Below are 57,671 nucleotides of genomic sequence, written 5' to 3'. Positions count from 1 at the left end.
TTGGCGGGATACCGGGGCAGCGGCTCCCTGGCGATTCCTTTATTCGAAAGGGAACATACGGATCTGGTGATTTATGGAGAGGGCCAGGAATGGGAGACGCCGGAGTATGTAAGGGAGGCGGTTCGCCAAGGTAACCCCAGAGCGCTTATGGTACTGGGACACGCCGAGAGCGAGGAGCCCGGCATGAAAGCTTTGGCGATCAGATTGAGAACAAAGTTCCCGGATATTCCCGTGCACTATATCAAGGAGGATCCGCTGTTTCAGGTGTTTTAAGCGATGAGAAGGGTTAAGGAATGAAAGTGACATGTCGAAGTTTATGAAGCGGAGGGAGAGCGTGATATGAACAAAAATGTGCTCTTTAACGACGGATGGGAATTTTGCGTAAAGCAGCTTGAATATGACGTTGGGTCTGAACTGGAGTTTACTCCGGTGACCAGTTGATTCTTGATTTTCTGTGGCCGGAACTAAAACTATTAATTTTAAAAATTTGTGTTTGACCTGCTAGCCTGGCTGCTATATAATAGGGAATGTTGAGACGATTATTACGGTTTCATTCGCAATAGGTTACCAGATTCATATATTCGTCATACATATTTCATTACGGGATGTAGCTCAGCTTGGTAGAGCACCTGGTTTGGGACCAGGGGGTCGCATGTTCAAATCGTGTCATCCCGATTCAAAAGCCATCGAAGATATTCGGTGGTTTTTTTGCTGTATAATTATGTAATCCCCAGGTCACAATATAAGAAAAGACAGGGAATAGAAGGGGATTATTGTGAATGCATCTCGGATTAAAAAGAAGCTGCAAAAGCAGTGGCGGTGGTGGAAACGCCGTTCGTTAACATTAGGGTTATCTTCACTGGTTATCGCAATGGTATGGATCAGCATGTATTTACCGGATCGGGTGCAAAGTCTCCTCAGCACGAAGCCTCCAGTAGCCATTGAGACGCTTCAATATTATCAGCAAGCCGAAGCGATGGATGATACGACAGAGGATGTGAATTTTTGGAAGGCTTTGAACAAGTCCAAGCAAATGAACGAGGTTACAGTGCGGCATAGCTATGTTTGTGGAGAAGAGGAGCGCACTCTCGGAAAATTAAATACGGATGAAATCTACAATCTCCTTAATGAGCATCCATCCTGGAAAGGACAATTCGCCGGACAGGGGAAAGTGATACTGAACGAGACGATTTTGGATCTCTCACCCACCTGTAAAGAGCGGGCGTATATGAGTTTGGATAAGGATGGTAACCTTTCTTTGTTCGATGGTCCTCCTGTACAAGACAAGGTGATCAAGACTTTCTTTCAATTGGACATCAACTCCATGGAGTCTTCCTTACCTGATGATGCACTGAGACATTTGTATGACGGTATTCGCATTCAGGATATAGATGAGTATAACAGTGTTCTGTCAACTTTCAGCGATTATGCTCGTGAAGGATAATCATAATACAGGAAAATAAATAGCGGCCTAATCCGGGTTTCAACTGGATAGGTCGCTTTTTTTCAAAAATGAATCTATGGTGAACCGTACCAAATGTCTATAGCTGAGGCAATTTCTTTGTACATCTCATGGGGAATGTATCGATAAAGAAACTGAAAAGTATGTCAATGTGGAATTTTGGTGAAAAAATAACCGGATTGTTCATGTTATTAGCATATTATTCATTTTAAATTTCTCGATTATCCTATACGATAGAACCATATTAAAAATATGCGGACTGGTTAAATGTTGAATCAACATCAGGGGACGGCGCCCTTCCTTCGTTAAGGACCTGCGTCGGATGGACCATGTGCCGCCAAAACGAGAGGGAGAAGGAGTAATCATGAACACACAAGCACTTTCTGTAGTCATTGTAGGATATGGCGGTATGGGCAGCTACCATGCCAAGCTAATTTTGGACAACAAACGTCTGAAAGTCACAGGTACTTATGATGTACTGGCTGCGCGCCAGGAAGCATCGCGAGAAGATGGATATCCGGCATACGAGAGCTATGAAGCTGTATTAAATGATCCGTCGGTCGATGTCATTTTGATTGCTACACCAAATGATGTTCATAAAGAACTGGTTATTACTGCATTGCAGCATGGAAAACATGTCATCTGTGAGAAACCGGTTACGATGTATGTGAAGGATTTTGAAGAAATGATGGCGGTTGCAGAAGAAGCGGGACGCGTATTGATGGTTCATCAAAACCGCCGCTGGGACGAGGACTTCTTAATTATTAAAGAGATGTATGACAAGAAAACCATCGGCGATCTGTTCCAGCTTGAATCTAGAGTACACGGAGCCAACGGTATTCCGGGGGACTGGCGGCATCTGGAAGCTTACGGTGGCGGCATGCTGCTGGATTGGGGTGTCCATCTCCTGGACCAGTTCGTATTCATGATCGACAGCAAAATTACAAGCGTAACCAGCCGTCTCAGCTTTATTTTGGGCGACGAAGTTGATGACGGATTTGACGCCGTTCTGGAATTTGAAAACGGTGTGACTGCCATTATTGAAGTAGGTACTACCAATTTCATTACGCTTCCGCGCTGGTATGTAAAAGGAACAGAAGGGACCGCAGTCATTGAAGATTGGTCGCTGACCGGACGTTCCGTCGTTCAGAACCACGAAGTAGGCAAAATCGAACCGAAGCCGATCAAAGCTGGTGTTGGATTGACCAAAACCATGGCTCCGCCATCCGAAGAGGCGACTCTGACAGAGGCTTTGCCTAATGCGTTCGAACATGAGAGCAGCTTTTATGATAACTTTGCAGGCGTTGTGGAAGGCACTGCGGCACCGATTGTTAAAAACAGCGAAGTTCTGCGCGTTCTGAATCTGATTGAAAATGTGTTTAAAGCGGCCCGTACCCGCGAAGTGATCAAAGATTTCGATATGTATGAGCCAAAAAATTAACGTATGTGCCGGAGTGCTTACCTGCATTCATTAAAATAGCCAGTCATACAAGAAGAGGTTGTTCAATGGTTATAAGACCAGGACAACCTCTTCTTACTATATAAAGTTTTGCTTACCAAATAACAAAGGGGTGTCCTTTAGGTCTTAATGACCTCTTGGAACACCCCATTTTTGAATTGCTCTTATTTAAAAAGTAACGGTCCAGTTTTTTGTGTCTGGCAGGCTGCCGGATTGAAGGCCTGTAATGGTATCATACAGCTTCTGCGATAGTTCGCCGATTTCGCTGTTATTGACCTCCATCGTATGCTCATTCCAGTGCAGCTCGCCCACCGGCGAAATGACCGCTGCCGTACCGGTACCAAAGACTTCTTCGAGCTCGCCTTGGTTATAGGCATCATAGATTTCTTCAATGGAAAGCTTGCGCTCCTCCACAGGGACTCCCCACTCCTCAAGAAGGGTGAGTACAGAGCTGCGGGTTACGCCTTCCAGAATGCTGCCGTTAATGGCAGGAGTAATGACCTTGCCGCCGATTTTGAAGAAAATGTTCATGCTGCCGACTTCTTCGATGTATTTCTTTTCAATGGCATCCAGCCACAGAACTTGAGAGTATCCTTCTTTTTTTGCGTTTTCCTGGGCTTTGATGCTAGCCGCATAGTTGCCTGCCGCTTTGGCAAAGCCGATTCCGCCGCGAACGGCGCGGGTATAGGAGCTTTCCACATTGATTTTGACGGGCTCAAGGCCGCTGGAATAATAGGCGCCAACCGGCGAAAGGATGACCATCAACTGGTAGGTATAAGAGGAGCGTACTCCAAGGCAAGGCTCAGTCGCGATAATAAACGGACGGACATACAGCGAATTTCCCTTTTCTGTCGGAATCCAGCTTTTATCTACTTCAATCAATTTTTTGATGGCTTGAATGACAAAATCCTCATCGATCTCAGGAATGCCCAGACGATCGTTGGAACGATTGAGACGTTTCATGTTTTGGTCGGGTCTGAATAGTAGTACCTTTCCAGAATCCGTCAAATAAGCTTTCATGCCTTCGAAAACCGCCTGGCCGTAGTGGAATACCATCGCTGCCGGGTCGATAACGATCGGTGCATAAGGGACAATTCGTGGATCATACCAGCCCTTGTCTTTGTGATAATCCATAATGAACATATGGTCCGTAAAATACTTGCCGAAGCTGAGATTTTTGCTGTCTGGTTTCTCGGTCGGCTTGGTGGTTAACTGAACTTTGATCTCCTCGCTCATGGTCACGCGCTCCTATCGTACGTATATAATATGTTTACTATAGTTAACAAAAAATGATTGGTCAATTCAATGTTATCAATTAAAATAATAGTTATCAACTATGATGGAGGATCGGACCATGGACTTTCGTCTGCTTGAATATTTTATGGCAGTCTGTGAGGAACTTCATTTTACCAAGGCCGCTGTTAAGCTTGGAATCAGTCAGCCTACGCTCAGTCAGCAAATACGGTTGTTAGAAGAAAGAGTGGGTACGCCACTGTTCCGCCGCATTGGTAAACGTAATTTTCTTACGGAAGCGGGGCAGACGTTAAGGGAGCATACGCAAAATATTTTCCATGAGCTTGAGCAGGCGCAGACCGAGATTAATGAGCTTAAAGGAATGGCCCGCGGGAAACTGAGGATCGGATGCTCGGGCAATCATCTGCTGACGCAAACGCTGATTTCTTTTCACCAAAAAGCTCCTGGAATCTCCATATCGGTGCATGAGCTCGCGACAGAAGAGACCAAAAATGGTCTTCTGGAGAATAAGCTTGATCTTGGAGTGGTTTTTTTGCCGCTGGATGATGAGCACCTGGTCAGCATGGAGCTGTATAACGAGGAGCTTAGTCTCGCGGTTTCCACCACGCACCGGCTTGCCTGGAATGAATCGGTCATGCTGGAGGAGCTCGTTCAGGAACCTCTGGTATTATTTCCGGAAAAGTTTCTGGTACGGCAAATGATCGATGTCTACAGCAAACAAGCTGGCATTCGCCTGCAGCCGATCATTGAGCTGTCTACCATGGATTCCATGCTGCAGCTGGTCCGTCTCAGTGTGGGGGCTACGATCCTGCCCAAATCCTATTTGAATTCTATGATTCACTCGGATCTTCATATCATCCCCATCGTTAACCCGGTGCCTCAGAAAAAGGTTGGACTTGTCTACCGCAAGCAGAAGTTTATGAACGCTTCGATGCTTGCTTTTATTCGCGAACTCACGCAAACCTTTAATCCGTCCGATCCTGTCGGAAATTCGCTGTCGTAAACGGACTCTTCCAAAACGCATGTCTACTTCTTTCAAGAGGGTCATAGACTTGATAGGAAGTTTTACATTATAATGAAGAGAACGAATACATATGTTCGCTTTATGGCAAGGGAGAGAGTTCATTTGCGTATTTTAGGAATTGACCCGGGAATTGCGATTGTCGGCTTTGGTTTTATCGATAAGGTCGGCAGCAAGGTGACTCCGGTACAATATGGTTGTATTCAGACGGAAGCACATACACCCGATGAAGAGAGGCTGCTGCATGTATATGAAGCCATGCTTCAGCTGATTGACAAATATAAACCGGACAGCGTTGCTTTTGAAAAGCTGTTCTTCAATCGGAACGTAACGACCGCGATGTCGGTCAGCCAGGCGCGTGGGGTCCTGATTTTGGCTGCAACACAGCGCGGCTTGCCTATAGGTGAATATACACCAATGCAGGTTAAGCAGGCTGTTGTGGGCTACGGCAAAGCCGAGAAGAAGCAGGTTCAGGAAATGGTACGGATGTTCTTGCGGCTGCAGGTTGTGCCTAAACCCGATGATGTGGCGGATGCCTTGGCGGTGGCGATTTGCCATGCCCATTCGTATACTTTAAATTCCAAGATAAATGAGGTATTGCGAAAATGATCGATTTTTTAAGAGGACCTGTCGCTCATCTGGAGAATGAATATATTGTACTTGACGTTCAAGGGGTGGGATACCGCGTATTCTGCCCTAATCCTTTTATATTTGCCAAATCAGAAGGCCCAGTGACAGTATACACACATCATCATGTACGTGAGGATGCTATGCTGCTGTTTGGTTTTCCTACCCGTGAAGAGCAGAAGCTGTTCCGCAAGCTGATTGACGTATCCGGTATCGGTCCCAAGGTAGCGCTGGGAATACTCGCTGGAGGTACACCGGAACATGTGGTGACGGCGATTTATCAGGAGAACATTACGTTCCTGACCAAGCTCCCCGGGATCGGCAAGAAAACGGCGCAGCGCATGATCCTGGATTTGAAGGACAAGCTGGACGGATTCGGCACTGCTTCCATGGCTACCGGGCTGTTTGCCATACCGGAGCCGCAGGAAGGGGATGGATCAGCCTGGTCGGAAGCGCGTGAAGGTCTTAAGGCACTCGGCTATACCGATCCGGAGCTGGACAGTGTGTGGCTTAGAATCAAGGATGACACGTCGTTTGGGGATTCGGTGGATGTATTGATGAAGAAGGCGCTTAAGCTGCTCTATGCAGGTTAGTAGAGCAATAGTGCTGCAGAAAGAGGGCGACACAAATGGATGACCGGATTATCTCGGCTAATCTAATGATGGATGACCAGGCGGTGGAGCTCAGTCTTCGCCCCCGGTATTTAAATGAATATATTGGACAGAACCAGATCAAGGAAAATTTGAAGATTTATATCGAGGCCGCAAAAATGCGAAACGAGGCTTTAGACCATGTGCTGCTGTATGGACCTCCGGGGCTTGGCAAAACAACGCTGGCTAATATTATTGCCAATGAGCTCGGCGTGAATTTGCGCACGACATCCGGTCCTGCCATTGAACGGCCTGGTGATCTGGCAGCGCTTCTGACCAATCTGCAGGAAGGCGATGTGCTGTTTATAGATGAAATCCATCGCCTGCACCGGACAGTGGAGGAGGTGCTGTATCCGGCGATGGAGGACTTTGCGCTGGATATTATGATTGGCAAAGGCCCCAGTGCTCGCTCAGTGCGCTTGGATTTGCCTCCATTTACGTTAATTGGGGCCACGACCCGCGCCGGGCTTTTGTCTGCTCCGCTTCGCGACCGGTTTGGCGTCGTCAGCCGTCTCGAGTTTTATACGGTAGATGAGCTCAGCTATATCGTATCGCGAGGGGCTGATATTTTTGGCATTGAAATCGTGGGGGATGCTGCCGAAGAGATTGCCCTGCGTTCCAGAGGGACTCCTCGTATTGCCAACCGCTTGCTGAAACGGGTGCGTGATTATGCCCAGGTTCGCGGTGACGGGATGATTACGCCGACCATCGCGGAGGAATCGCTGAAGATGCTTCAGGTGGATCCGCGCGGACTCGATCAGATCGATTATAAAATGCTCACGGCGATGATCAACAGCTTTAGAGGCGGACCCGTTGGACTGGATACCATTGCGGCTACCATAGGGGAAGAAAGCCAGACCATTGAGGATGTGTATGAGCCTTATTTGCTGCAGATCGGGTTTCTGCAGCGGACTCCACGCGGCAGAATGGTTACGGCTGCGGCATATCAGCATTTGGGATTGCCGATGCCGGAAATTCGCTGATTGCAGCAGGGCATCCGATCATATTTAGTACTTGTTCTAAAATGGCATGGTCCATCCCCACAGCCTCATTACGTAAAATATCCAATTATATTGAATTTTCATAGACTTCATGGGATGCAAGGAGGAAAATAGCGAGTGGGAAATGTAACGGTACCTAAAGTTTTATCATGGTGTGGTAAAGGGCTGCTGACTGCTCTGCTGGTGGCTGGAAGCTTCCAACTGTCCGGCAAAGCCGCTGCCCTTCCGGTCGATCATATACGTGTAGGCATGTTTATGGATTTAGGCAGCACTTATAAATCAACGACGGCAGCGGTAACGTTATCTTCTGGGCAAGCCTGGACGGTAGGCTTCAACACGCCGGCCGGGCATTCAAACCTGGTTACGCTTGGGTCAGGTGAACAGGCCCGATTCAGTGTGGACGGATTCAGGATCAAGGTGCTCGAAACAGCAGATCTGTCCACTGTCACAGAAGCCTATTCAAAACTGGCGGCTACGGCGGACAAGCCTTTAATATTTACGGCCACGTCGACTGGCGGCCAAGTGTACCAGTTGTATACGGGGTATTATGCCAATGAGCAGACAGCCGCATCGGCTGTAGCCCGGGCTGCAAAAACCGCTTCAGCCTATTTAAATGGACAGACACCTGCAGTGAAAGGCCCCAAGCATTTATCGGCAGGCACATACGCTTCTGAAGCGCAGGCGGCATCTGCCGTAAGTACGATCAAGGCTGCAGGATTCGATGCCATGGTCGCTCTGGAACAAACCTCTGACGGGGGCAGCCGCTATGCTGCCTGGGTCGGGGAGGCAGGGAATGACAATGAACTGGAAGCTCTGCGCAGTTCCGTCAGCACCAAACTTCCACAGCTGGCATTGTCGAATGTTGACTCCAATCTTCCGGCTTATATCATTCGTCAGGATGTGAGTCTGGGACAGGCTGTGCATCATTATCAGCTAAGCGGCAATGATGCAAAGGGCTGGATTGAAAACGGCGGCTCGGAAATTAAGGTGGCCGAAAGATCAGGCCGTTCCTATCGGGGCGCGATGGAAATAAGCTCCCTTAACGGTCAGCTGGCGTTGGTGAATGATCTGCCATTCGAGCAGTATTTGTATTCGGTGGTTGGTGGTGAAGTGCCTTCCTCTTGGCCCGCGGACGCTTTGAAAGCCCAGGCTGTAGCGGCACGCAGCTATGCGGAGTTCCAAGCGGGGCAGAGCAGTAAATTCAAAATTGCCGATGTGGTGGATACGACATTGAGCCAGGCTTATAACGGGATCTCATCCGAATCTGCAAGTGTGATTCAGGCAGTCGATGCAACACAGGGAGAGGTTATTCTCAAAGACGGCAAGGTTGTGGAAGCTGTATTTTCCTCCAATGCCGGCGGTGTATCCGCTGATCCGTCCGAAGTATGGAACAGTGGTGGAGATGCCTTTGCCAGTGTTCCAAGTGAAGGTGATGAAGCTGCCGTAAAGGGTCAAAAAATGTGGTATCATGTTCTTTTGTCCTCCGGTGCGAGCGGTTTTATCCGTGAAGATAATGCGAAGGAAACCGGAACATTAACCGGCGGTGGGCTGGCGAAACTAACAGTAACGGCGAAGGATACGAATGTCCGGCCGCTGCCGCAGATACAGTCAGATGCCAGTCCGGTGGCCAAGATGAATCCCGGCGATACGGCTGTTGTACTGGAAAAGGTCCAGGAATCAGGCACTTACTCGTGGGTACGTGGTCCGTATTCATCAGCAGAGCTCGTGAAGAGCCTTCAAGGTAAGACCACAACAGCGGCTCCTTCCTCGATCACTACCTTGGAAGTGACCAAGAGGGGGCCGTCCGGACGTGCAACAGAGATTAAGGCTAATGGACAGATTCTCGATGTGAAATATCCTGATTTGTTCCGTTCGGCATTGAACGGACTTCCAAGCACATTGTTTGATATTGTACCGACAGGAAGCTATACTGTACTGAGTGCAAATGGCACAACATCCAAAATCACCGGTTCGTCCAGTATGACCGTGCTCTCAGCCTCTGGTCAGAGTACCGTACAGGGAAGTGGAACGGTTGTTATGAATGGAAACCAAAGTGCTCGCAGTATTGATTCTGGCGAAGGCTTTATGTTTGTAGGCAGAGGCAATGGTCACGGACTGGGACTCTCGCAATGGGGAGCCAAAGGAATGGCGGATGCAGGGTATGGTTACCAGGATATTTTGAAACACTATTATCAGAACGTTACTATTACTAAGGAATGACGCAATATGAATGTAGATTTGTATGATTTTAATTTACCGGAAGAATTGATTGCCCAGACTCCCTTGCTGGAGCGTACTGCCTCACGATTACTGACATTGGATAAGAAGGACGGAAAGATCGCCCATCATACCTTTAAGGATATCGTCGATCAACTGCAGTCCGGTGACACGCTTGTACTCAATGATACGCGTGTGATTCCAGCCAGACTGTTCGGAACGAAAGAGGATACAGGTGCCAAGGCAGAAGTGCTGCTTCTGAAAAACCTCGGTGAGGATCGCTGGGAGGCGCTTGTTAAGCCGGGCAAAAAGCTTAAATCGGGCAGTGTAATTATATTTGGTGACGAATTAAGGGCAGTCATTGAAGAAGAAGGCGATATGGGGGAGCGGGTGCTTAGATTCTCCTATAACGGAATTTTTCAAGAGATTCTGGACCGGTTGGGGCAGATGCCTCTTCCTCCTTATATAAAAGAGAAGCTGAATGACAAGGAACGTTATCAAACGGTTTATTCACGTCATGAAGGGTCTGCGGCGGCACCAACAGCGGGTCTGCATTTTACGAAGGAGCTTCTGGAAGAAATCCGGAACAAGGGCGTTACCATAGCCTACCTTACGCTTCATGTCGGACTTGGCACGTTCCGTCCGATGTCTGTTGAACGGGTAGAAGATCATGTCATGCATGCGGAGTATTATTCCGTCTCCGAGGAAACGGTGGATATTCTGAACAAGGCACGTGACCGGGGTGGTCGCATCATTGCGGTTGGGACAACCTCATGCCGGACGCTGGAAACGGTGGGTAACCGTTTTAAAGGAGGCTCACTGGAGCCTTGCAGCGGCTGGACGGATATTTTCATGTATCCGGGTTATGAATTTACGGTTGTCGATGCTCTGATCACAAACTTTCATTTGCCGAAGTCCACGCTGGTGATGCTGGTTAGCGCACTGGCTGGTCGGGAGCATATATTGCACGCGTACGAAGAAGCCATCAAGGAAAAGTACCGCTTTTTCAGCTTCGGGGACGCTATGTTTATTTATTAAGTCCGGTTCAACGGGATATAAGAGGATGGTATATACATGGCAGCAGCAATTTACTACGAACATATTAAAACCTGCAAACAATCCGGAGCACGTCTCGGCCGCGTTCATACCCCCCACGGGATCATTGAAACGCCGACCTTTATGCCGGTAGGTACGCAGGCCACAGTTAAAACGATGAGTCCGGAAGAACTCAAAGCAATGGATGCACAAATCATCCTGAGCAACACGTATCATTTATTCCTTCGTCCGGGTCATGATATTGTCCGGGGGGCGGGCGGACTCCACAAGTTTATGAACTGGGACCGTCCGATTCTGACAGATAGCGGCGGATTTCAAGTGTTCAGCTTGAGCGAGATGCGCAAAATCACCGAAGAGGGCGTGCATTTCCGTTCCCATTTGAATGGAGACAAGCTGTTTCTATCCCCGGAGGTGGCTATGGAGATTCAGAATGCTTTAGGATCCGATATCATGATGGCATTTGATGAATGCCCACCATATCCGGCGGAATATGATTATGTCAAAAAGTCGCTGGAACGTACGACAAGATGGGCTGAGCGTTGTCTGAATAGTCATGCCCGTCCTCAAGACCAAGGACTGTTTGCTATCGTTCAGGGCGGCATGTATGAAGATTTGCGGAAACAAAGCGCCCGTGATTTGACTTCCATGGATTTCCCGGGGTATGCTATTGGTGGACTCAGCGTTGGAGAGTCCAAGCAGCTTATGTATGAAGTGCTGGATTATACCGTTCCTCTCCTTCCGGACAACAAGCCGCGTTATCTGATGGGTGTCGGTTCGCCGGACGCTCTGATCGAAGGCTCTATCCGGGGTGTGGACATGTTTGACTGCGTTCTTCCAACACGGATTGCCCGTAACGGAACGACGATGACAAGCCAGGGACGGCTTGTGGTCCGAAACGCTCAATATGCCAGAGACTTTGGCCCCCTTGACCCCGCATGCGATTGTTATACTTGCCGGAATTATTCAAGAGCCTATCTGCGGCATCTGATCAAAGCCGATGAGACTTTTGGCCTGAGGCTGACAACGTACCACAATCTGCATTTCCTCATCAAATTGATGAAGCAAGTGCGGCAGAGCATCATGGAAGACAGGCTGCTTGATTTTCGCGATGAGTTTTTTGAACAATATGGGCTTCATAACAATGATAAAGGTTTTTAAACAGGGATTTTCTTGAGATCCTGAAACAGCATTAACGGGGTTAGTCCATGAAAGGGGGGAAAGAGTATGTTTGAAAGTTTTGAATTGGCAGCAGCTACAGGTACCGGTGGCGGAAGCGGCATTGTCGGCCTGATTTTGCCTCTCGTTTTGATGTTCGCGATCTTTTATTTCCTGCTTATCCGTCCTCAGCAAAAGAAACAAAAAAATCGTAATTCGATGCTTGGTGGATTGAAAAAGGGAGATAAGGTTGTGACGATTGGTGGGCTCCACGGGACCATCATGGAAATCACGGATGACATCGTGGTACTGCGTGTGAATGATGTAACTAAGCTTACATTTGACCGCGGATCCATTAGTCATGCTACTAGCAGCGCAAATGATGGTGAAGCGTAAGCTGAAACTGACATACACAATGATTGAATAAATTTACTTATATCTTTGAAAAAGAGGCAGTTCCCTAAGGGAACTGCCTCTTTTTTTTGCTTGATATATTTATTACAGGCTGTTATAGATTTTATTGCGCTGATGAAGCATAGAACCTTCCTTACCTCTCAGGGCCAACTTGGCAAATAAAATGCCGAGGTTCGAAGCAAGAAGACCCAGGATGGTACCTGCAATCATGTCCGTTAGCCAGTGAATGCCAAGATAGAAAATACTGAAAACAATAACAATTGCACTAATGGTTGTCATGATACCGAAACGGCGGTTGCCCGACCGCAGACCCAAGACCATCATGGTGACCGAAATAGAGGTATGCAGACTTGGAAAACAGTTATCCAGACCGGATAAAGGCCTGTACTCCCGTTCAAAGTTCGGAAAGACATCCAGCATCAGGAACGAGACTCCAGACGGCGGATAAGACCAAACCTCGTTGACAGGAAAGAAAAGATAGAAAGGTATGGCAACCGCGTAATTCATAATAATGGCGAAGCAGGTTGCTAAGACAAACACTTTATTTTGATCGGAAACATAAACACCAACCGAGGCGATCAGCAGTGACTGAAACACGATCACATAGAAGAAAACAGAGACGGGAGTGATATAGCTGCTGTGGAAAAAGTCCTGCAAATTCTTTACAAAATGTCCCTCCATGCTAAATACCCAGGGAGTAAAGTCTTTATGATAATTGAAGCTATTCTCTATTTGCAGTTCATATTTGTTAATTAGGAGAATACATACCATAATGCAAAACAACAGCAGAAACTTTCGTGAAGTCAGCAGTTCCTTAATAAACAGGTAAGCTGCTGTAAACGGATTGCGGAGCGTACCCAGCCAAATCAACAAGACTACTGTAATTGCTGATGCGATGGATATTCCCTGCATGGATTGGTATAGCAAAGCAGAAAAAGCCTCCTCTTGTAAGAATCACGTGAAATCAGTTTACCACATTTCAAGAGAAGAGACTCTATAAATTATTTCTAATATTCACTCCGAACATGCCGCCGATGGCTGAGGACGCGAATACCGTTCCAAGGAGCAGCAGATCCCCCATACGCAGGGAGGTATCAAGTGCGAGGAAGCCGATAACCATGATCAGCACGCCGTACATAACCCCTGTAAGACCTCCGTGGTACCATCCCTTTTTCCCCGAACGTTTTCCCGCAACCAATCCGCCTATAGCCGCTGCAATAGCATGAACAAGGTAAATATAGCGGGAGAGGCTTTGTTCCTGCATTCCGCTGGACCACAGCAAAAGTGAGAGCAGCAGCGCACCAAGCATCATCCAGAAGAAAGAATAATACAGTCCTGACAGGATAGGATTTGCGATCCGAAAAGAAAGAACGCGCCGGATCATATGCATAACAAGAACCCCCTTAAATATTCCATAAGTTATTGTAAATCTATGTCCAAGCTTTCTTGGGTAGTACAAGTTTTCCAATAATTAATCGATGCGGAAGTGCATGGAGAAACTGGAGAAAGGTCAGAATAACAGCACAAAGCTTCCCATGAATAAAGCGTAACAAGGAGTGTATGGCATATGGCAGCTCATATCCTGATCCCCGTTTTTCGTACTATACTCATGTATTTCGTTATCTTTCTAACCTTGAGAATTATGGGAAAGCGTGAAATCGGAAAGCTATCCATCTTTGATCTCGTCATCTCCATCATGATTGCTGAAATTGGCGTTTTTGTGCTGGAGGACATCAAACGTCCAATCTATGATGGCTTATTTCCCATGGCTACTCTGGTCATCATTCAAATTTCGATTGCGTTTATCAGCTTAAAGAGCAGAAAAGCACGTCTGCTGTTTGAAGGCAAACCAAGCATTTTGGTTTCCGGGGGGAAGCTGCACAGGTCTGAGATGAAGAAGCAGCGTTATAATCTGGATGATCTGCTGCTGCAATTGCGCGGGCAAAATATTGAGAATATTGCGGATGTGGAATTTGCAATTCTGGAGAACTCCGGGCAGTTAACGGTTATTCCTAAGACTCAATCCTCCCCGCAGTCTCAACCAACCTCACCCTCACAGCGTCAGTCTGTAACCCGGCTCGGACTAAAAGCAAAGGGAATTGTCAATTCTTCAGCGAGTCAGGGCCAAGGGCAAGAAAGCTCTGCCGGGTCAATCGGTTCGGTAGGAACAAGATCCAAATCCAATAAAAAAATTCTTGTTCCTGCAGGGAAATTCAGCTATGGAGTGCTCCCCGTTCCGCTGATCATGGATGGTAAGGTGCAGGATGACAATCTGCAAAGGCTGAAAAAAAACCGGTTTTGGTTGAAAAATCAGATCCAGGAGCAGGGAGTTAAGGAATTTAAGGATGTTTTTTTATGCTCCGTAGATCATAAAGGTAAGGTGTATGTAGACCGGAAATAAAAATAGTCGTGAATCATGCGGCCGGATTTTTAGGTTCGGCTGACCCAAACCATTTGCCGATGACGGGCATTCTTTTCATATCACGTGGCGATACAAGCTTTGAGTAGAAAACGGTAATTAGAAAAACCGCTACCCCAATGAGCAGAGCAGCAAAAAACTGCACCCAATTTATACGAGCAAAAGGAAGGTAACGGAAAGCATACATGGTGACAGCAGCCATAATGACCATAGCGCAACCAAGCTTAAGCATATCCAGCAGCTTGAAACGGTAAGCGAGCAGACGGCTAACGCTGTGCCCATGAAGGAACGTGACGATGATGCTGTTGATGATAATGGCAATGATTGCACCGTATATACCGTATTCCGGCTGCGAGGACAGATACCAGATCAGGAAGAGCTTGATAAGAGCACCAATCAGCGTGTTGAACAGGGCTCTTCCGGGACGGTCCAATGCCTGAAGCGTTGCCTGGAGCGGAGCCTGTACATATAAAAAGAGTGCGAATGGAGCCAGCATACGCAGCATTCCCGAGATTTCTGTATTATTGTACAGCAGCTGGCAAAGCGGCTCCGCAAGAACATACATAATTACGGAGAAAGGGGCACCAGTTACGAGAGCGAGCCGGATGGTTTGATTCAGTCTTTTGTGAATCGTGAGCCGGTCTTTGCGTGCCGCCGCCTCGGATAGAGAAGGAACCAGGGATACGGCAAGCGAAGATGTAAGTGCACCAGGGAGGAGCAGTACTGGAATGATCATCCCCTGCAGAGCGCCGTACTGAGCGGTAGCTACGGAAGTTACGATTCCGGCGATTGCAAGGCTTTGAGCGGTAATGATGGATTCAAACAGATAAGAGAAAGAACCCACGAGCTTACCCGCAGTTACCGGAACGGTTATACCCATCAGTCTGGAGAGCAATCCCCGGCTTGCAGCGATGTGACGTGAGGGCTTTTCCACGGGGGAACGGCGCTGGTCTGTTATGAACTGCCATAGGAGTGCGAGCAGTCCGAAGAACTCACCTACCATAACGCCAAGCATGGCACCCGCCGCAGCGAAAGCAATTCCTTTGGGAAGCAGCAAGTACGAAAACCATAATGTGAATACGATTCTGGCCAAAGTCTCAATGATGGAAGAAGACGCAGACGGGATCATATTTTGCTTTCCTTGAAAATAGCCTCTGTAAACGGAGGATACAGCTACAATGACAAGCATCGGGCTCATGCTGATAAAGGTATAGTACACTCTTGAATCCGTCAGGATGTTACGGGTGACCCACGGAGCAAGCCAGAGTGAGACCACCATGAGCAGGAGTCCCAAACCGACCGTTACCATGAGGGTGACACGGAGGACAAACCCTGAATTATGCGGTTTATTCTCGGTTTCGGCTTCCGACACCAGCTTGGCTACCGCAAGCGGAATCCCTCCGGTAATCAGTGTAACCAGTACAATAAAAAAGGGATAACCCAACTGGTAAATTCCGACACCCTCGGCTCCGATAATCCGTGGCAGGGCTATTCGGGGAATAAAACCCAATATCCGGTTGATCACTCCGGCTGCCAGCAGTATCATTGTCCCCTGAATAAACGTCTGTTTTTTCGGTGTCCGTTTTTTTGGTGTTAGCTTGTTCAAATGTCCACTCCCTCTTCCGTGTCGAAGCTCTGTTGCGGCATTTACTGTGACAGACCTTTTGTATATATGGATATGCTCTACTCGTCCATTCATACCACGACTTTTACGCAAGAACATTTGAGTAAAAGAAGGAATGAAGACTTCATAGGTCGAATGTAAAACAGATGCTTCAATTGGCAATAGACATCAGGAAGGCAGAGAGGAGGCTACACAGTGAGCCCGGAGAATATGAGCGAAAGCGAGATGGAGGCTACCATTGAGGCTTTATGCCGCAGCAAGGCGGAGGAATTCAGACTCGTAGGCTATGAATATGTCACGAGCAAGGATGTCTGGAAATGCATCAGCAGCAAATACGAAAAGGAAGGGATTCCTCCGCTTTACAAGCTGGTAAACGATATTCTCTCTCTAAAGGTGTTGACGTTTATGAATTTTATGACAATATCCGCATATAAGGGTTCCTCTTTCGATTAAGGGAGGGGGCCCTTTTCTGGTCAGTCTATGGAGGGGAATAGATCTCGTAAAAGTAGAAGCGACAAATATTGATAAATTGACTGCATTTTGACGCATAGCTATAATAGGAATATTGAGAACGAAAGGGGAACTAGGAACGGCATGAAAAGAATTGCTACTTTCATTATCGTCGTGCTCGTTGCAGTGGGTATTATGGCCTGGTCAAGCCCGGCATTGCTCGACAGTGTCCGGTTAGGCCTTGATCTTAAAGGGGGCTTCGAGATTTTATATGAAGCTACTCCACTGGAACAGGGACAAAAGGTTACGAAGCAGTCCCTCACGCGTACGGCAGAAAGCCTGGAAAAACGGGCAAATTTGCTGGGTACCAGCGAACCTGAGGTGACGACTGAAGGCACAAACCGGATTCGACTTAAAATCGCGGGTGTGACCAACGAAGCCGAAGTCAGAAAGAAAATGAAGGAACCTGCGGCGCTCACTTTCCGAAGTGCGGATGGCTGTAAGGCACCTGCGGCTGATGCGGCTAATGTCGCTGATAAAGATAAATATTGTAAGGTGGAGCTCGTCGGCAGCGATTTTGTCGAGAACGGAGCTTCTGTAGGCTATAACAGCCTGAATCAGCCTCTAATCGATATTAAGGTAAAAGATAAAAAGAAATTTGCAGATGTAACGAAGCGTTTGCTTGGCAAACAGCTCGCGATCTTCCTGGATGAAACGATGCTTTCCGATCCAACCGTTCAAGCGGAGCTGACGGATGGTAAAGCGCAGATTTCAGGTAACTATACCTTGGACGAAGCGAAAAAAATCAGTGATACGATCAATCTCGGCGCTTTGCCACTGAAATTGACAGAGAAATACTCTCAAAGCGTAGGAGCAACACTGGGTAAACAATCGCTGGACAAGACTATTCAAGCCGGTATTATTGGTTCCATTGTTATTTTGATCTTTATGATCGCGATGTACCGTTTGCCTGGCGTGATTGCAAGCTTTGGTCTGATTGTGCATACCTGGCTGCTCATTCTGGTTTTCGTATGGGCGGACTTTACACTTACACTTCCGGGTATAGCTGCGTTTATACTCGGTGTCGGTATGGCCGTCGATGCGAACATTATTACCAATGAACGGATTCGGGAAGAGATTCGTAATGGCAGAAGCGTTATGTCTTCAGTTAAAGCGGGTAACAAATCTTCCTTGCGTACGATTCTGGATTCGAATATCACAACGATTATCGTCGGTGCGGTTATGTTCGCTTTTGGTACAGGCGCTGTCAAAGGCTTCGCGCTCGTGCTGATTGTCGAAATCGTGCTGAGTATCCTGACCAACGTGTATTTCACCCACTACCTGCTTAGCCTGCTGGTCAAGGCTGGGCTGCTTAAAAAACCGAAGCAGTTCGGGGTAAAGGAGAGTGAAATCAATGCACTTTAAAAAAGAATTTGACTTCGTGAAGCTGAGCAAATCCGCGTTTATATTCTCAATCGTGCTCACGATTGCAGGTGTTATCGCCCTTGCCGCCTTCGGTTTGAACTACAGCGTTGATTTCCGTGCAGGTTCGAACGTGGACGTGAAGCTTTCCAAAAACGTGACGAAAGCGGAAGTTCAGCCACTGCTTGACAACATTGGGATCGGAAAGGATGCAACGGTCTCTCCTGGCGACAATCGCGTGAACATCCGTTTCACGAAAGTGTTGTCCGAAGATCAGGACGAACAGCTCAAATCAGCTATCCATAAGCTGGACGACACAGCCTCTTTCGAAATCAATACAGTAGATCCGGAAATGGCGAAGGAGCTCGGACGGAATGCCATATACTCTGTGCTCATATCTTGTATCGGGATTATCATATATGTAAGTATCCGGTTTGAATGGAGATTTGCGCTGGCAGCGATCATTGCACTGCTGCATGATGCGTTTATGGTTGTTGCCATATTCTCCATCTTCCGTCTGGAGGTCAGCTTAACCTTCATCGTCGCGGTACTGACCATCATCGGTTACTCAATTAATGATACAATCGTTATTTTTGACCGTATTCGGGAGAACTTGCGATTTGGCAAGACGAAGACTCGCGAGGATTTGGCGAAACTGCTGAACCACAGTGTGAATCAAATGCTGATGCGTTCCTTGTACACGGCGTTCACGGTATTTATTGCCGCGTTCTTCCTGTTCCTCTTCGGCGGAGAATCGATCAAAATGTTCTCGCTGGCCATGGTTATCGGTCTGATCTTCGGGGCATATTCTTCAATCTTTATTGCAAGTCCGCTTTGGCTGTTCTTTAAGTACAAGCAAAAACCAAACGGGAAAGCGGTCAAGCCTTCCAAAGCGTAAGGTAAAGCTGTACAGATGAAAGCCGCGTCTAATGCGACGCGGCTTTCGATCTGATAATGAACCTTCCATGGTTAAACTCAATCAATGGCTCATTCATCTCGAAGAAAAGGATGCTGTCGATCTGGTAGCGTATATCACATCCATTTCAAAGAATAGAATCGGCAAATTGGGATTGCCGGAGAGGAGGCAAGCATGAGCGTTCAACGTTCACATTCTTCCGATACCGTTACTTGGACGGGAATGATCGGTGATTTGTCGCTCGCTGTTTTTAAGGGCGCAGTAGGATATTTCTCGGGTAGTAAGGCATTACTGGGCGATGCCTTGTATTCCGCCTCCGATGCTGTGTCTGCACTTAACCGACTCATTCCGCGCTTTTCGTCCCCGAAGGGGCGGGGTGCTGGCAAGCAGCAGATCCTGGCGCACCGGACGGAACCGGTGTTTGCCATTTTGTTTTCGGTGCTTGTGCTGATGGGAGGACTGCAAATCGCGGTTGCCTCCATAAGAGAGATCGCATCGGGAAAAATTCATGTGCCGGATAACTTTGCATTGATTGCTATCTTCGTGTCTTTGGCTGTAAAAGAAGCAATGTTCCAGTTTCAATACCGCTATTCGAAAAAGCAGGGGGACGGTCAGCATTCGGCTTACGCTGAAGAACACCGCTTCAGTCTGTATACATCATTAACCGTTTGTGTCGGAGTATTTTTGTCTGTGGCAGGTGATACCTTCGGCTGGAAAGCCATGATGTACATGGATCCCGTCTCGGCCCTCATTGTGGCGGGCTTGGTGATTCGCAAAGGCTATCTGCTTATTATGAATTCCGTATATGGCTCTTTGGTCCAGGAAGCGGAGCAAGAGGATGCTATCAACTTTATCGAGACGGTGCAGCGGGTACACGGGATTATTACCGTCGATGATTTGAAGGCAAGAGAGCAGGGACATTATATTACGGTTGATCTCAAAATCAGCGTGAATCCCCGGATTACCGTGCTTGAAGCGAATGAAATTGCCGATCGGGCAAAAAAACTGCTGATGCATCGTTTTGTGCATATCAGTGATGTTAATATTCAAGTCGTTCCTTATGATCCCGGTTATCCGTATAAATCCAATCATCAGCTTACGGATAATGACATGCCGACGCTGCTTCAGTAGACATCCATGGGATATAACTCATGACTGGCAGGGAAAGAAAGGTGAAGACGATTGTTTGAATCAAAATATTCATGGCAGGCTCCGGCAGGAACCGAGGATACGGCCCGAAGCCTGGCGGAGGCGCTCTCTGTATCACCATTAACCGCTGCACTGCTTGCCTCAAGAGGTATTGGCAGTGTTGAAGAAGCGGGGATGTTTCTGAATGGGAATCTGGAGATGCTGCATGATCCATATTTGATGCTGGGCATGGAGAAGGCAGTGCCCCGTATCCAACAGGCGGTTGAAAATGGCGAACATATCCTGATTTATGGGGATTACGATGCCGATGGCGTTTCCAGCACTTCATTGATGATCTATTTCATGCGTCATTTGGGAGTTTCCTATGATATCTATATTCCGCATCGCTCCAATGAAGGATACGGGCTGCATAACCACGCGCTGGATTGGGCACATCAGCAGGGAGTCAGTCTGGTCATTACGGTAGACACCGGCATTAGTGCGGTTGAGCAGATCGCATATGCCAATTCCCTTGGAATTGACGTCATCGTTACGGATCATCATGAACCTCCAGAGGTGCTTCCGGATGCTTATGCGCTGATCAATCCGAAGCAGCCCGGATGTCCATATCCTTTTAAAGGGCTAGCTGGCGTCGGAGTGGCTTATAAATTAGCCCAAGCTGTACTAAAAAATCCGCCGGTGGAATGGACCGAAATCGTAGCCATCGGAACGATTGCCGATTTGATGCCATTAACGGGTGAGAATCGCATTTTGGTCAGCCGGGGTCTAGAATGTATGCGCCACACATCCTTCCAGGGCATTCGCGCGCTGATGGAAGTGAGCGGGATAAGCATGGGATCCGTAACTTCTACGAACGTAGCATTTGGTATGGCTCCGAGAATCAATGCCAGCGGCCGACTGGATCATGCCGGTTCGGCGGTAGCATTGCTTACGACAGAGGATAAGGATGAGGCGCAGCGTTTATCACATGCGCTGGATGAGCTGAATAAGGAACGGCAGCAGGTAGTCGAGGTGATCGTCCAGGAAGCTATGATGCAGCTGCAGGGCAAAATGTCCGGTGGAACGGTTCCGGATGTCATCGTGCTGGCAGGAGAAGGCTGGAATGTAGGCGTCGTCGGGATTGTGGCTTCAAAAATCCTTGAACGATATTATCGTCCGGTCATTATTCTGGGCATTGATCCGGAGACAGGCATGTGCAAGGGTTCGGCAAGATCGATCCCGGGACTGGATATTTTCGAAGCGTTAACTTCCTGCAAAGAGCTAATGGAGCATTATGGAGGTCACCCATCCGCAGCGGGGATGAGCTTAAAGCGTGAGCAGCTGCCAGCATTCGAGGAAGCGTTGAACCATCATGCTGCAAGAGTGCTTACAGCAGATGACTTTACTCCTGTCACCTCTACAGACGGGGAGTGGAGATTGTCTGATGTTCCACTCTCTGTCATTGATGAGATAGAAATGCTGGCGCCATTCGGCATGGCCAACCCGGTTCCCAAGCTTATTTTTCGTGGCACCCAACTGGTGGAGCTGAGGAAGATGGGTAAGGAAGGCAAACATTTGAAGCTTGTTGTCCGGCAAGGTGGAGTCCGAATAGAAGCTGTTGCTTTTGGCAGAGGAGATCTGGCAGAGCTGCTTGAAGAAGGTATGACACTTGATATACTCGGTGAAGTTTCCGTGAATGAATGGAATGGATCGAGAAAGCCGCAGCTGATGCTTCAAGATATGAAAATAACGGGTCCGCAGGTATTCGATCTGCGTGATTCCAAAGAGCCTTGGGGAGAAATACAGCGCATTTACGATCAAGTTGCACCTTATATGCGGCTTGATCATCGACATATCGCAGCTGTGTTTAATCCGCGGATTGAAAGTTCACCCAAAATGGATTTGAATGATTGTACCCTTTGGGTATATGATAGTAAGGCTGGAATTTCGGCATTTAACGATGCGGCGAATACTTATGGTAAAGATCATATAACGACTTTGTTTATGGTTCATGTACCCGACTCTGCAGATCAGCTGGATATGCTGCTGGGGTCGTTCAAAAACCTCTCTAACGTATTCCTGCTTCATTCGGGACGGAATAAAGCGGAGCAGTTGACGATACCAAGCCGCGAACAGTTTAAATTGCTGTATGTATTATTGATGCGTTTGGCTGCAGAGCCGATCAGGGAGCAGGAAGCGCTTGCCAGACTTAGTCAGCAGTCATCCTCAACCCTACGTATGGTAACGATGATGATGGACGTATTTGAAGAGCTTTCGTTTATTGAGCGTCTAGATGGAAATATTGTCGTGATTCCTAAACCGCCGAAGCGAGAACTTAGCAGTTCAATTCATTTTTCTGCACTGGGCAGCTTGGCCGAAATGGAACAGCATTTGGTGTATGCAGGCACTTCGCAGTGTACCAGCTGGGTAATTTCCCGTTTGGAAGGTGTAAGCTAAACGCATAACCGTTTTTGTATAATTTTTAGGAGGAGATTATTTTGGATTATAAAGATTACATTCGGGTGATACCTGATTTCCCGCAACCGGGTATCAGCTTTAAAGATATCACGACATTGCTTCAGAACGGGGAGATTTACAAAAAAACCATCAACGAACTTAAAGAGATGGTTTCCGCTCTGAAAATTGATGTCATTGCTGGTCCCGAGGCGCGCGGATTTGTTGTTGGAGCTCCTCTGGCTTATGCGCTTGGCGTTGGCTTTGCACCGATCCGTAAAAGCGGGAAGCTTCCATACGACACGATTGAGGTCGCATATGATCTGGAGTATGGCAAGGACCGTCTGGCCATGCATACCGATGCTATTCACAAAGGGCAAAATGTCCTGATTGCGGATGACCTACTGGCCACTGGAGGCACAATCGCCACTTCAGTAGATCTGGTTAAACAGCTTGGCGGCAACGTGGTAGGAGCTGCATTTCTAATTGAGCTGTCAGCCTTGAACGGTCGTGCTAAGCTACCGGGCGTTGAAGTGTTCTCTTTAATGACATACGAAGACTAATACAAGCATTCGATTACGGGAACTGTGTTTCCCGGGAAATAAAATACCTTTAGGCCAACTCAGGCCTGAGGGTATTTTTTTTGATCAAATGCTCACAAGTATGCATCAAATCAGGATTTAATTATTTCAGCTCCAAAGTAATGCATACACATCATAAAAAGGAGAAAATATCCACGTAAAGTATAAAAATTGAAAAAGAACTTTTTTATTTTAAAAATATTTGCTATAATTTCCCTTGAAAGCGGTTTAATAACGGAATTATCCGTTAATTGTAATTGTTGTCACTGGATATAATCTTTTATTAATCATGTAAAGGGAGCCGAGAAAATGAAAAAGAGCAAAAAGGGAATGGTAATCACTTTATTGTCTGTTTTAATGCTGTCCTTCATGTTGAGCGCTTGCGGGGGAGGGAAATCAGGACAAGAGGGAAGTGGCAAAGGCGAACCCGTCAAGCTGGAGTTTTGGACGATTTCACTGCAGCCCACCTTTACCGATTATTTCAACAAATTGATCGAAGATTATCAGAAGACACATGAAGGAGTGACCATAGACTGGAAGGATTATCCTTACGACGCGGTTACCAACAAGCTTCTGACCAGTATCGCAAGCGGCAGCAGTCCGGATGTGGTGAATCTGAATACAGAGTTCGCCAGCCAAATGGGTTCCAAAGGAGCAGTTGTAGATCTTAACCAGTTTCTAACGGAAGAACAGAAGCAATCCTATTTTGACGGCATTTTTAATTCTACGGTTATTGATGGAAAAGCTTATGCCTTGCCATGGTACACCGGTACCGAGGTACTGTTCATGAATACCAAAATCGTCAAGGATGCCGGTCTTGACCCTGCCAACCCTCCAAAATCGCAGGATGAACTGGTCGCTTGGGCGAAGCAGATCAAGGAAAAGACAGGCAAAATCGGTTATTCCACGCAGTGGGTTTCGAACCTGTTTCCAAAGGAAGGAATTAAGATTCTAAACGATGACAAATCGGCGGCGGCATTCAATACACCGGAAACGAAAACGATTCTGGAAAATATAAAGAAGAAAATTGCGGATGGTGTCATTATGAAGGAAGACGTTCCTTTCACGAAGCAGATTCAGTATTACTCCAGCGAGCAGGTGGCTTTTGAGATCGCAGGTCCGACGTTCATTAACTTTCTGAAAACCTCTGCACCGGATGTGTTTAAAAATACGATTGCAGTTCCAATGCCAACAGGCAAAGCAGATGTACGTCTGTCCAACAGTATGGATGTCGTGGTTCCCGGTAAATCGAAGCATCAAAAAGAAGCGGTAGAGTTCGCGGCATTTATTACAAATGCAGATAACCAGACGGCTTTCTCCAAAGCAGCCAATACTCTCCCGTCTACCAAAGAATCGATTAAAGATCCGTTCTTTACTGCATCGGACAATACGCTGGAGTCCCAGGCCAAGATCGCATCTGCCAACAGTTTGGATAAAGCAGTTGACTACATGGTAGGTGTACCGAATGCATCCGATATCAACTCGGCAATAGCCAGAGGTTTGCAGAAAATCATGCTGAATGACGCGGATATTCAAGCAACCCTGGATGCCATGGAGCAGGAAGTCAACCAGGTATTGAAAAAATAATGCCTTTTCGTACGCAAGATTTTCGTAAAATAGGACGGTGATTACAGCATGAAGAGATGGGTATGGACAGAATCCTATACAGCATGGGCCTTTATGGCACCTGGACTGGCTCTCATTGCCGTGTTTGTGTTTTGGCCGATCATATACGGAATTCCGCTGTCGTTTACCGACTATTCCGTCATTTCCGAAACGCATTACGTGGGCTTTGATAACTTCGTCACCGCATTTCATGATAAAAACTTTTTGATATCTCTCTGGAACTCGCTCCTGTACGTCATCATCGTACCGATCATCCAAATCATTTCGATCATGATGGCCATCCTGGTGAATGGGAAAATACCAGGCGTGAAAATATTCCGTACGGCATATTACATACCTGTTGTGACTTCCATGGTTGCCGTTGCCCTGATTTGGAGCTGGCTGCTGAGCAATAACGGTGTAGTCAATTTTTTCCTCCTCAAGCTTGGACTGATTAATGATCAGGTTGCATGGCTGTCAACGAGCAGTACGGCTTTATTTGTCCTGATGTTCATCACGATGTGGAAGGGTCTCGGATATTACATGATGCTGTATCTGGCTGGCCTGCAGGGAATTCCTTCGGATTTATATGAAGCCGCAAGAGTGGATGGAGCCAGCCGCTGGCGTGTCATTTGGAGCATTACGATTCCGCTGCTGCGGCCGCATATCCTGTTCTGTACGCTCATTTCGCTGATGGGTGCCATCCGTGTCTTTGATGAGGTGTATATCTTGACCAAGGGTGGCCCGGGTACCTCGACGCTAACCTCAAGCGTGTACATTTTCCAAAAGGGCCTGGAGCAGTTTAACTTCGGCTATGCATCGGCACTGGGGCTGATCGTCAGCATCCTTGTCGGCGTGCTCAGTGTGCTGGTGTTCCGGTTCAACCAGAAAGGCGGTGTCAATCCATATTGATGAGTGCGACCCTTCGACCGAAAAAATGGATTGCCGGAATTCGGCTGGCGGTTGTTTATACATTGCTGCTGGCGCTCGCATTGTTTATGATGGGACCGTTTTTGTGGCTGCTCAGCGTTTCGCTCATGCCGGGCAAAAATGTGTTCTCCAATCCTCCGGCCATATTGCCGACGTTTATTGATTTCGATAACTACGTGAAAGTTTGGCAGTTTATGAATTTTCCGAAATACATTTATAATACGGTGGTTATTACAGCTCTAGGCGTGATTTTCAATGTGATTCTGGCTGCTCTGACAGCCTATCCGCTCGCGACCTTTCGCTTTAAAGGCAGAAACCTGGTATTTACACTGCTGATCGCCACGATGGTCATTCCGTCTTCCACAGCGATGATCGTACATTATTTAACCATTCAGTGGCTTCACTTGACGGGTTCTTTCCTGGGTGTGGTCTTGCCCTCCGCCGTATCCGTATTTAATATTTTTCTGATGCGTCAGACCTTCCTTGGTATTCCATCGGATATTCGTGATTCGGGCAAAATGGACGGCGCGTCTGAATTCCGGATTTGGCTGCAGCTGGTTCTACCGCTCGTTAAACCGGCCATTGCGGTGATTTCCCTGCTCGAGATGATGGCTTTCTGGAATAACTTTCTGTGGCCGATTGTCGTGCTTGACGATCCGCAAAAATACCCGCTTGCCGCAGCACTGACCTTTTTGAACGGACAATTTTCCTATAATTTTGGTTGGATCGCAGCAGGTACTATGATTTCTGTAATTCCGATTATCACCGTATTCCTGTTCACCCAGCGCTATTATATGGAAGGCATTGCAGGGGCTGTGAAGGGATAGACATTAAAACATTGGAAGGGAATATTGACTATAATCAAGCCCAAAGGGAGCTAACAACGATGGGGAAACTGGACAAAATCGCATTTGTTCCACTGGATGAACGGCCGTGCAATTATGAATTTCCCTACCTGCTTGCACAAGGAACAGGAATTCATATGGCACGTCCACCGATGGAGATGATGGGGCTCAAAAAAAGACCAGGGGACACAGACCGGCTCTGGAGCTGGCTGGAAGAGCAGTCTATGGATGCGGATGGAGCAGTCATTTCTCTCGATACATTGCTGTACGGCGGCATTATTCCTTCGAGACTGCATGATCTGGAGCATCCGCAAGTGGCAGAGCGACTTCAGAGACTACGGAGTTTGAAAGAGAGGAATCCGGATCTCAAAATATTTGCCTTTCAGCTCATTATGCGCTGTCCGCAATATTCGATTGCCGATGAGGAACCTGATTACTACGCCGATTGGGGACGGGAGATTTTCCGGAAAGGGTTGATCAGCCATCGTTCGGAGCTGGGAATTGCAACGGGAGAAGAACTGGAGGAACTGTCAGATATCGAGCGGCGTCTTCCAGCTGAAATCCTGGAGGATTATATGCACCGCAGATCCGTCAATATTGGTGTGATCCGTGATGTTCTTGATCTGATTGCAGAGGGGCTCATCGATTTTATGATTTTTCCTCAGGATGACTCGGCGCCATATGGCCATACCGCCAAGGATCAGCAGAAGGTAAGAGCCATGATTTCGGAGCTTGATCTGGAGCTTACAACCTATATGTACCCAGGTGCGGACGAGGTTGGATGCACCCTCCTGGCCAGAATGATAAATGACAGTAAGCACAAAGTACCGCTCGTGTATCCGCGGATGTCGGCGGTGCAGGGGCCGTTTGTGACACCGTTATATGAGGATCGATTCTTTTACGAAAGCTTGAAGTATCAGATTATGGCCGCCGGCGGCCTAATTACGTCCTCTGCGGAAGAGGCAGACCTGATTCTGATTGTGAATACGCCCGGGGAAACAATGATGGAAGCCGAATCACAGAAGCATGCTTTCTTCAGCTATGATGTATATCGGAATATTATCGAGCTGGTGGAGTATGGTAATTATATGCTGCGTCACAAAGGCAAGCCTGTGGCTGCAGCCGATGTAGGATACGCCAATGGCGCAGATCAGAAGCTGGTTAAGCTGCTGAAACAAAAGGAAATGCTATTTGACCTTGCCGGTTATGCCGGCTGGAATACAAGCTCGAATACACTTGGAACCGTCATCGCCCAATCGATGCTGTACCTGCATTTCGGGCGGACTTCACAGCATCTGGATTTCTTGGCGCTGCGCTATGCGGAAGACCTCTGCTATTGTTCCGTTGTAAGGATGGGACTGAACCTGGGTGAAGTCGAAGCGATGGGGCTCAGCAAATTCGAGCTGGATGGTCAGAGAGGCGAAGTTTCCCGGATGGTGAGGAAGCGGGTTGCTCAAGAGCTGGAGGAACGAGTAAACGGAGGCAAGGGCCGCGTTGAAATCACGGATTGCTATATGCCATGGAACCGGACCTTTGAAGTAGGCCTGAGCGTACGCTATCATCTCTCCGAACACTAGCTGATATACTCTATCACAGAAGGATTTATACATCTAAAATGATGAAAAAAGAGCCGGCAGCGCTCCCTGACAGGGGCTTGTCCGGCTCTTTTTTATGGTTAGTCAGGAATCTTTTCGACAAGCTCGTCGTCTTTATCGTTAGAAAGTCCCAGCACCTCGATCAGTTTGAAGAACAGGCTGAGTACAATGCCTACAATCGTAGCCAGTGCCATACCTTTCAAATGAACGTTGCCAATATCCAGCTGTACGCCGCTGATGCCGACTACCAGCACGAGCGTGGCAAGCAGCATGTTGGTTGGCTTGGAGAAATCGACCTTTTGCTCAACGAAAATCCGCAGACCAGAAGCTGCAATGACGCCGAACAGAAGCAATGACACGCCGCCCATGACAGGTACAGGAATGTTGGAAATGATAGAGGAGAAAGTTCCTGAGAAAGAAAGCAGTATTGCAATGATTGCGGCACCACCAATGACAAACACGGAGTAAACCTTGGTTAATGCCATGACACCGATATTTTCCCCATAAGTCGTATTGGGAGTGGAGCCCACGAATCCGGAAATAATGGTGGAAATACCGTTACCCAGAAGGGATCGGTTAAGTCCGGGATCCTTGGACAAGTCTTTGCCAACGATATTACTGGTCACAAGCAGATGTCCGATGTGTTCAACGATAACGACGAGAGATACAGGAATGATGGTGAGTATTGCCGTCATATCAAAGACAGGGGGCGTTAAGGTAGGGGCGGAGAAGAAATGAGCGTCTGCAATAGCTCCCTTGTTAATCATGCCAGGCATAAAGTAAGCCATAACATACCCAGTCACAATACCAATCAGAATGTGGATGATTTTAGGGAAACCGCGGAACAGTACCGCTCCGATGACGGTAACGCCGAGTGTCGTCATGGAGAGGATGACGGCATTGGGGTTGAACCAATCCGCCGATGCACCACCCTGTGGAATAATTCCAGCCATACCGGCTGCGGTTGGAACGAGTTCAAGGCCGATGGTAGCAACAATGGCACCCATGGCAGCGGGAGGGAACACGACATCAATCCAGCGGGTTCCGGCATACTGTACAATAAGTCCGACAGCGACAAAGATGATACCGGTTACGATAAAGGCACCGAGCGCTAGCGGGTAATTGTCCGTATTATCTAACAAGACGGATTGTACCGGAGCAATAAAGGCGAAGCTTGAACCGAGGTATGCGGGAATTTTTCCGCGGCAGATCAAAATGTAAAGCAGGGTTCCGATTCCGTTCATTAGCAAAATCATACCAGGGTCTACATGAAACAGGTTTGGTACGAGCACCGTACTTCCGAACATGGCGAACAGGTGCTGCAGGCTGAGAAGGAATCCCGGACCCAAGGGAAGCCTTTCATTAACTTGAATTTCGCGTTGCAATAAGCTCACTCCCAATAAAAGATTTCATATCTCGAATTGCATTCAATCTAGATTAGCCAGAAAACCGACATTTTTCAATCATTTTTTTATCAAAAAATGAGGAAATGTCAAAAAATCAAGTTTGTTGCCCCAGCGCTTCCTGTTCCTGGCAAGAAATATTGACGTAGAGCCTTTCAAGCGTCATAATTATATAAAATCTTGTTTGAACCGGGAACCTGCTAAAGATGAAACGTCAGCGGGTTCTATTTCATATAGAAGGGAAACGGAAACGACTAGAATGGGCATAGAGCGATTACTTGAAAAGGCTGGAGCCTATATAAAAGATCCAGATTTGGACCGCATTCGGGAAGCCTATAATTTCGCAGATCAAGCCCATCATGGCCAGGTCCGCAAATCCGGCGAACCCTATATTCTGCATCCGCTTGCGGTTGCAGATATTGTCGTGAACCTGATGATGGATACAACCTCCATTGTCGCCGCACTGCTGCATGATGTCGTTGAGGATACAACCGTATCGCTGGAAGAGATCCGCGACAAGTTCGGCAATGCCTGTGCGATGTTGGTTGATGGGCTGACCAAGCTGGAGCGTATCCAATTCCGTTCCAAGGAAGAACAGCAGAATGAGAATTATCGCAAGATGTTCATCGCTATGGCGCAGGACATCCGCGTAATTGTGATCAAACTGGCCGACCGGCTCCATAATATGCGTACACTGAAATACCAATCAGAAGAAAGCCAGCGGCGAATTGCTTACGAGACGCTGGAGATTTTCTGTCCGATCGCAGATCGTCTTGGTATTTCGGCAATCAAGAGCGAAATGGAAGATCTTTCGCTTCGATACTTGAATCCACAGCAGTATTACCGTATCGCCAATTTGATTCATAAAAAGCGCGCTGAACGCGAACAGTTTGTTGACACCGTGATTTCCCGCATCAGTGAAAAGCTGGATGAAATGGGTATCGAGGGGGATTTGTCAGGCAGGCCAAAGCATATTTACAGCGTTTTTAATAAAATGACGACGAAGAACAAGCAGTTCAATGAGATTTATGATTTGATTGCTATCCGTATTATTGTGGACAATATCAAAGACTGCTATGCCACGTTGGGCATTATCCATACCTTGTGGAAACCGATGCCTGGACGGTTTAAAGATTATATAGCTATGCCAAAAGCAAACATGTATCAATCGCTGCATACAACGGTGGTAGGTCCGAACGGGGAACCAACGGAAGTACAGATCCGTACCACGGAAATGCACCGCACCGCTGAATACGGTATCGCGGCGCACTGGGCGTACAAGGAAGGCACATCACCAGGGGGCAACTTCGAGAATAAAATGACATTTTTCCGGGAGATTCTGGAGCTTCAGCATGAAGCGAAGGACGCATCCGAGTTTGTGGAATCCCTCAAGATGGATTTCTTCTCGGACCTCGTGTTTGTCTTTACTCCGAAAGGGGAAGTCGTTGAGCTTCCTTCAGGCTCTGTGCCGCTGGATTTTGCTTACCGGATTCATACGGAAGTCGGCAACCGCACCATCGGCGCCAAGGTGAACGGACGGATCGTGCCGCTGGATCATCGCCTGAAAACAGGCGACATCGTGGAGATCCTGACTTCGAAGCATTCTTATGGGCCTAGTGGAGACTGGCTGAAAATTGCCCAATCCTCTCACGCTCGAAGCAAAATCAAGCAGTGGTTCAAGAAGGAGAAACGCGAAGAGAATGTGGAAAAAGGCCGCGATATGGTTGAACGCGAGCTGAAGAACCGCGGACTGGATCCTTCCGAATGGACAACGGATGATAAACTGCTGGAGGTAGCCAAGAAATTTGCCTTTAATGATATCGAAGATATGCTTTCAGGCATTGGCTTCGGCGGCATTACGGCAGCCCAGATCTGCACACGTCTGACCGAGCGTCTCCGCAAAGAGCAGGAAGAAGCAAGTCTGCTGGAGCTGACTTCCGAGAAGAAGGAGATCAAGGTTCCTACGGAGAAAAGATCGCGACCGACCAATGGTGTTCGTGTGAAGGGAATCGACAACCTGCTTGTCCGCTTTGCCCGCTGCTGTAATCCGGTGCCAGGAGACGATATTGTAGGATATGTAACCCGCGGACGTGGCGTGTCTGTCCATCGGTCGGATTGTCCGAATCTTCCGACCACGGATGATGGGGAGGAAGCAGCACGCGTGATTGAAGTGGAATGGGAAACGGAAATCGAAGCAAACTACAGTGTCGATATTGAGATTACAGGACATGACCGCAATGGCTTGCTCAACGAGGTTCTCCAGGCCGTATCGGAAAGCAAGACGAATATTTCTGCTGTCACCGGACGATCGGATAAAAATAAAATGGCGCTAATCCACATGACTATTTTGATCCGCAATACCGATCATTTGCATTCCGTCGTAGAACGGATCAAGCGTGTGAAAGATGTCTATACGGTGCACCGGATTATTCAGTAATAATTCAAGTTGATTAAAGGAGCATAGTACACCCGCATGAGAGTTGTTGTTCAACGCTGCAAGGAAGCACAAGTTACGGTTAACGGGGAAGTCACTGGACAAATCAGCCAGGGGTTGATGGTGCTTGTGGGTGTTACCCATGAAGACACGGACAAAGATGCGCAGTATTTGGCTGACAAGGTTGCCGGTTTGCGTATTTTCGAGGATGAGGATGGCAAAATGAACTTCAGTGTAACGGATGTGGGCGGTGGTGTCCTGTCCGTCTCGCAGTTTACATTGTACGGCGACTCCCGCAAAGGGAAGCGTCCCAACTTTATGGCAGCCGCCAAACCCGGTGCCGCACTAGCACTTTATGAACGTTTTAATAGTGAGCTGACTGCAAAGGGCTTGGAGGTAGCGACCGGACGATTTGGAGAAATGATGGATGTAACCTTTACCAATTGGGGACCGGTTACACTGATCATTGACAGCAAAACAACGGCATAGAAAAGTGTTTTGGAGGGAATGCTGATCATAGAACATCAGCCTTTTATCCAAAGGAGCCGTCATTTTATGCGTCAATCTTCCCATGCATTTGCACTGAAATTGATGCCGCTGATCCCGCTTGAATCCGTTAAGGAAGCAGTCAAGCTGGAACGGGCTGGCGAAATTCCTTTTCCACTCTGGAATGGTTACAGCAAAGGAAAAGGATCATCACCGTACCAATTACGTTAAGCGTTGCTGGTACGAATATAAAGAGTCAGGTTTCCTTTATGGAGAACCTGACTCTTTTTTTTTGATGTAATCTCTTCGAGCATGGATTCATGTGTTATAAAGCATTCGTATTAGGGTAATAACAAGACAACAACCTGAAAGGAGATCGAAATCCATGAGTAAAGTTGCTTTTTTACTGGCTAACGCATTTGAAGATTCAGAAATGAAGGTACCTTATGATGAAGTGAATAAAGCAGGTCATGAAACGGATATTATCGGACTCCAGAAGGGCGAAACGTTGAAGGGTAAAAACGGAAAAGCAACCTACACGGCTGAAAAATCCATTTCCGAGGTTCATGCGGCTGATTATGAAGCAGTCGTCATTCCGGGTGGTTCTTCTCCGGAGAATCTGCGTTTGGATCCTGACATACTGAAATTTGTAAAAGAAATGAACGGCTCAAAGAAGCCCATAGCGGCTATCTGCCATGGCCCGCAAATTCTTGCGAGCGCCGATCTGTTAAAAGACCGTACGATTACCTCTTATCCGCCGCTCCAAGATGATATGGTCAATGCAGGCGCGGAATTTAAAGACGAAGAGGTTGTCGTGGACGGTAACTACATTACTTCTCGTACTCCTAAAGACGAACCGGCCTTTGTCCGGGAACTGCTGAAAGTGCTGTAATCCATCAAATAGGAGTGCTTTGAAGCTTGGCCTATGATTCATTATGTTAAAAAGGATTTGCGAAAATCCTAAAAATGAGGAGGTAATGATCATGACGAAGCAAATACAAGCTTACTTCAGGAATGAGGATGACGCGGTGAGCGCGAAAACCAAATTGATCGGAACGAATACCGAACATTTGGAAGTCAGTCGCTTAGGGACGACGCTCGACGGAAACAGACATATCCTGCTGCCGATCGCGCCGGTGAGTATGGCGGGGAACATGAATACCGGCGGTGCTTCAGCTGCGGTAGGGGTACCTGGTGCAGGTTATGGCGCTCCGGTAGTGCCTCTTGTGGACGATGAGAATGACATCTACCGTCAGAGTGAGGATAAGCCTCCCGAGGAGCGTGAAACGCGCAGGGATATGGATCAGGACGAGCCCGTGCTTGGCATTGCTGATCTGAATGCGGATAATTATGATGACCTGGAATATGTTCTATCCTGTAAGGTAAGAGATGAAGATTACGCGGAAGTGCTCGATAAACTGCGCAATAATGGCGGTTATGTTGAAATTTTCGACTAAGAAGAAAGCTCTCCAATGTCGCATTCATTGCGGGTTGGAGAGCTAATTACATCATATATAAAGCGCTTTCCAGTTTGTAATATAACTGTAATATTAGATTCACACTCTCTTAATATAGCCTGTTTATAATAACAAGCATGACCCCCTTTTTTAATATATAACCTTTGGACCTACAATACGGATTGTAGGTTTTTCTTTTGTTTGCCACTTGACTTTAGTGCAGCGGTTCATTACAATCTAAAAATAATCTAAATTTGATTCAATGACGGGACCAAGTAGTTCGCGCCCCACCATGCAGAGAGGAATCCCTTAGGCTGGAAGGATTCTATGGATGACCGAATGAATGACTTCCCCGAGAACAGACGACGAAAGTTTGGAAGCTCCTTTTTGAGGAATTTCCCTGCGAGTAGACGCACTGCGCGGAACGGGCGTTAATCGTTATGAAGCGGATGCACATGAATTTAGGGTGTCCGGAATGTGGGTGGCACCACGGGTGATTGATAAATAACAATCTCTCGTCCCTGTTTGCTTGTTAAAGCAGCGGGACGGGGGATTTTTTGTTATATCCACAAACCTATGCTTTGATGAGTGAGGATTGGAAATACAGAAAAAGATCAATTTGAATGGGGGTAGAACCATGGCTTACCAAAAACCGACAGGAACGCAGGATTTTTTGCCGGGTGTGGTGGAAAAATGGCAGTTTGTCGAACAGAAAGCCAGAGACTTATGCCGGCGTTTCAATTACCGGGAAATCCGCACCCCTTTGTTTGAGCAAACGGAGTTGTTTGAACGGGGCGTTGGAGAGACGACGGATATCGTCGAAAAGGAAATGTATTCTTTTAAGGATAAAGGCGATCGCAGTATGACGCTTCGTCCGGAAGGTACAGCAGGGGTTGTCCGCTCTTATGTGGAGAACAAGCTGTATGGGGAGCCGGATGTGAGCAAGCTATACTACATCGGCCCAATGTTCCGTTATGAGCGTCCGCAAGCGGGTCGTTACCGTCAGTTTCATCAATTCGGTGTTGAGGCTTTCGGAGCGGTTGATCCAGCCATTGATGCGGAAGTGGTATCTCTCGGTTATCAGTTCTGCAAGGAACTGGGACTGCAAGGCGTCAAAGTGGAAATTAACTCCGTTGGCAATCCTGAGAGCCGGGCGGCTTATCGTGAGAAGCTGCTGGAGTTTCTCACCCCGATGAAGGACACTCTGTGCAAGGACTGCCAATCCCGGATGGACCGCAACCCGATGCGTGTGCTGGATTGCAAGGTGGATCAGGACAAGTTTACGAATGCACCTTCGATTTTGGACAGCCTGGATGAGGAATGCACAAATCACTTCGAACAAGTGAAGCAGTACTTGACGTCTATGGAAGTTGAATTCGTCGTAAATCACCGGCTTGTGCGAGGTCTCGATTATTACACGCACACGGCCTTTGAGTACAAGGCTCAAGGAATCGGTGCTATCGACACAATCGGCGGCGGTGGGCGTTACAACGGTCTGGTCAGCGAAATTGGCGGACCGGAGCAGCCGGGGATCGGACTGGGCCTTGGTCTGGAACGTATTCTTTTGATTCTGGATAAACAGGAAATCAATTTGAATGCGGTCAAACCGCTGGATGTGTATTTTGTGGCTTTGGGCGAAGCCGCTGAACGTGAAATTACGAAACAGCTGCACCTTGCCCGTAAAGAAGGATTGTCGGCTGAACGCGATTACCTGGGCAGAAAAATGAAAGCCCAAATGAAGTCCGCTGACCGCTTCCATGCCAAAGTGACAGCGATCTTGGGAGACGATGAACTGGAGCAGGGCGAAATTGCGCTGAAGTCGATGGCTACAGGCGAGCAGCAGACAGTTAAGCTGAGTGAGCTTCTTATGAAATTAAGGGAATTCGCCGAAAAGGCTGAATAATAGAAAAGGGGTATGAGAAACATGCTTAGGACTCATCAATGCGGAAGTCTGACAACAGGCCATATTGGAGAAACCGTTACATTGAACGGCTGGGTACAAACCCGCCGCGATCTTGGAGGCGTGCTGTTTATCGATCTGCGTGACCGCAGTGGTATCGTGCAAGTCGTATTCAATCCCGCTTACTCTGGGGATGCGTTGGCTGTAGCTGACAAAGTGCGTAGTGAATATGTGCTGGCGGTTTCCGGTAAAGTCGTTCAACGTGATCAGGAAACGATCAACTCTAACCTTGCGACAGGTGAAATCGAAGTTCACATTACCGAAATTGAAGTATTGAACGCGGCTAAAACACCTCCGTTTTTCGTTGAAGACGGTGTGGAAGTTGATGAGTCACTGCGTTTGAAATACAGATACCTGGACCTCCGCCGTCCGGAAATGCAAAAAACGCTGATGCTGCGCTCAAAAGCATCCAAAATATTCCGTGATTTCCTGGACGAAAATGGATTTATCGATGTTGAAACTCCAATTCTGACCAAGAGCTCACCGGAAGGTGCCCGTGATTACCTGGTGCCTAGCCGTGTGCATTCGGGCGAATTTTTCGCGCTGCCGCAGTCGCCGCAAATTTACAAGCAGCTGCTGATGGTCAGTGGTCTGGAACGTTATTACCAAATAGCCCGCTGCTTCCGAGACGAAGACCTTCGTGCTGACCGTCAGCCTGAATTTACCCAAGTCGACATCGAGACCTCATTCCTCGATCGTGACACGCTCCTGAATATGATGGAGCAGCTGATGGTGAAATTGTTCAAGGAAACGATCGGCGTGGAGCTGGCATTGCCGTTCCAGCGCATCACATATGACGAAGCAATGGGTAAATACGGCTCTGACAAGCCTGATCTGCGTTTTGGTCTTGAGCTGGTTGAAATGAACGATATCGTAGCCAGCAGCGGCGTCAAAGTATTCGCTTCCGTGATTGAAAAGGGCGGAGAAGTGAAGTGTTTGAATGCAAAAGGCTGCGGCACCTGGAGCCGTAAGGACATTGATGATCTTGGACCATATGCTGCCCGATACGGCGCGAAAGGCCTGGCTTGGATTCAAGTGAAGGACGGAGAATTCAAGGGGCCAATCGTGAAGTTCTTTACCGAACAGGAAATCGAAGCTGTAAGAGAACGCACAGGCGCTGAAGACGGCGACTTGCTCCTGTTCTCTGCTGACAATAAAAAGGTTGTTGCCGATGTACTAGGCGCACTTCGCCTGAAAATCGGACGTCAGCTCGGTCTGATCGACGACAAAGTATATAAATTCGCTTGGGTTACCGACTTCCCGCTGCTCAGCTATGATGAGGATGCGAAGCGCTATGTGGCGGAACATCATCCGTTCACCCGTCCAAATGATGAGGATCTGGAGTTGTTCGACACCGATCCGCTTAAAGTACGTGCACAAGCATATGACATTGTACTGAATGGTTATGAAGTAGGCGGCGGTTCGATGCGTATTTACAAGCGCGATATTCAGGAGAAAATGTTCAATGCCTTGGGTCTGTCTCCAGAAGTAGCACGTGAGAAATTCGGCTATCTGCTGGATGCGTTTGAATACGGCACGCCACCGCATGGCGGCATTGCCTTTGGACTTGACCGTCTTATCATGCTTCTGGCAGGACGCACCAACCTGCGCGAGACCATCGCATTCCCGAAAACGGCAAGCGCCACGGATCTGCTGATGGACGCACCGTCTACGGTAGATGCTTCGCAGCTTGATCAGCTTCATATCAAACTGGCGAAAAAACCTGAAGACAAAAAAGTTAATGCCTAAGATAGAGGGAGGCCTCCATACACTATGCTCAACCAATTTTCCCGTACAGAACTAGCTATAGGGCCGGAAGGTCTGGAAGCTATGAAAAATAGCACAGTGGCTGTGCTCGGTATCGGCGGTGTGGGCTCCATTGCGGTGGAGGCCCTTGCCCGCACGGGCGTTGGAAAGCTGATTCTGATTGACAAGGATGTAGTGGATATTACCAACATCAACCGTCAAATCCATGCTCTTACCACAACCGTTGGCCAAAAAAAAGCCGATCTGATGGTAGAGCGGGTTAAGCTGATCAACCCCGAGTGCGAGGCAATCGCATTGAATATGTTTTATACCGAAGAAACCTGCGAAGAGCTCTTTAAATTTGATCTGGATTATGTACTGGATGCATCCGATACGGTTTCTTACAAAATCCATCTGATTAAAGAATGCCTGAAACGCAAAATCCCTCTGATTTCCAGTATGGGCGCTGCCAATAAGATGGATCCAAGCCGATTCCAGGTAGCTGATATTTCCAAAACGACGGTCGACCCGATTGCACGGGTAATCCGCACCAAGCTTCGCAAGGATGGCATCAAAAAAGGTGTTAAAGTCGTATTCTCGACTGAAGAGCCAATGAAGCCGCGTGTGGATGTTACGGAAAAAATCGTACCCGAAAACGCTCCAGCCATCCGCAAGGCCAAGCAGCCTCCTGCCAGCAATGCTTACGTTCCTCCGGTGGCAGGACTGATCATGGTTAGCGTAGCCGTCAAGGATTTGCTGAAGAAAGCTGGGATTGAAGTATAAAGAGAGCATGATCCCATGTTAAAATGTGGTACAATCATATGGCGTGAATGGCCGTATATAACGGCGGTCACGCCTTTTTGTTTCGACTTGGGGTAAGATATAAGCGTTTTGTTAGAATGCTTGGTGGTAAAAGGAAAGAGGAGGATCTGTTTGAAATCTGGATTTTGGCAGAAAAGTCTCGGTTTAAGACCGGGAGACAACTGGAAGAAAGAGCTCATTGCCGGGGCGGTATCCTATTTTTCAGTCGTATACATTGTTATGGTAAACGCAAATATCCTGCATGATGCGGGAATGCCGCTGAAAGCAGCAATGATCGGCACTATTTTGACCTCGATCGCAGGCTGTTTGCTCATGGCATTTGGCGGTAAATCGCCGATTGTGGTTGTACCGGGTATGGGGATTAACGCATTCTTCACCTATACGTTGGTTCATTCCATGAATCTGGGCTGGGAGGAAGCCCTGATGGTCGTGGCCGTGACGGGTGTTCTGTTCACTATAGTGACATTTACCTCGTTGTACCGGATTATCAGCGAAGCAATACCGCAGAACCTCCAGCATGGGATCACTGTCGGGATCGGTTTGTTTCTGACCTTTATCGGCCTGCAAAAGAGCGAAATCGTGATTGCGCATCAGACAACGTTTGTGACGATTGGCCATTTTAGTGATCCTTCGGTGATCGTAGCCTGCATTACCCTGCTGCTTGCATTGGTTCTATTTATTCGCGGTATTCAGGGGGGACTTCTGATCAGTATCCTCGCGGGTACGGGTCTGGCTTACCTTCTCGGAGCCGTCAAGCCGGCACAGCAGATGGAGTCCGGTCATATCTTCAAACAGTATGGTGCAATATTCGGACATTTGTCGTGGTCGGGTATCGGCAGTTTGGTGTTCTGGATCGCGGTATTTCTGCTGCTGCTGATCGTTGTGTTCGAGAACATCGGCTTGATCGCCGCGCAGACTCGGATGATTGAACGTCCCGAAAATTTCAAGGGAAGCCTGCGGGCATTATCGCTGACGAATATTTTTGCTGGCATTTTCGGCAGTAGTCCAGTCGTGGCAGCGGCGGAGACAACGGCAGGTATTGCGGCTGGCGGACGAACCGGTCTGACTTCACTCGTATCAGCTGTTTTATTCGGAGCGACATTTTTTTTCATCCCGCTGCTCGCTTATATTCCAGACAGCGCCATTGCTCCGATACTGATTGTGATCGGCGGACTGATGGTTCAGAACGTCAAGGAAATGGATTTTGGCGATCTCACAGAAGCTTTTCCGGCATTTCTGATCATGGTCATGATTCCTTTCACATACAGTATTGTGGATGGCATGGCTTTCGGATTTATTGCTTATCCGGTTGTAAAGCTTGCCCGGGGAAAAGGTAGAGATGTTTCTCCCGTGCTTTATGGCATAGCCGCCTTGTTTGTTGCCAACTTTGTGCTGCATGCTTTATTGTAGTACTGAAAAAGAGACTTGGGGAGGAGGAATGACATGACACTCATACAATCATTCACAGAAGGACAGGAAGTTACGGGGTATTATCTATTAAAATCTGTAAACGTGAAGCAGACTAATTCTACACCCCCGAAGGATTATTTCGATATTATTCTTTCAGATACCAGCGGGGAAATCTCGGCCAAGTACTGGGATGCATCTTCAACGGACAAGGAAACATTTTTTGCGCCTATGCTGGTTAAGGTGCGGGGTGTGGTTCAGTTGTACCGTGAGCGCCTGCAATTTAAGGTCAATAAAATCCGTCCGGTAACGGAGGATGAAGGTTATAATATTACCGATTTTGTGCGTGCGGCTCCTGTTCCGCCAAATGATCTCGTATATACAATCAAAACAGCTGCCTCCAGTATTCAGGATGTGGAGATGCAGGTCATTATTGACCACTGCTTCGGCAAGATTGGTGACAAACTGATGCATTATCCTGCGGCTAAAGGCATGCATCACGCATTTTATGCAGGTTTGGCTTACCATATGGTGCGGATGCTGGAGCTGGCAGAATTCATATGCAGACAGCGTCCATTCCTGAACAGGGACCTTTTGGTCGCTGGCATTATTTTGCATGATATTGCCAAGACGGAAGAATTGACGGCAGAGCTCGGTATCGTCAGTGAGTATAGCTTTACCGGGAAGCTGATCGGACATATTCCGCTTGCGGCAGGCTGGGTTACAGAAGCAGCAGTTATCCATGGCATGGATGTAAATTCCGAAAAAATCGTTCTGCTTCAGCATATGATTTTAGCTCATCATAATTTGCCTGAATGGGGTAGTACGGTGCAGCCGCAAATACCCGAAGCGCTGGCACTGCATTTGATCGATCAAATGGACGCCAAGCTGCAAGCTGCGGAGGATGCGATCTCCACGATGCCTACTACCGATGATTGGACCTCGCCGGTCCGAGCTCTGGAGAATAAGGCATTCTACCGGGCTAAAGGGGAATAGAAAGAGCGTAATAACAGCATAGGAGCGAATATATCAGTGATAGAGAAGCATAACGACGCTCCGCAAAAGACATTAAGGTTCTCAAAGCGAAGAGGCAAGCATGCAGACGGATTGGATTCAAACTCCGGGTTCCCGCAGCTCGCAGAGCAGCTTCAGCGGGCCGCTGAAGGGATCAGGGAGATGGAACAGATGCCGGTTTCTGCCTCGCTCAATCTGCCTGAATGGAGTCCAGGTATCAGAGTCAGACATAAGCAGCATCCGGAATACGGAACAGGAATGATTCGGACTGTTATTTCGGGTGGAATGTCCGCGTATTGCAGCTTTGATCAATTTTCTTTATCAACCCAAAGCTGGACTCCATCCGGCTATTACCGTATCAGTCAGCTCGAAAAGGTGGAAGAGGTTGACAAAACAGAAAGAACTCCTATATAATTTTTGGCGTAACTGTCTTTAAAATATGACGACATGAGGTGGAAAGGAAATGGAAATATTATCTACTGTTCTAAGAAGAGAATTGGCCTAAAATGGGAGAAGTCTGCCCTTTTTTAACAAGCCATCTCGAGAACAGTTGATATGATCCGAATCCTTTCTTACTCTGCTATAGCTTAAAGGAGTGAGGTGTATTCGCCTTACTCTTTTTTTTATGACCGCAAAGATAAGAGAAGCAAGCATGTATTTTAAATTTCATACTACTGTTTCTCCGGATGGCTTTCGCTTCTAATCAAGTTGAAAACCAAAAGGAGAGAAAAATCATGAGTATTTTGAATGTTACCGATCTGACGCATATGTATGGTGATCAGATGACGTTTGCACATATGAATTTCCGCTTGCTTCCAGGTGAGCATGCCGGTTTGGTCGGCGTCAATGGCGCGGGTAAATCCACTTTGTTCCGTCTGCTTACCGGCAATTTATTGCCGGATGCGGGCAAAATTGAATGGGCATCACAGGTGCAGATCGGGTTTCTGGAGCAGCATATCGGCCTGCAGCCGGGAATCACAATCAGACAATATCTGGAGCGAGCGTTTCAGTATTTGTATGATATAGAGAAGGAAATGAATAGCATCGCGGAGCGCTTTGCGGATGCGGGCGATCAGCTGGATGCTCTATTACGGAATTACGGGGAGCTTCAGGCAGCTTTGGAGCATCATGAGTTCTATCAGGTTTCATCCAAAATTGAAGATATCGCGTCAGGTCTCGGCATCATGGATATGGGACTCGACAAGGATGTCAGTCTGCTTAGCGGAGGGCAAAAGACGAAGCTTTTGCTGGCAAAGCTGCTGCTCGAAGAACCACAGGTGCTACTGCTCGATGAGCCTACGAACTACCTGGATACCATTCATATCGAATGGCTTACCGGTTATCTCAAACGCTACAGGCAGGCTTACATCGTTGTTTCTCATGATGAGCATTTTCTGAATGAAATTACGACGGTTATTTTTCATTTGGCCCATCAAAACATCAGACGCTATTCCGGCAATTACCAGCATTTCAAGAAAGAGCTGGCGCTTGGCCAGGTCCAGCAGCATACGGCTTTTGAAAAGCAGAGCAAGGAGATCGAAAAGCTGGAAGCTTTTATCGATAAGAATCGGATCCGTAAAGCCAAGCAGGCCAAAAGTCGCGAGAAGATGCTCAGTAGAATTGTCCGAGTCGAGAAGCCGACAGATGGCCCTGCCCCACGATTCACATTTGCTACCCCGGGCGTTACAGCAGGAGCGGCGGTCTTTGAGACAAAGCAATTGAAAGTTGGCTACGACAGTCCTCTGTTCAAGCCTGTGTCGCTGAAGGTGCGCAGGGGCGATAAAATTGCGATTGTTGGTGAAAACGGTGCGGGCAAGTCTACACTTATAAACACTTTGCTTGGCCACATCCAACCGTTGGGTGGAGAATTAATTGCGCAGGAGCAGGTAAAAGCGGCTTATTATCGTCAGGAGGATATCGCATCAGGAGAAACGCCGATCGAGAGGGTATGGACGCTGCGGCCTGACCTGACGCAAAAGGACATCCGCAAGGTGCTTGCCATGTCCGGCCTTACAGCAGAGCATATCCGCAAGCCGATCCGCGCACTCAGCGGTGGTGAGCAAGCTAAGGTGCGGCTGTCGGAGCTGATGCTTACACCTAGTCACTTGCTGGTCCTCGATGAACCGACGAACCATCTGGATATCAGGGCAAAGGAAGCACTGAAAAAAGGACTTGAGGAATTCAAGGGAACAATCCTGCTTGTTTCCCATGAACCGGCCTTTTATAAGGATTGGATATCAGATGTGTGGACAGTGGGGGAATGGAGAGCCAGTCTGCGGTAATTCACTCGTTGGCAGGGATGAGTTTTCAAGCGGCCCTATGGTGAATGCACTTTCAGTGTGATATACTGAAAATCCTTTCTAAGCGGGCTTAGGCTTGATGAGTATAAGCATCGACTTACCAGGGTTGGGACGGGTTGACGGTGTTTTCCACGAGGCAGATAACTGTTCACGAACGCCAAATCAACATTCAACCGTCCCCCCGAAGCCTTCTCGGCTTACGGAAAAACTTTTAGGAGGTAACTGAAATTGGAACAGACTTTTCAAAGTGCCTATCAAGAGGAAGAGCGAAGGCTAAATGCAACAATTGCAGAAATTGACAAGCAGCTTGGGCGGCTGCGCGGCATCGATGTCTATACAGGACATGACTTTACAGAGCAAGTTCTGGAGGCAGGACGTGAGGAGAAAAGGCAGTCGCTGGCCAAAAGCCTGCCGGCACCTTACTTCGGACGGCTGGATTTCCAAGAAAACAAAGATGGTGAGCCGAAACCGCTCTATATCGGAAAAATCGGTGTGGATCACGGGGAAATTGGAGATCAGCCAATGGTCATTGATTGGCGGGCACCGGTTGCCAGCGTCTTTTATTCCTTTACCGGGGGCGATGACCCGGCTGTGTACGAAGCACCGGAGGGAACCATAGAAGGCCTGGTGTATTTAAAACGCAACCTTGTCATCCGGAAACAGATTTTGGAACGGGTATCTGATACATATGACCGCGACAGCGATCAGCCGGCTGTATCGGATGAATTTCTCGTTTACCGGCTGGGTGAGAACAAGGATAACAAGCTGCGTGATATCGTATCCACCATTCAGGCGGAACAGGATCAGATTATTCGAGCAGCGAAAAACACGGCACTGATCATTCAAGGTGTTGCGGGAAGCGGAAAAACAACCGTTGCCCTTCACCGTCTCGCCTTTCTGCTGTACCAGTACAAGGAGCAGGTTACGGCTGAGAAAATGATTATTTTCGCGCCGAACCATATGTTCCTGGATTATATTTCGGATGTGCTGCCAGAGCTTGGTGTAGGGGATATCCAGCAGAGTACGTTCACGGACTGGGCCTTGAAGCTGCTGGGCATAGATCTTGCGATTGCGGATACGTCCGAAACGCTTGATTACTGGTTTGAGTCAGCTGGAGGGATGCCTGAAGTGAATGATGAGGTTCCCGGCCGGTTTAAGGGCTCAATCCGCTTCATGAATATGATTCGCAGCTGCCTGGAATCCATGGAAAATGTTTCGGTGCCCGAAGTGGATTTCATGCCGTGGGAAGGTGCTGTGCTGAAGCGAAGTATGATTCTTCACTGGTTCAATGAGGAATACAAGCCGTATCCGCTAGCTAAACGCAAAGAACGGGTCATGGCGAGAATTCACCGCTGGGTCGAGATGGAGCTGAAGAAATCGCCATCGGCTGCGGCGCTGAAGGAACGGAAGAAAAAGGCAGCCCAGCGCGAGAAATCCTATGCGACCAAATGGCCGAAATACGAGCCGCTTGTGCTGTATAAGCAGATGTTCAAGGCATTGAAGCTGCAGGCAGGCTGGCCTGAGGAACTGCTAACGCTTATTCCGGACAGCGTAATGAAATCAACGCAAAAGGATTTGAAAAAGGATATTATCCGTGAAGAGGACCTGCCAGGGCTTCTGTACATTCATTATTTGCTCAATGACATTACAGGTGATCAGCGCTTTGATCATATTGTCATTGATGAGGCGCAGGATTTCTCTCCGTTCCAGGTTGCGGTTCTTGATTTGTTTGTTCGAGGTCATTCCTTTACCATTCTCGGCGATCTCTCCCAAGGCATCCATGCGTACCGGGGAGTCCACAGTTGGGAAGAAATGAGCTCATTGTTCGCGCCGGAGCAAACAGCTTATTTTGCCCTGACGCGAAGCTATCGATCGACCATGGAAATCATCGAGTCTGCCAACCATATTCTGGAAAAAGGTGTGAACAGCGATCTCCTTGCTGTACCGGTATTCCGGAGCGGAAATCCGGTACGTATGATTCCTTACGGGGGGCATGGGCAGGAGAGGCTGAATGATCTCCGCAAAGGGATGCAGAAGCTGTCCACGGGCGAATACCGCACGGTCGCTATTTTGACACGGACTCTTAAGGATGCGAAGGAGCTGTATGAACAGCTTCTGCCTGAAATTCCGGAGCTGCATTTGATTGATGGCGGAAAAAAAGCGTATGAGGGAGGACTTTCCGTCCTGCCTGTCTACCTCTCGAAAGGTCTTGAATTCGATGCTGTCATCGTAGCGGACGCGGATCCGGTGCATTATGGTACTTCGGCTTGGGATGCCAAGCTGATGTATGTGGGCTGCACGCGTGCACTGCATGAGCTGTGGCTGATGCACGAAGGCCCTCTTCCGGATTATTTGCAAAATATGCATGAAGATATTGCGGTCACAGGCTGGTAATCCGGCTTGCTCCGAAAGAGAACTGTCTCATAAGGACGGTTCTCTTTTTTTTTATTTTTCCAATCGTTGACAAAGTAACAAAAACAGAATATATTGGATTTAATAATGAATGAACAGTTCATTCATCGAAACGGAGGAATAGTCATGTTGAATGTGCAAAAGGGAAATTCGGTCTTGCCATGGTCTATCCGGAACAAATATGTACTCATTACTGGGGCCACCAGTGGCATTGGGCTTGCCGCGGCGCTTAGGCTGGCAAAGGATGGTGCAAGACTCGGCATCATTGCCCGGAACAGGACGAGAGCCGTGGAATGCGCAGAGCGGATTCGGATGGGAAGTGGTGTGCATCACGCCCAGATCGATATTTTTATAGCTGATATGGGCTCTCTCCACTCTGTCCGGCAGGTTGCCGGTGAAATTCTCGAAGCTTGCCCGCATATTGATGTGCTGGTCAATAATGCAGGTGCCTTTTACGATCAGAGACACTGGAGTGAAGATAAATTTGAAATGACATGGGCTGTAAATCATCTGGGACCGTTTCTGCTGACCACACTGCTGTTGGACCGTCTCCAAGAAAATAGAGAGGCCCGGATTATTTTCACCTCTTCGCATGGTCATAAAATGGCGAGAGAGGGGATTGGTTACGATGATCTGGATGGCCGTCGTTTATACAGTCCGTTCAAGAGGCTTCTCGGTGGTGCCAATCTTCGATATGGCGAAACGAAGCTGGCTAATCTGCTGCTCACGGTGGAGCTTGCCAAAAGATTGCAAGATACCGGCGTGACGGCCAATTGCTTCGATCCGGGACTTGTGTCCACAGGTTTTAACATGAATAACGGCGCACTCGCAAGAATGACGATGGCCTGCATGAAGCCCTTCTCCCGTACACCTGAAAAGGGGGCGGAAACACTGGTATGGCTCGCAGAATCTGCCGAACTAACGGGTCAAAGCGGCAATTATTACAAGGATTTGAAGCTGGGGATTTCCTCTCGGGCTGCCCAGGATTCGGAAAGTGCTGCCCACCTTTGGGAGATCAGCGAGAAGCAGATTAGAGCCGCCTTTTCCAAGTGACAGTACTTGCTGCTCCGTGTCCTCAGCCCTACAATGGTGTTAACACATATGTTATGAATGGAGTTGAAGCAGCAGTGTCGCCATTAAACGATCATCAGCTGGAACAAATTCACGAGGAACGCAAACGGCAAATTAAAAAAGCGGCACTCAAAGTATTCGCTCTGCACGGTATTGCCGGAACGAAAATAAGCTCCATTGCAGCTGCAGCGGGTATTAGCCAGGGATTATCTTACCGCTATTTTTCCTCTAAGGAAGAGCTATACACAGAACTGGTGCAGGATGCTCTGGATGAGGCGGAGTCTGCAATGGGGCATATTCACGAGCTCCCGGGTACCCCTGCGGAACAAATCAGAGCATTTACATGCTTGATGCTTGATCCGGACAACAGACTGTCATTTCTGTTGATCCGTCAAGTGCAGATATCGGAAGAAGCGCCTGAAGCAGCGAAGCGTTTGATTGAGCAGCATCCTCCTGAAAAGACTATTGAGCGCCTCATGCCTATTTTCATCAAGGGACAGAAAGAGGGAGAATTTTATGAGGGTGAACCGGCACAACTGTTGCTGTGCTACTTTTCAGTCATTACAGGTTTGATGCTTCAGGAAAGCCCGTATGTAGAGGATTTCTGGATCCGTCAGGCAGATGTCTTGATGAGGATGATCAAAAAACCTTAGGTAAAGAACGTCTATACTTGTTCTTTCGCTTGAAGGTAAGCTCTAAATATGAGTTAATAAAGATGTCGGGCGGCCGACAACTTTCCTAAAGAAAGGAGCTGATGCAATTTTGATCACAAATTACGAGGTGGTTTCCGCGTAAAGCGGAAATCGCAAAGTGCAGGGAGGCCGGTATTGGCCTCCCTAATTACCTTTTAAAAATACACTATACATAATCGAAAGGAGGGAACGATAAAATGTTCAACGCTAAAATCGTAGATTGGAACAATCATCCATCTAAGGAGGACGTTTATCGTGAATTACAGGAATGGGAGGGATGTGCTGCCCCCTAGCTTGCTGAAGGAGCTTCAGAAGTATATAGAGGGTGAGCTCATTTATATTCCCAAGAAAAGCAATGAGCGTGTCGGTTGGGGAGTCAACAGCGGCACCAGACAGATGATCGAACGCAGAAACGAAGAGATCTATAATCTTCATTGCAGCGGTCATTCGGTAGAGCATTTAATGAAAACCTATCATTTATCCGTAGATAGCATCAGGAAAGTAATCTTAAAAAAGCGGTCGGAGCATGAGGCGGAAGCATTGAATCAGAAAGCGGCCGCACAGCGTTAGATTTTCTCAAGGGTCATTCATTTTTATAAGAGCATTTGGTATGATTTCAGTTTTAGCTAAAGAGCAATCGCTGCAAGCCGTTCACAGGGGAACGGCTGTTTTTTTTTGACCGGGAAAAGAAAAAGATTGATATACATATCCATCATGTTCGGTAGTATGAATCCGGATAGCTGAGGTACAATTGAATAAAGGCATGATTCAAGCGGTCATGGAACCAGCAAGAAGTACTTCTACATGATAACCCTGAACCGTGAGAGGTGAGAAGAGATGAATCTGAAAGGCTTTACGGTTAGAGAAATGCTTAAGCTTCCTGTCATGGAACATGCAACACTGATCAGCGGAGAGGATGGTCTGGATCGTATCGTGCAGTATATCGATATTTGGGAGGTGCCCGATATCGGTAATTGGCTGCGGGAAGGCGAGATGGTGCTGACGACCGGCTATTCGACGCGTAACAACCCGTCACTCCTGGCAGAGATGGTCGAACAGCTCGCAAAAGTGAATGGAGCTGGGGTCGCTATCAAACCGGAAAGGTTTATCCCCCATATTCCGCAGGAAATGATTGATAAAAGCAATCTATATCATGTTCCGATCATTCAGCTTCCGATTGGAATGGCATATATCGATATTACGTATCATGTCATGGAACAAATTTTAAACAGACAGGCTGTGCTGCTGAAGCGGTCCGAAGAAGTAAACAGGGCCCTGACAGGCCTTGTATTGAACAATAGAGGCATGCAGGTCGTTGCCGATAAGGTGTCTGAGCTGATCGGTTCACCGATCTGGGTTATCGATCAAGCCGGAGAGGTGCTTGCTTCATCCCCGGAGGGCTATCCATATAGATCATCGAAAGACAGCCGCCAGTGGGAGGTCAATGTCGATAACAAAATGTTGGGGAAGTTCGTGGTGGAGAAGTGGGAGCTGGATGAATTCGATCTGATGCTGATTGAGCAGGCCCGGCTGGTATTTTCGCTGGAATTAATGAGAGATAAGATTGCCATGGATACCGAGAACAGATTAAGGGGGACATTCTTTGAAGAGCTGATTCTTAACCCGGCCGCAGACGAAAGATTAATCGCATCGAGAGGACGCCAGCTTGGACTTGCTCCCGAATGGTCATGGGAAGTCGCTGTCATTGAAACGGATGATCCTATGTACAGTGAAGATGAATCTGCCGTTATGGCAGCAATTCAATCATTCATTCGTAGGGAGTCGGCAATTCGGAAGGTCCGCTCCCATCTTCAGATCTACGGAGGGAAAATCGTATTGTTTTTACCTTCCATTAAATCTGCGAGTGCAGATAACCACTCCCAAGACCCTGATCGGCCGTTACACTGGAGCGACGAGCTTCATCGGCAGCTTAAATTATGGGAATCGGTCCGAATCGGTATCGGCCGGCCTTGTTCGCTGTATGAAGCACACCGGAGCTATAACGAAGCCAGGACAGCGGTATCAATCGGTTTCCGATTGAACAGGGGGCGCCAGTTATTCAAGTACACTGAGGTAGAGATGATTCAATTACTGCTGGAAACGACAGATCTAGCCCGGCTGGGCAGGTTTGTAGAAGAGAAGGTCGGTAAGCTTGCCGAGCATGACAATGCAAGTGGCACCAATTACCTCAGTACGCTCTATCATTATTTGGCAACAGGCGGCAGTCTGAATGAAACCTCGAAGCGGATGTATATCCATCGTAACTCGGTCAATTATCGGATCGACCGCATCAAAACGATTACGGGATATGATCTAAGCAACGCTCAAATTCGATATGAATTGTATCTGTGTTCTGCTTTTTATTTATTGAATCATACATGAGGAGAGATTTATTGTTGTAATTTCTAATGAAGACATATCGTGTTTATATATCGCATCTCGTATGCCCCTTTGTGCTGCCAGCACAAGGGGGCGTTTTTAGTTTTGGTGGATGAGTACATTGTTGGCTAACAGGTAAAAGAATAAAATCTAATGTAATAAAATTTAACATAAGAGAAAAGGGACGAAAGGGTGGTCAGCTGTGATTGGGTTAATTCGCGTATTTACCGCAAAAGATAATGAAGTGCTTCAATCGCATGGGGAAATGATTCAAAAGCATTTTGGTATATCTGTGTTAAGCAGAAGTATTCCTGACCAACCATTGGGTATCTACGACGAAGAGTCGGAGATTGTAGCTATTCCGAAGATTGTCGAGCTGGGCATCGAGCTGGAAAAGGAAGGCCGCCGCTTGCTGATTATTAGCTGTGCAGCTGATCCCGGTATCCAAGAGCTGCGCGGTCGTGTTTCGATCCCTGTAATCGGAGGAGGAAGCTCTGCTTCGCTCGTGGCTCGTGCGCTTGGCGAACCGGTTGGGCTGATGGGTATCACTGAAGGCGTTCCGCCCGTGATGAGAGACGTGCTGGGTGATCTGATTGTCGGCTATAACCGTCCGGAAGGCGTAACGAATACGACGGATTTGTTAACGGACGAAGGACGCAGGATGGCTCTGGAAGGGGCACGTACGCTCGTTAACAAAGGTGCAAAAGCAATTGTATTCGCTTGCACGGGATTTGCGACCATTTCGTTTGCAGATGTGATCCGCAAGGAATTGCAGATTCCGGTCATCGATCCGGTTGAATCGGAAGGTTTGATAGCTGCTAATTTTTATAAACAAATTGACTGATCGTCATGTGGAACGATTATGTTCGAATGGACAGTGAATGTATCGCTATTCTATCGGTCTTCGATCTGAATGTCGTGAAAATTAAAAGAGTGATCAACTTACACAAATTGGAGGCATATGGATGAGCGAAATGAAGAACGATGTGGGACAAGAAGGCAAAAAAGAGAAGCATCCCAGTATATTTGAACCATTTGCCCTGATTCTCAATATCATAACCGGCGTTCTTGGCGCTATTGTCGGTATTCAGATTGTAACGACACTGGGCGTGACGCCAAACACAGCGATCATCGGGGCACTTGTCGCGATGCTGATCGCGAGAATACCGATTGCGGTTTTTAAAAAATATAAATCGGTGCACCGTCAAAATCTGGTCCAAACTTCGATCTCCTCTGCGACGTTTGGGGCAGCCAACAGTTTATTTATTCCCATCGGCATCCCTTTTGTCATGGGAGAGACCAAGCTGATTATCCCCATGCTGATCGGCGCGGCTCTTGCGATGTTTGTAGACTCGGCACTCTTGTATAAGCTGTTTGATTCGAAGCTGTTCCCGGCGTCGGGAACCTGGGCACCGGGCGTAGCGACAGCCGAATCGATTATCGCCGGTGATAAAGGCGGCAAACGCGCCGGGCTGCTTGGCGTCGGAACCGTTGTAGGCCTGATCGGCTCCTATTTCCATATTTCAATGTCCGCTTTCGGTGTGGCATTCATCGGTAACATCTGGGCGCTGGGCATGTTCGGTATTGGGCTTTTGATCCGCCAATATTCGATTCCTTGGTTTAACATCGACGTTGACAAGCTGTATATCGCGCATGGTGTCATGATCGGCGCGGGCATTGTAGCTCTGGTTCAAGCAGCTTTCCTTATTCTGAAACGCCCGAAGAAGGAAGATCGGGAAGCAGAAGCCGGCAAATACACACGAACGGAGGGTGAGGCGAGACGCGCCCTCGGTTATGGATTTGTCGCTTACCTAATCATTGCCTTGATTATCGCGATTATCGGCGGCTTGATTACGAAAATGTCCTTCGGCATGCTGATCGGGTTTCTTGTTTTTGCCGCCTTTGCGGCGTTCGTCCATGAACTTATCGTCGGCATTGCTGCGATGCATTCGGGTTGGTTCCCGGCGTTCGCGGTCGCTTTCATTACCTTGTTATTCGGTATGATGATCGGCTTCCCGACGGTTGCGCTTGCCCTGCTTGCCGGCTTTAGTGCTGCAACAGGTCCGGCGTTTGCAGATATGGGTTACGATCTGAAAACCGGCTATATCCTTCGGGGCAACGGGGAGGATGCAGAGTTTGAACGGCGGGGCCGAAAACAGCAGTATCTGACAGGTATGGTTGCTTTTGCTGTAGCGGTGGTTGTCGTGGCTCTGACATATCACTCGTATTTCTCGCAAAACCTCGTTCCGCCAATTGATACCGTCTATGTATCCACCATTCAAGCGGGAGCCTCACCGGATGTAGCGATGAAGCTGCTGGTGTGGGCGATCCCTGGAGCCATTTTGCAATGGATCGGCGGTGCGAAGCGCCAGGTTGGCGTCATGTTCGCAACCGGTCTGCTCATCCTTACACCCAATGCCTGTTGGGCGGTCCTTGCGGGTCTCCTGATCCGGATCGTCGTGCTGAAAGTGAAAGGCAAGGATGCTGAGACTTCAATGAGTATTTTGGCTGCCGGTTTCATCGCAGGTGATGCCATATACAGCTTCTTTAATTCTATATTTAAAATCAGAAAGTAGGTGCGGATGGATATGACTACGATTAAATTGGACGAGAGAATGATGGAAAGTGCCGTATTCGGTGGCGCCATTTTGGGAGGTGGCGGCGGAGGCTGGATCGAAGAGGGGCTTCAGATTGGACGGTTGGCGCTTGAATTAGGTTCGCCTGAGCTGCATACAATCGACCAGTTCGCTGACAACGATACGTTTGTAACGGTATCGCTTGTCGGGGCTCCCGGAGCAAAGGATAAATTTCTGAAGCCTATTCATTATGCACGATCACTGGAAATGCTGGCCCGTGGACTTCATAAACCGATTTCTGCGATTCATACGAATGAGAATGGGGCCGGGACAACGGTGAACGGATGGCTGCAATCGGTCATGACAGGCATCCCTCTTGTGGATTTTGCCTGCAACGGAAGAGCTCACCCAACAGGAACGATGGGTGCGATGAATTTGACTGAAATCGAGGATTACGTATCGCATCAAACGGCAGTTGGCGGTAAAGACGATCATTACTTGGAGTTCAGCATCACAGGTTCGCTTGGCAAAGCAGCTTCGCTCATCCGCAAGGCATCCATTGAAGCCGGTGGCTTGGTTGCCGTAGCGAGAAACCCGGTTACGGCAGCGTATGCCAGAAATAACGGGGCTCCCGGCGCGATCACGAAGGCGATTGAAGTCGGCGAAGCGCTGCTTGGAGCAAAGGGTGAAGCTGCAATCGCCGCCGTCGCCGCGAAACTCGGAGGACAAGTTGTTGCCGCCGGAGAAGTGACGGATTTTGAGATTGAAACAGTGGGAGGTTTCGATGTCGGAACGGTAAGAATTGACGGCTTCGAGATGACCTTCTGGAATGAATACATGACTCTGGAGAAGGGTGGAGAGCGTTACGCGACTTTCCCGGATCTCATCATGACAATTGATGCCAAAACGGCAAAGCCGATCGTTACGGCCGCTCTTAAAAAAGGACAGCAGCTCGCGATCATCGTCGTCCCAAGGGAGAAATTGCTGCTGAGCAGCACGATGAATAACAAAAAGTTATTGCAGCCTGTAGAAGACATCATTAAGAAACCGGTATTGGATTACATTTTTTGATTTATGTTCGGCTCATCATTTCAGACTAGCATGGAGGTATGGAAAAATGACATTAAAACAAACAATGATTGCGCTGGATGCGCTGGACGATGCGAATGCAACCGGAGAAAAGGTAAAGGAGCTGCTCGGCAGCTATCGGGATGTTACTGTAGAGGTCAAAAAGGTGACCGGCGAGAAGGGCAGCACGGATTTCATTAAAATCATGATCCCCGGAACCGAGGGCAAGGCAAAGGGGGGCAGCGCCGCCACATTTGGCATCGTGGGTCGCCTTGGCGGAATAGGTGCCCGTCCGACCAGAACCGGACTCGTGTCCGACGCCGATGGCGCGGTAGCCGCGGTGGCCTCAGCGCTGAAGCTGGCGGATATGCAGGCGAAAGGAGACCGTTTGAAAGGCGATGTCATCGTGACAACCCATATCTGTCCCGATGCTCCGACTCGTCCGCATGAGCCAGTCGACTTTATGGATTCGCCGGTTGATATTGGTGCCATGAATGCTCATGAGGTTTTGCCCGAGATGGAGGCTGTTCTTTCGATCGATACGACCAAGGGCAATCGCGTGATCAATCACAAGGGCTTTGCAATTTCACCTACCGTGAAAGAAGGCTATATTTTGCGGGTTAGCGAAGATCTCTTGCGTATTATGGAAATGACCACCGGCCTTCTTCCGGTGACCTTCCCGATTACAATGCAGGATATTACGCCTTATGGCAACGACTTGTATCATATCAACTCCATTTTGCAGCCGGCTGTTGCGACATCCGCACCTGTGGTAGGCGTCGCAGTGACTACGCAATCCGTTGTTCCGGGCTGCGGAACGGGAGCTAGTCACGAAGTAGACATTGCTGCAGCGGTTCGGTTTGCTGTGGAAACCGCTAAGGAAGTAACGAATGGAACCTGTGCCTTCTATGATGAAGTGGAATATGAACGGATCGGCAAGCTTTACGGGTCGATGAAAACTCTGCAAACCGCAGGCAATGCCCAAGGGAAATAAATAAATGTGGAAGGGAAGGGGCGTTAGTTCTCTTCCCTTTTGTAAACAGGTCATCGAAGCACTTGGAAAAATTTTGAGAAAGATTCATGTTAAGCATGGAGGGGATGACCAATGACGAAGCTTGGGGTAATGACGATCGGTCAGGCGCCACGTAAAGACGTCACTCCGATTCTGGAAGCACATTTGTCTAAGCGGGTGGAGATGATCCAGGCTGGCGTGCTGGATGGATTGACGAAGGAATATATCGACGCCCATTTACAGCCGGGTGAAGATGACTACAGTTTGACATCCCGGTTAACAACAGGCCAGTCCGTTATTATGGGACGGAATAAAATTCAGCCCATCCTGCAAAATAAAATATTCGAAATGGAAGAGCAAGGAGTAGGGCATATTCTGCTGCTGTGCACGGGCGTATTCCCGGGACTTCATACCAGAACGTCTTACTTGATCGAGCCAGATCATATTATTCCTCCGGTTGTGAAAGCAATGGTCGGCAGCAGAAGGTTGGGCGTCATCGTTCCCCTTGAAGAGCAAAAGGTAAGCCTGAGACCAAAATATGAGCCGCAGGGGCTTCATCCGGAGTTTGCCGTTGCCTCGCCGTATTTGTTCACGAATGGGAATTTCCAAGCCGCCGCATCTGAGCTGAAGGACAAAGCGGATATTTTCCTGCTGGATTGCATGGGTTATACGGAAGAAGCGCGGGCAATCGTCGCCGAAGAGACGGGATCGCCTGTCATCCTCTCCAATGCCATTATGGCAAAAGTCGTATCGGAAATGATATAATTCGGCCCATATAAGATATTTCTCGTATGAAAGGAAGCTAATAAAAAAATGAGCGAAAAAATCATTGAAATAAGCATGAAAACGCTGGCGGATTGCCTTGGACTCAAGGCCGGAGAGACCTTTCTTGTCGTTACCGACGATACCCGAAAGGAACTGGCGGAGTTACTTTACGAAGCGGGAAGACGCATGGGCGCGGAAGCTATGCTGATGGTCATGAAGGAGCGGGGTAAGTCCGGGCAAGAACCGCCTGCAGCTGTCGCCGCAGCTATGGTCAGCTCACAGGCCGTTGTGTGCATCACGAAGCATTCTCTTACCCACACACAGGCGCGCAAGCAGGCTGCAGCAGCCGGAGCCCGCGTTGCGACGATGCCGGGAATCACGGAGGATATGTTCCTGGAGGGCGCGATTGCCGCCGACTACACACAGGTCAAAGCACTGACGGAGGAGGTCACGGAGATGCTGACCCAAAGCCGCAAGGTACGAATCGAAAAAGACGGCCATTCACTGGAATTTTCCATTGAGGGCCGCGATGGAGTACCAAGCACAGGCATGTATCTGGAGCCGGGTCAATCGGGTAATCTACCTTCCGGCGAGGCTTACATTGCACCCGTCGAAGGTTCTGCCACAGGTCAAATCGTCGTTGACGGTTCGATCGCCGGTGTCGGCAAGCTGGCAGGTCCGATTGTCCTGAGCGTTGAGAAGGGGCGTCTCGTTGCTGCCGTAGGCGGTGAAGAAGGGGAAAAGCTGCTGCAAATGCTGGGAGACGGCGATGGCAGAATGCTCGGAGAATTCGGCATAGGCACGAATGAAAAGGCAAGAATTACTGGTGTCGTGCTGGAAGACGAGAAAGTCTCCGGCACGATCCATGTGGCCTTTGGCAGCAATAACACGTTCGGTGGAACGGTTGCGGCGGGTGTTCATATCGACTGCGTTGTCGGCAAGCCGGACGTCTACTTGGACGAGGAGCTTATCATGAAAAATGGTGAGCTGATCGGAAAATAGCATGATCGGTTCTTAACCGATATTTACAGAAACACCGTAGAGCATATTTTGTCTGCGGTGTTTTTTTGTTTGCAAATCGGCCTACTTAAGACTGGCACGACTCATCATATGAATAGGATATCCGGATCGTTTGCTTATGGGGAGAATGCAGCTATACACTAAAGGGAGCAGTTAGAATAGAGAAGTTTTCATAAAGGAGACCATGATATGCGGCATCAAGTTACAGAACAATGGGATGAAGAAATGTGGCTTCAGGCAGAGCCTGTCTATGAAGAAGCCTTTCCGGAGCATGGGCGAAAAAACAAGGGCATTATCGTAAAAATGTTTGAAAGAGGCCTGTGCGAGCTGCATGTGTGGTATATCCAAGCCGCTCCGGTCGCTATGGCGCTGACGGGAACGGATTCGAAGGAGAGTTTGCTTGTCATCGATTATATTGCAGTAAGCAGGCATGAACGCGGAAAAGGCTTGGGGCTGGCTTGTCTCGAAGATTTGAAAAGATGGGCGAAATCCAGAAACTGCAGAGGCATCGTGATTGAGGCGGAAGCAGACCCCAGCGAAGAAAATGCCAAGAGAATCGCTTTCTGGAAAAAAGCGGGGTACACGGCAACGGATTATGTCCACACGTATATTTGGGTGCCTGAGACATACAAAGCAATGTATGTAAGCCTGGATGTGGACAGCCCCATAGAATCTGATGATAATGGGAAAAACGTATTCGAATCCATTCTCCGTTACCACGAAAAAGCGTATCGGAACAAGAAACAAAGCGGAGATCATTAGTTATCAGCCCCTTCGGCAGTTCATGGCTATTGAGCCCGGAATACCGAGGGGGGTTATTTGCCTACTTTGGCACTAATGAATTCCATGGATTGGAATGTTATAATATGCACATGTGTTTGAAAGCGTTTTAATTCATTTGCGGCCCTCTCAGGGAATGCAAGCTCAGAACATAGACGACATCCGAAAGAGAATCCATGCGTAAGGAGAGGGAGCCGATGCGGAATCGCAAATGGTTTTACCGCCAGATTTTTTCGTACATGCCTGCTTTTTTTATTGTTATATCCTTTATTTTCTTCATGTTTTTTCAGCTGCTTAGTGATCAGAGCCGCAAGGAAGCCGTTAAGGCCAATGAAACCCTCCTTCTGCAAGCGATGAGCTCCATCGACTCCTCCCTCAAAACCATCGAGCAGATGCTGATGACCGAAATGCTGAAGAACACGGACATATCCGCATTTTATAAAAATGGCACACAAAATGATTATTATTTGAATATCAAGCTCGTTGAGTTTATTAATAATTTCAAAAACGCTTACCCTCTGGTCGACTCCATTTATCTCGTTCGGACCAAGGATAACTTCATCCTGAGCAGCGCTACAAGCT

52 protein-coding genes and 1 tRNA gene (2 of these 53 only partly in view) are annotated in these 57,671 nt (G+C 48.1%); 48 read left to right on the top strand and 5 right to left on the bottom strand.

The annotated features are described in order from the left end of the window. The 4 genes from E6W40_RS18200 to E6W40_RS18185 all read left to right on the top strand — a co-directional run. Window positions 1-273, top strand: partial view of a Nif3-like dinuclear metal center hexameric protein gene (locus tag E6W40_RS18200; RefSeq protein WP_136606754.1) — the 3' end only. The gene continues 522 nt to the left of window position 1, outside the view; the window shows 273 of its 795 coding nt (coding positions 523-795); the start codon falls outside the window, past its left edge; the stop codon is at window positions 271-273. A gap of 328 nt (window positions 274-601) precedes the next feature. Further along, window positions 602-675: transfer RNA gene (locus E6W40_RS18195), tRNA-Pro, on the top strand. Window positions 676-775: 100 nt separating this feature from the next. Beyond that, window positions 776-1,444, top strand: coding sequence for a BofC C-terminal domain-containing protein (locus tag E6W40_RS18190; protein WP_246073037.1), 669 nt, complete (start codon window positions 776-778; stop codon window positions 1,442-1,444). 382 nt (window positions 1,445-1,826) lie between these two features. Continuing rightward, window positions 1,827-2,903, top strand: coding sequence for a Gfo/Idh/MocA family protein (locus E6W40_RS18185; protein WP_136606753.1), 1,077 nt, complete (start codon window positions 1,827-1,829; stop codon window positions 2,901-2,903). A gap of 186 nt (window positions 2,904-3,089) precedes the next feature. Here the strand turns inward: E6W40_RS18185 and E6W40_RS18180 are convergent, their stop codons facing one another. Further along, entirely contained in the window at window positions 3,090-4,157 is a 1,068-nt protein-coding gene (locus E6W40_RS18180) for a branched-chain amino acid aminotransferase (protein ID WP_136606752.1), read from the bottom strand. A gap of 118 nt (window positions 4,158-4,275) precedes the next feature. Here E6W40_RS18180 and E6W40_RS18175 point away from each other — a divergent pair, with 118 nt between their 5' ends. The 8 genes from E6W40_RS18175 (at window position 4,276) to yajC (ending at window position 12,298) form a co-directional block, all read left to right on the top strand. Next, on the top strand, window positions 4,276-5,178 hold the full coding sequence (locus E6W40_RS18175; RefSeq protein WP_136606751.1) for a LysR family transcriptional regulator: 903 nt from the start codon (window positions 4,276-4,278) through the stop codon (window positions 5,176-5,178). A gap of 123 nt (window positions 5,179-5,301) precedes the next feature. After that, on the top strand, window positions 5,302-5,805 hold the full coding sequence (gene ruvC, locus E6W40_RS18170) for a crossover junction endodeoxyribonuclease RuvC (protein ID WP_136606750.1): 504 nt from the start codon (window positions 5,302-5,304) through the stop codon (window positions 5,803-5,805). After that, window positions 5,802-6,416, top strand: a complete 615-nt coding sequence (gene ruvA / locus E6W40_RS18165) for a Holliday junction branch migration protein RuvA (protein WP_136606749.1) — start codon at window positions 5,802-5,804, stop codon at window positions 6,414-6,416. The genes ruvC and ruvA overlap by 4 nt, the downstream gene beginning before the upstream one ends. A 35-nt stretch (window positions 6,417-6,451) precedes the next feature. Then, complete coding sequence (gene ruvB / locus E6W40_RS18160) at window positions 6,452-7,456, top strand: Holliday junction branch migration DNA helicase RuvB (protein WP_136606748.1); 1,005 nt, start codon at window positions 6,452-6,454, stop codon at window positions 7,454-7,456. A gap of 135 nt (window positions 7,457-7,591) precedes the next feature. Beyond that, window positions 7,592-9,694: a SpoIID/LytB domain-containing protein gene (locus E6W40_RS18155; protein ID WP_246073036.1), complete on the top strand. Its 2,103-nt coding sequence runs from the start codon at window positions 7,592-7,594 to the stop codon at window positions 9,692-9,694. Between the two features lie 6 nt (window positions 9,695-9,700). Continuing rightward, window positions 9,701-10,729, top strand: coding sequence for a tRNA preQ1(34) S-adenosylmethionine ribosyltransferase-isomerase QueA (gene queA / locus E6W40_RS18150; protein WP_136606747.1), 1,029 nt, complete (start codon window positions 9,701-9,703; stop codon window positions 10,727-10,729). A gap of 36 nt (window positions 10,730-10,765) precedes the next feature. Beyond that, entirely contained in the window at window positions 10,766-11,905 is a 1,140-nt protein-coding gene (tgt, locus tag E6W40_RS18145) for a tRNA guanosine(34) transglycosylase Tgt (protein WP_136606746.1), read from the top strand. A gap of 66 nt (window positions 11,906-11,971) precedes the next feature. Beyond that, on the top strand, window positions 11,972-12,298 hold the full coding sequence (gene yajC / locus E6W40_RS18140) for a preprotein translocase subunit YajC (protein ID WP_136606745.1): 327 nt from the start codon (window positions 11,972-11,974) through the stop codon (window positions 12,296-12,298). Window positions 12,299-12,400: 102 nt separating this feature from the next. Here yajC and E6W40_RS18135 read toward each other — a convergent pair whose 3' ends face one another. Together E6W40_RS18135 and E6W40_RS18130 are read right to left on the bottom strand one after the other, a co-directional pair. Beyond that, window positions 12,401-13,243: a phosphatase PAP2 family protein gene (locus E6W40_RS18135; protein ID WP_246073035.1), complete on the bottom strand. Its 843-nt coding sequence runs from the start codon at window positions 13,241-13,243 to the stop codon at window positions 12,401-12,403. A 67-nt stretch (window positions 13,244-13,310) separates the two neighbouring features. After that, complete coding sequence (locus E6W40_RS18130) at window positions 13,311-13,706, bottom strand: TIGR04086 family membrane protein (protein WP_136606744.1); 396 nt, start codon at window positions 13,704-13,706, stop codon at window positions 13,311-13,313. Window positions 13,707-13,883: 177 nt separating this feature from the next. Between E6W40_RS18130 and E6W40_RS18125 the strand changes: the two genes are divergently transcribed. Next, window positions 13,884-14,717, top strand: a complete 834-nt coding sequence (locus E6W40_RS18125) for a DUF421 domain-containing protein (RefSeq protein WP_136606743.1) — start codon at window positions 13,884-13,886, stop codon at window positions 14,715-14,717. A 13-nt stretch (window positions 14,718-14,730) separates the two neighbouring features. Here the strand turns inward: E6W40_RS18125 and spoVB are convergent, their stop codons facing one another. Further along, window positions 14,731-16,434 (bottom strand): stage V sporulation protein B, encoded by a 1,704-nt coding sequence (spoVB, locus tag E6W40_RS18120; protein WP_211147025.1) that lies wholly within the window; start codon window positions 16,432-16,434, stop codon window positions 14,731-14,733. A 135-nt stretch (window positions 16,435-16,569) separates the two neighbouring features. On the opposite strand from spoVB, the gene E6W40_RS18115 reads away from it, so the two are divergent. The 10 genes from E6W40_RS18115 (at window position 16,570) to E6W40_RS18070 (ending at window position 28,267) form a co-directional block, all read left to right on the top strand. Continuing rightward, the gene (locus tag E6W40_RS18115; protein ID WP_136607064.1) at window positions 16,570-16,812 is read left to right on the top strand and encodes a post-transcriptional regulator; all 243 of its coding nucleotides are present in this window, start codon (window positions 16,570-16,572) and stop codon (window positions 16,810-16,812) included. 141 nt (window positions 16,813-16,953) lie between these two features. Beyond that, the gene (secD, locus tag E6W40_RS18110; RefSeq protein ID WP_136606742.1) at window positions 16,954-18,234 is read left to right on the top strand and encodes a protein translocase subunit SecD; all 1,281 of its coding nucleotides are present in this window, start codon (window positions 16,954-16,956) and stop codon (window positions 18,232-18,234) included. Beyond that, window positions 18,224-19,129 (top strand): protein translocase subunit SecF, encoded by a 906-nt coding sequence (gene secF, locus E6W40_RS18105; protein WP_136606741.1) that lies wholly within the window; start codon window positions 18,224-18,226, stop codon window positions 19,127-19,129. Before secD ends, secF begins: the two co-directional genes overlap by 11 nt. A gap of 192 nt (window positions 19,130-19,321) precedes the next feature. Continuing rightward, complete coding sequence (locus E6W40_RS18100; RefSeq protein ID WP_136606740.1) at window positions 19,322-20,278, top strand: cation diffusion facilitator family transporter; 957 nt, start codon at window positions 19,322-19,324, stop codon at window positions 20,276-20,278. A 51-nt stretch (window positions 20,279-20,329) separates the two neighbouring features. Further along, a complete protein-coding gene (gene recJ, locus E6W40_RS18095; RefSeq protein WP_136606739.1) occupies window positions 20,330-22,732 on the top strand; it encodes a single-stranded-DNA-specific exonuclease RecJ in 2,403 nt (800 codons plus the stop codon). Window positions 22,733-22,773: 41 nt separating this feature from the next. Continuing rightward, a complete protein-coding gene (locus E6W40_RS18090; protein ID WP_136606738.1) occupies window positions 22,774-23,292 on the top strand; it encodes an adenine phosphoribosyltransferase in 519 nt (172 codons plus the stop codon). 327 nt (window positions 23,293-23,619) lie between these two features. Next, on the top strand, window positions 23,620-24,897 hold the full coding sequence (locus E6W40_RS18085; protein WP_136606737.1) for an ABC transporter substrate-binding protein: 1,278 nt from the start codon (window positions 23,620-23,622) through the stop codon (window positions 24,895-24,897). Window positions 24,898-24,945: 48 nt separating this feature from the next. Then, complete coding sequence (locus E6W40_RS18080) at window positions 24,946-25,827, top strand: carbohydrate ABC transporter permease (RefSeq protein WP_136606736.1); 882 nt, start codon at window positions 24,946-24,948, stop codon at window positions 25,825-25,827. Further along, on the top strand, window positions 25,827-26,672 hold the full coding sequence (locus E6W40_RS18075) for a carbohydrate ABC transporter permease (RefSeq protein WP_136606735.1): 846 nt from the start codon (window positions 25,827-25,829) through the stop codon (window positions 26,670-26,672). Before E6W40_RS18080 ends, E6W40_RS18075 begins: the two co-directional genes overlap by 1 nt. 59 nt (window positions 26,673-26,731) lie before the next feature. Beyond that, window positions 26,732-28,267: a DUF4127 family protein gene (locus E6W40_RS18070; protein ID WP_136606734.1), complete on the top strand. Its 1,536-nt coding sequence runs from the start codon at window positions 26,732-26,734 to the stop codon at window positions 28,265-28,267. Window positions 28,268-28,365: 98 nt separating this feature from the next. On the opposite strand, the gene uraA is transcribed toward E6W40_RS18070, so the two are convergent. Next, window positions 28,366-29,670 (bottom strand): uracil permease, encoded by a 1,305-nt coding sequence (gene uraA, locus E6W40_RS18065; protein ID WP_136606733.1) that lies wholly within the window; start codon window positions 29,668-29,670, stop codon window positions 28,366-28,368. Between the two features lie 277 nt (window positions 29,671-29,947). Between uraA and E6W40_RS18060 the strand changes: the two genes are divergently transcribed. The 25 genes from E6W40_RS18060 to E6W40_RS17945 all read left to right on the top strand — a co-directional run. Further along, the gene (locus E6W40_RS18060; RefSeq protein WP_136606732.1) at window positions 29,948-32,125 is read left to right on the top strand and encodes a RelA/SpoT family protein; all 2,178 of its coding nucleotides are present in this window, start codon (window positions 29,948-29,950) and stop codon (window positions 32,123-32,125) included. A gap of 36 nt (window positions 32,126-32,161) precedes the next feature. Then, entirely contained in the window at window positions 32,162-32,611 is a 450-nt protein-coding gene (gene dtd / locus E6W40_RS18055) for a D-aminoacyl-tRNA deacylase (protein WP_136606731.1), read from the top strand. A gap of 66 nt (window positions 32,612-32,677) precedes the next feature. Beyond that, window positions 32,678-32,839 (top strand): hypothetical protein, encoded by a 162-nt coding sequence (locus E6W40_RS29550; protein ID WP_168928961.1) that lies wholly within the window; start codon window positions 32,678-32,680, stop codon window positions 32,837-32,839. Between the two features lie 154 nt (window positions 32,840-32,993). Then, window positions 32,994-33,500 carry a type 1 glutamine amidotransferase domain-containing protein gene (locus tag E6W40_RS18050; protein WP_136606730.1) on the top strand — a complete coding sequence of 169 codons (507 nt, stop codon included), beginning with the start codon at window positions 32,994-32,996 and terminating at the stop codon, window positions 33,498-33,500. A gap of 91 nt (window positions 33,501-33,591) precedes the next feature. Then, window positions 33,592-34,065, top strand: coding sequence for a hypothetical protein (locus E6W40_RS18045; protein WP_136606729.1), 474 nt, complete (start codon window positions 33,592-33,594; stop codon window positions 34,063-34,065). A gap of 637 nt (window positions 34,066-34,702) precedes the next feature. Beyond that, window positions 34,703-35,968 carry a histidine--tRNA ligase gene (gene hisS / locus E6W40_RS18040; RefSeq protein ID WP_136606728.1) on the top strand — a complete coding sequence of 422 codons (1,266 nt, stop codon included), beginning with the start codon at window positions 34,703-34,705 and terminating at the stop codon, window positions 35,966-35,968. Window positions 35,969-35,989: 21 nt separating this feature from the next. Next, window positions 35,990-37,774, top strand: coding sequence for an aspartate--tRNA ligase (gene aspS / locus E6W40_RS18035; RefSeq protein ID WP_136606727.1), 1,785 nt, complete (start codon window positions 35,990-35,992; stop codon window positions 37,772-37,774). 24 nt (window positions 37,775-37,798) lie between these two features. Continuing rightward, window positions 37,799-38,554, top strand: a complete 756-nt coding sequence (locus E6W40_RS18030) for a tRNA threonylcarbamoyladenosine dehydratase (protein ID WP_136606726.1) — start codon at window positions 37,799-37,801, stop codon at window positions 38,552-38,554. A gap of 150 nt (window positions 38,555-38,704) precedes the next feature. Further along, window positions 38,705-40,003 (top strand): NCS2 family permease, encoded by a 1,299-nt coding sequence (locus E6W40_RS18025; protein ID WP_136606725.1) that lies wholly within the window; start codon window positions 38,705-38,707, stop codon window positions 40,001-40,003. 33 nt (window positions 40,004-40,036) lie between these two features. After that, window positions 40,037-40,996 (top strand): 3'-5' exoribonuclease YhaM family protein, encoded by a 960-nt coding sequence (locus E6W40_RS18020; RefSeq protein WP_136606724.1) that lies wholly within the window; start codon window positions 40,037-40,039, stop codon window positions 40,994-40,996. Between the two features lie 36 nt (window positions 40,997-41,032). Beyond that, window positions 41,033-41,428, top strand: a complete 396-nt coding sequence (locus E6W40_RS18015) for a hypothetical protein (protein ID WP_136606723.1) — start codon at window positions 41,033-41,035, stop codon at window positions 41,426-41,428. Between the two features lie 320 nt (window positions 41,429-41,748). Then, entirely contained in the window at window positions 41,749-43,296 is a 1,548-nt protein-coding gene (locus E6W40_RS18010; protein WP_136606722.1) for an ABC-F family ATP-binding cassette domain-containing protein, read from the top strand. Between the two features lie 246 nt (window positions 43,297-43,542). Next, entirely contained in the window at window positions 43,543-45,708 is a 2,166-nt protein-coding gene (locus E6W40_RS18005) for a HelD family protein (RefSeq protein ID WP_136606721.1), read from the top strand. 144 nt (window positions 45,709-45,852) lie between these two features. Next, window positions 45,853-46,779, top strand: coding sequence for an SDR family NAD(P)-dependent oxidoreductase (locus tag E6W40_RS18000; protein WP_136606720.1), 927 nt, complete (start codon window positions 45,853-45,855; stop codon window positions 46,777-46,779). A gap of 74 nt (window positions 46,780-46,853) precedes the next feature. Next, window positions 46,854-47,450 carry a TetR/AcrR family transcriptional regulator gene (locus tag E6W40_RS17995; RefSeq protein ID WP_246073034.1) on the top strand — a complete coding sequence of 199 codons (597 nt, stop codon included), beginning with the start codon at window positions 46,854-46,856 and terminating at the stop codon, window positions 47,448-47,450. Window positions 47,451-47,744: 294 nt separating this feature from the next. Beyond that, window positions 47,745-48,059, top strand: a complete 315-nt coding sequence (locus tag E6W40_RS17990) for a CD3324 family protein (RefSeq protein WP_136606718.1) — start codon at window positions 47,745-47,747, stop codon at window positions 48,057-48,059. 267 nt (window positions 48,060-48,326) lie between these two features. Further along, window positions 48,327-49,871 carry a PucR family transcriptional regulator gene (locus tag E6W40_RS17985; protein WP_136606717.1) on the top strand — a complete coding sequence of 515 codons (1,545 nt, stop codon included), beginning with the start codon at window positions 48,327-48,329 and terminating at the stop codon, window positions 49,869-49,871. A 199-nt stretch (window positions 49,872-50,070) separates the two neighbouring features. Continuing rightward, window positions 50,071-50,712, top strand: a complete 642-nt coding sequence (locus E6W40_RS17980) for an aspartate/glutamate racemase family protein (RefSeq protein ID WP_136606716.1) — start codon at window positions 50,071-50,073, stop codon at window positions 50,710-50,712. Window positions 50,713-50,833: 121 nt separating this feature from the next. Beyond that, window positions 50,834-52,444, top strand: a complete 1,611-nt coding sequence (locus E6W40_RS17975) for an OPT/YSL family transporter (protein WP_136606715.1) — start codon at window positions 50,834-50,836, stop codon at window positions 52,442-52,444. Window positions 52,445-52,456: 12 nt separating this feature from the next. Next, window positions 52,457-53,515: an S-methyl thiohydantoin desulfurase family protein gene (locus E6W40_RS17970; RefSeq protein ID WP_136606714.1), complete on the top strand. Its 1,059-nt coding sequence runs from the start codon at window positions 52,457-52,459 to the stop codon at window positions 53,513-53,515. A gap of 46 nt (window positions 53,516-53,561) precedes the next feature. Then, entirely contained in the window at window positions 53,562-54,506 is a 945-nt protein-coding gene (locus E6W40_RS17965) for a DUF1177 domain-containing protein (RefSeq protein WP_136606713.1), read from the top strand. 111 nt (window positions 54,507-54,617) lie between these two features. Then, window positions 54,618-55,289, top strand: a complete 672-nt coding sequence (locus E6W40_RS17960; RefSeq protein ID WP_136606712.1) for an AroM family protein — start codon at window positions 54,618-54,620, stop codon at window positions 55,287-55,289. 48 nt (window positions 55,290-55,337) lie between these two features. Further along, window positions 55,338-56,291 carry an aminopeptidase gene (locus E6W40_RS17955; protein WP_136606711.1) on the top strand — a complete coding sequence of 318 codons (954 nt, stop codon included), beginning with the start codon at window positions 55,338-55,340 and terminating at the stop codon, window positions 56,289-56,291. A 207-nt stretch (window positions 56,292-56,498) separates the two neighbouring features. Further along, entirely contained in the window at window positions 56,499-57,071 is a 573-nt protein-coding gene (locus E6W40_RS17950) for a GNAT family N-acetyltransferase (RefSeq protein ID WP_136606710.1), read from the top strand. Window positions 57,072-57,286: 215 nt separating this feature from the next. Next, a protein-coding gene (locus E6W40_RS17945; RefSeq protein WP_136606709.1) for a helix-turn-helix domain-containing protein crosses the window boundary here: on the top strand, window positions 57,287-57,671 show its 5' end (the start). 1,868 nt of this gene lie beyond the right edge of the window; the window shows 385 of its 2,253 coding nt (coding positions 1-385); it begins with the start codon at window positions 57,287-57,289; its stop codon lies off the right edge, out of view.

The organism is Paenibacillus dokdonensis, assembly GCF_004916975.1.
GTDB classification, from domain to species: Bacteria; Bacillota; Bacilli; order Paenibacillales; family Paenibacillaceae; genus Paenibacillus_AQ; species Paenibacillus_AQ dokdonensis.
This window is presented reverse-complemented; position numbering and strand designations above follow the sequence as displayed.

Coding starts and splice junctions, on each gene's coding strand:
- E6W40_RS18070 (WP_136606734.1), top strand. CDS start 26,732: ATGGGGAAACTGGACAAAATCGCATTTGTTCCACTGGATGAACGGCCG.
- dtd (WP_136606731.1), top strand. CDS start 32,162: ATGAGAGTTGTTGTTCAACGCTGCAAGGAAGCACAAGTTACGGTTAAC.
- E6W40_RS18175 (WP_136606751.1), top strand. CDS start 4,276: ATGGACTTTCGTCTGCTTGAATATTTTATGGCAGTCTGTGAGGAACTT.
- E6W40_RS18020 (WP_136606724.1), top strand. CDS start 40,037: ATGACACTCATACAATCATTCACAGAAGGACAGGAAGTTACGGGGTAT.
- secD (WP_136606742.1), top strand. CDS start 16,954: ATGAAAAGAATTGCTACTTTCATTATCGTCGTGCTCGTTGCAGTGGGT.
- E6W40_RS18050 (WP_136606730.1), top strand. CDS start 32,994: ATGAGTAAAGTTGCTTTTTTACTGGCTAACGCATTTGAAGATTCAGAA.
- E6W40_RS17985 (WP_136606717.1), top strand. CDS start 48,327: ATGAATCTGAAAGGCTTTACGGTTAGAGAAATGCTTAAGCTTCCTGTC.
- yajC (WP_136606745.1), top strand. CDS start 11,972: ATGTTTGAAAGTTTTGAATTGGCAGCAGCTACAGGTACCGGTGGCGGA.
- queA (WP_136606747.1), top strand. CDS start 9,701: ATGAATGTAGATTTGTATGATTTTAATTTACCGGAAGAATTGATTGCC.
- E6W40_RS17955 (WP_136606711.1), top strand. CDS start 55,338: ATGAGCGAAAAAATCATTGAAATAAGCATGAAAACGCTGGCGGATTGC.
- E6W40_RS18125 (WP_136606743.1), top strand. CDS start 13,884: ATGGCAGCTCATATCCTGATCCCCGTTTTTCGTACTATACTCATGTAT.
- E6W40_RS18060 (WP_136606732.1), top strand. CDS start 29,948: ATGGGCATAGAGCGATTACTTGAAAAGGCTGGAGCCTATATAAAAGAT.
- E6W40_RS17960 (WP_136606712.1), top strand. CDS start 54,618: ATGACGAAGCTTGGGGTAATGACGATCGGTCAGGCGCCACGTAAAGAC.
- secF (WP_136606741.1), top strand. CDS start 18,224: ATGCACTTTAAAAAAGAATTTGACTTCGTGAAGCTGAGCAAATCCGCG.
- aspS (WP_136606727.1), top strand. CDS start 35,990: ATGCTTAGGACTCATCAATGCGGAAGTCTGACAACAGGCCATATTGGA.
- tgt (WP_136606746.1), top strand. CDS start 10,766: ATGGCAGCAGCAATTTACTACGAACATATTAAAACCTGCAAACAATCC.
- E6W40_RS18075 (WP_136606735.1), top strand. CDS start 25,827: ATGAGTGCGACCCTTCGACCGAAAAAATGGATTGCCGGAATTCGGCTG.
- E6W40_RS18045 (WP_136606729.1), top strand. CDS start 33,592: ATGACGAAGCAAATACAAGCTTACTTCAGGAATGAGGATGACGCGGTG.
- E6W40_RS18000 (WP_136606720.1), top strand. CDS start 45,853: ATGTTGAATGTGCAAAAGGGAAATTCGGTCTTGCCATGGTCTATCCGG.
- E6W40_RS18080 (WP_136606736.1), top strand. CDS start 24,946: ATGAAGAGATGGGTATGGACAGAATCCTATACAGCATGGGCCTTTATG.
- E6W40_RS18180 (WP_136606752.1), bottom strand. CDS start 4,157: ATGAGCGAGGAGATCAAAGTTCAGTTAACCACCAAGCCGACCGAGAAA.
- ruvA (WP_136606749.1), top strand. CDS start 5,802: ATGATCGATTTTTTAAGAGGACCTGTCGCTCATCTGGAGAATGAATAT.
- E6W40_RS29550 (WP_168928961.1), top strand. CDS start 32,678: ATGCGTCAATCTTCCCATGCATTTGCACTGAAATTGATGCCGCTGATC.
- E6W40_RS17975 (WP_136606715.1), top strand. CDS start 50,834: ATGAGCGAAATGAAGAACGATGTGGGACAAGAAGGCAAAAAAGAGAAG.
- E6W40_RS18115 (WP_136607064.1), top strand. CDS start 16,570: ATGAGCGAAAGCGAGATGGAGGCTACCATTGAGGCTTTATGCCGCAGC.
- E6W40_RS18085 (WP_136606737.1), top strand. CDS start 23,620: ATGAAAAAGAGCAAAAAGGGAATGGTAATCACTTTATTGTCTGTTTTA.
- E6W40_RS17950 (WP_136606710.1), top strand. CDS start 56,499: ATGCGGCATCAAGTTACAGAACAATGGGATGAAGAAATGTGGCTTCAG.
- E6W40_RS18130 (WP_136606744.1), bottom strand. CDS start 13,706: ATGCATATGATCCGGCGCGTTCTTTCTTTTCGGATCGCAAATCCTATC.
- E6W40_RS18010 (WP_136606722.1), top strand. CDS start 41,749: ATGAGTATTTTGAATGTTACCGATCTGACGCATATGTATGGTGATCAG.
- E6W40_RS18030 (WP_136606726.1), top strand. CDS start 37,799: ATGCTCAACCAATTTTCCCGTACAGAACTAGCTATAGGGCCGGAAGGT.
- E6W40_RS18100 (WP_136606740.1), top strand. CDS start 19,322: ATGAGCGTTCAACGTTCACATTCTTCCGATACCGTTACTTGGACGGGA.
- E6W40_RS17970 (WP_136606714.1), top strand. CDS start 52,457: ATGACTACGATTAAATTGGACGAGAGAATGATGGAAAGTGCCGTATTC.
- E6W40_RS17965 (WP_136606713.1), top strand. CDS start 53,562: ATGACATTAAAACAAACAATGATTGCGCTGGATGCGCTGGACGATGCG.
- ruvB (WP_136606748.1), top strand. CDS start 6,452: ATGGATGACCGGATTATCTCGGCTAATCTAATGATGGATGACCAGGCG.
- hisS (WP_136606728.1), top strand. CDS start 34,703: ATGGCTTACCAAAAACCGACAGGAACGCAGGATTTTTTGCCGGGTGTG.
- spoVB (WP_211147025.1), bottom strand. CDS start 16,434: ATGAATGGACGAGTAGAGCATATCCATATATACAAAAGGTCTGTCACA.
- E6W40_RS18185 (WP_136606753.1), top strand. CDS start 1,827: ATGAACACACAAGCACTTTCTGTAGTCATTGTAGGATATGGCGGTATG.